Source organism: Pontibacter sp. MBLB2868 (assembly GCF_051904785.1).
In the GTDB taxonomy this organism is placed as follows: Bacteria; Bacteroidota; Bacteroidia; order Cytophagales; family Hymenobacteraceae; genus Pontibacter.
Window position 1 is genome coordinate 3,745,820 of record NZ_CP196710.1, and the last position, 57,671, is coordinate 3,803,490.

Below are 57,671 nucleotides of genomic sequence, written 5' to 3' on the forward strand. Positions count from 1 at the left end.
GCGACTTGGGCTGCGTATGAGTATGCGGCCTAAGCTTTGATCCAACTCCTGCAACGGGTATAACTGCTTTCATACACTATGCTTTTCCTGCAATATATTGAATAATAACTGCAAATTAAAGTACAAACTTGCTAACCTTCTGATTAAAACCCGTTACAAGACTGTGTTATCTTAACTATATATAGCATCCTGTTAATTTTTTCATATTTATTCCTTCTTCCTAACATGAGTTTACTAAATTCGTACTCATAGGGGCCCAATGGGCCAATCATAACGTATAGTACACACATATACCCCGAACCATGAAAAAATTGTTTTTTTATCTTATTGGCTTTGTAATTCTGGCATCTCAATCATCTTGTGGCTACAACACAATGGTAGCAAAAGATGAAAATGTAGAAGCCGCCTGGGCAAATGTTCAGAATGCATACCAACGCCGTGCTGACCTGGTACCTAACCTCGTGAACACAGTGAAGGGAGCCGCAAACTTTGAAAAGAGCACGCTTACTGACGTCATTGAAGCCCGTGCAAAGGCAACCAGCGTAAACATTAGTCCTGATAACCTTACCCCTGAAAACATACAGCGCTTCCAGCAGGCGCAGGGTGAATTAAGCGGTGCCTTAAGCCGGTTACTGGTTTCAGTAGAACGTTATCCTGAACTTAAAGCAAATCAGAATTTCCTGGAGCTACAGGCCCAGTTGGAAGGTACGGAAAACCGAATTTCGGTAGAGCGGCGAAAGTTTAACGAAACGGTGCAGGATTATAACTCTTACATCAGGTCCTTTCCACGCAATCTGATAGCCGGCATGTTCGACTTTGAGAAGAAAGGTTATTTTGAGGCCGATGCAGGCGCTCAGTCTGCCCCAACGGTAGAATTTTAACTGAGCTCCAGCTGTGAAAAGCTGCTTTAAAAAGCCAGACTAGTTTAACAGATAAGCTAACCATTGACACGATGCCCAAAGACACGATTACACCCGCTGATGAAGCAAAAATAATGGCTGCCATCAAAGAAGCAGAGACTAACACATCTGGTGAGATACGGGTACACATAGAAAGTAATTGCAAAGGCAATGTGCTGGATCGGGCCACAGAAGTATTTGCAGACCTGCAAATGCATAAAACTGAACTGCGCAACGGCGTACTTTTCTATGTGGCTCTCGAAGATCACGAATTTGCCGTGCTGGGTGATGCAGGTATTAATGCCACTGTGCCAGAACATTTCTGGCAAGAAATTACAGCAGAGGTGATCAGGCAGTTCAAAGAGAATAAGTATGCCGAAGGTCTTACAACGGGTATTTTGATGGCCGGAAAGCAGCTTAAAGCCCACTTTCCGTACAACCGCCACACAGATATTAACGAGCTTGACGACGATATTTCGTTTGGCGAATAATTTATACATGAAGCACTCCATCTTACTTTTTTACTTCTGCTTTCTGAGCGTATTGGCTTTAGGTCAAAACAGTGATTTCCCTCCTAAGCCAAATCCGCCACGCCTGGTAAACGACCTGGCAGATATGCTGACCGCCAAGGAAGAAGCAGCCCTGGAGCAGAAGCTGACAAATTACAGCGACACAACTTCTACGCAAATAGCGATCGTTACCATAACCTCTATCGGTGGCTATGACCCAAATCAGTACGCCGCTGAGTTAGGCCAACTCTGGGGAGTGGGCACAGGTAAGTATGACAACGGCCTGATCATACTTGTTGCCAAAGACGAACGTAAAGTAGCGATACAGACTGGTTATGGAATGGAAGAATATGTGCCCGATGCACTGGCCAAGCGCATCACCGAACGTACTCTAAAACCGGCTTTTGCACAAGGCGAGTTTTACCAGGGCCTTGACAAAGCAACAAGTCTCATTATTGACCTTGCCAGTGGCGCCTATCAGGCAGATCCTGAAGCAATGGGAGAGGACGAAAAAGGGCCTTCGCTGTTCTTCATCATTATCATTGTGATACTGGTTGTTATAGTGCTTTCCAGAATGGGAGGCGGCGGCGGCCGGGGTGGTCGCAGAGGCTATTCGCGTACGTTTGGCGGGCCTGTTATCGTACCCGGGGGCTTTGGCACTTTCCGCTCCGGAGGAGGTATGTTTGGCGGCGGTGGAGGCGGAGGAGGCTTCGGCGGCTTTGGAGGTGGCGGCTTCGGTGGTGGAGGGGCCAGCAGCAGCTGGTAGACAAGCGCGTTACTAAAACAGCACTCCTATAAAGTTAAAAGGGCATCGGAAACACTGTTTCCGATGCCCTTTTCTATTCAACCTAAATTTCAATAAAGGCTACCGTCTTTTGAAGTACTAACCACCTATTATACTTATTACTAAAGCCATGTAAACTACGCTCACTACAGCTGCTCCTGCACCAAACCCGGCTGCAGCCTTCCCTATTTTTCGCTTTTTGGCTTGCCTCATGTAGGTTTCCCGGTACACAGGTTCTTTTAACAAATAGCTGTTAGGGTTATAGTCTGAATTAACGTTAGGGGGAACTGCAGACATAACTGCACCTGTTACCAGACCCGCAGCAGGATGTAAAATAGTGGACCCGAGTGTAGTCCAGAATACTCCTCTCGCCTTATAATATGCGTTGGCATCTAGTTTCGCCTGCAAACGTAGTTCTGCCTGCTCCGCAACACTGGTGCGTTCATCAATAAAGGTTTTCTCAGCCAACGCCTCCGGGCCTTCTGTAGCTGTTAGTTTCAGCTGCGCCACCTCCTGCCGCGACATGGCCAGCATTGGCCCCTCCATATCACTAAAGTATCGGTAATGGATTGAATCGGTACTCAGATTGACAATACGGCCAATTACCTGTTCTCCATTTTTCTTCACAATTATGTCCTGTGCCCATCCAGCTGAAGAGGCCAGCGACAGTAAAATTAATAGTAGATTTCTCACATGCAGTACCATATATCACTTATAACATTTTTGATATTCCAAGGCTGATCTCCTTAAGTATCTTGACTTCGAAATATTTAAACGTAATTATAAAATATATGGATATATAAATTTTATATTACCTTATTACTATATACACTTAAAATTTAGCAGACACACTTTTTAGCAGTTTTGTAATCATTTTAAGTTAAATGGCGTTGTAGTATTTTATCTTTTACCCAGAAACGATTAGCCAAAGAAAGACCAGTTAATGAAGTTGTTCGGAGATAGTATTAAAGCAAAAGTAGTAGTAGGTTTTGGCCTTGCCTTAAGTTTGGTCGTTTTTGCGATCTACCTTACCTACGCTAGTTTTACACAGCTGCTACACTCGGTTGACGTGCTTTCGGAACCGAACAGAAAGCTCAATAGCCTGCAACATACTTTGGCAACTATATCGGCGGCTGAGAGTTCGATCCGGGCTTATACGCTTACCACTAAACAAGAACACTTCAAGGAGTACATCAATCACCTGGACTCCATAGAGGGGCAGTTGGATACGCTACAGGCCCTCATGAAGTATAGCCCTGGCGAGCTGGCACAAGTAGATTCAATAGCCACATTGCTACAGGCAAAGCAGGAGAGCCTCCAAAACTTCATTGCACTTAAAAAAGAGCAGAAAAGCTTAGACCTGCCCGGCAAAGCCATGCGACAAATCGCCTCCTCAGCAGAGGAAAAGCCTTTGTCTACTACTATAAAGCAACATACCACAACTACAATCTCAGATAGACTCACCCTGAAGAATAATGGGGATAGCGAAGAGCCTGCCCGGGCACAGGAGCAGCCTAAAGAAGAAAAGAAAGGTTTCTTTAGTAAACTGTTCTCCAGGAAAGATAAAGATGAAAAGCAGCCTGAGGCTCCTCCGGAAGTGATCATACCTGAAATTAATGTCACCCGCGAAGTAGAAGTAGATACTAACAGAATAACATCACCTGTAGCGCCCCTGGCCAAAGTGCGCCGTATTCTGCACAATGTGCAGCGGGAGGCGGAGCAGAAAGCAGAGCAGCTACAGGCAAAGGAGCTGGCCCTGTTACAGCAGGACAAGCATATCATGGATCAGATCCGGTCTATGATGTATGAACTGGAGCGCAACGAGCTGGAGAAATCCATTGAGAACTCTGCCAGGGCTCGCGTGGTGGCAAAAGATACATCCATGGTGCTTCTGCTGGTGGGTATAGGAGGCTTAGGTGGCGGTATCGCTTTCATCCTGCTCATCCTCCGCGATATTACCCGCAGTAACAACTATCGCTCTAAACTGATAAAGGCACAGAAAGAAGCTGTTCAGCTTGCCCGTGCCAAGGAGGCCTTTGTAGCAAACATGAGCCATGAGATGCGTACGCCACTAAATGTTATACTTGGCTTTACCCAACAGCTGCATCACACCCCCCTTAAAATACAGCAGCAGGAACATGTGCAGGCTATCAACGGCGCTGGTCAGCACTTGTTGCACATTGTGAATGATGTGCTGGATCTTTCTAAAATTGAAGCTGGAAAGTTAAGCATTAACTCTACCTCGTTCAGCATGCAAGAACTCCTGGTAGAGGTAAAACAAGCTTTCTCTTTGAAGGCTTCCAGCAAAAGTATAGACTTCCGTTGCCACTTAGGTGATGCCATGCCAGATGCCTTACAGGGTGATGCGCTTCGTATCAAGCAGATACTTTTTAACCTGATAGACAATGCGATCAAGTTCACACACCAGGGCCAGGTGAGTGTAGATGTTAATTTATTGAGCCAGCGCCGGAGCCGGGTTGTTACGAGTATAACTGTGTCTGACACGGGTATTGGCATCCCTCAAAATAAAGTGCAGCACATTTTTGGTGAATTTAATCAAGCCGACAACACCATTTTACGAAAGTATGGCGGCACCGGGCTTGGCCTGTCCATTAGTAAAAAACTAGTAGAAATGCAGGGCGGAACACTATCCGTAAAAAGTGAGCAGGGCACCGGTACTACCTTTACAATTGTGTTGCCGCTCCTGAAGGCAACAGCAAGTACAGTTGCGACGGTAAAGGCCGCACCGGTAACCAAATCATTCCATGGTTTTAGCGCACTGGTTATTGATGATGATGCCTACAGCCGCACCCTTGGCGAACTGATGCTGAGCAGATGGGGGATGCAGGTTTATCTGGCAAATGATGGTCAGGAAGCACTGGAACTGGTAAAGAAAAATAAGTTTGATGTCGTGCTTACGGATATTCAATTGCCGGGAGTAAGTGGTAAAACGGTAGCCCGAGCCATCCGGAAACACGATAAAGAAGTGCCTATACTTGCCGTTACTGCAAATATACTTAGCAATGACCCTGACTTTTTCAAAGGGTCAGCCATTGCGGGTTACTTGCTGAAGCCATTCACAGAAATGGAGCTTCACCTGAAACTACAGGAGGTATTGCCAACTTCAGGGCCACCTGTTACTGAAGTGCCTGAACCAGAACATGACGCCCAGCAAGGTGGGCTTTGCTCTGATTCGTCTGAGCTATACAGCCTATCCGAAATGCGCGCCTTTACCGGCGATGATAATGCTACACTGGCTGCTGTGCTGGAAGTTTTGCTAAATGATCAGAAACAGAACCTGCTACAGCTGAAGGCAGCTGCTGCGGAAGTAAATTGGGTAGCGGCTGCAAATGTTGCTCATAAAATGCTCACTGCCTTTAAGCACTTACAGGCACATACAGTCACGCCAGGCCTACAGCAACTGGAGCAGGTACTGCATGTACCAGAAATCGAAACTAAAGAACTACCTGCCGTAGCAGCAGATATCCTTATAAAGGCAAACAAAGTTTTGATTGAATTGCAGCAAGAGCAAACGCAATTGAAGGAGCTGGCCGCTCAGCCTACTGTTTAGCAGTAACTAGGCTTCAATGTTATATAGTTTAAGCTTGTTGTAGAGCGTCTTGCGGTCTATGTTAAGCAAACGGGCTGCTTTGGCCTTGTTGTACTTTACCTTTTCAAGCATTTTCAGGATCATTTCCCGCTCATTGCGCTCATGTATACTTTTCAGGTCTGTTTCTTCACCTATAAGCTGTGGCTTAGCAGGCTGCCCCTCTTTTGTGGGTGCAGCAGTATACGTTACCACCTCTGATGGCAACACTTGCAAAGTTATATATTGTGATTTTGTTAATAATACGGCCCGCTTTACCACATTCTTAAGCTCGCGCAGGTTACCGGGCCAGCTGTATTTAAGCAGTGCCTCCTCTGCAGCAGCATCAAAACCAAGCACTTGCTTCTCCATTTCCTCATTTGCCTGCCCGAGGAAATGCCTTGCAAAGATCACAACATCACCATTCCGATCACGCAACGGAGGAATATTAATCTTAAATTCATTCAGACGGTGATAGAGGTCTTCCCTAAATAAGCCGTTAGACACAGCCTGTACCAGATCCTCGTTGGTTGCGGCTATGACCCGTACATCCACATCCTGGTCTGTAGTACTGCCTACCTTGCGAACTTTGCGTTCCTGAAGCGCCCGCAATAACTTTACCTGTACCTCATAAGGCAGATTGCCTATCTCATCCAGAAACAACGTGCCACCCTCAGCAGCCTCAAACTGCCCCTGTTTGTCTTTTTCGGCACCTGTAAATGCACCTTTCACATATCCAAACAACTCACTGCCAGCCAGCTCCCTGGACAGCGTACCACAATCTATAGCTACAAATGGTTTTTTATGGCGCTTGCTGTTCTGGTGAATAGTGCGGGCAACATATTCTTTACCTGTGCCACTTTCACCTTCCAGTATAACCGACAGGTTAGTGGGAGCCACTAATGCGATAAATTCATCTATCTGAGCTGCTTCTTTGCTTTGCCCGTGCACAAACTGAGCGCTGGACTCGGGTGCTGTTTTCGCCTCTTCACCTGGTCGCTTCTGCAGGGCATTCTGAATAAGCAGCAGCGTTTCATCCGGATTGATCGGTTTTGTGATATACTCAAAGGCGCCCATCTTAATGGCTTTCACAGCAGTTCTGATATCGGCATAATGGGTCATCAGAATAACAGGTACCTTATCGTTCAGAACTTTTACCTGCATCATTAACTCAAGTCCGTCTTTATCAGGAAGCCTAAAGTCAGTCAGGATCACGTCAAAGTTACCATCCCTGACTTTCTGCAGTCCTTCTGTGGCAGTATATGCCACCTCTACCTCATACTGCTGCCTTTGTAAAAAGGCCCGGAGCATCAGGCAGAAAGCTGGATCATCATCAATTAGAAGAATCTTTGGCATATTCAGAAGCACAATTACCAGCCGGCAAAATGGCTGTAAGAGCTACCTTGTAACGACTGAAACCGCCGAATTGTTCGCTACCTATTCAAACTCAAATAAACATCCGGCTTATTGACTGGCACAGGCATAAAAAAGAAAAAGCCCCCGCGCCAACGGAAGCTTTCCCTTAATAACTTATATATTGAATGGCTTAGCCAGGTAGTAGCTTTAACAGATTGAAACCTGCTGATTATTAATCTTTCGGTTTTTAAAAGTACTCGCTGCTATACTAAGTATCTGCTGCTTTCCTTTTATCTGTTTTGCTAACTTTTTCTGCCCGGGAGGAGCATTTTGCCTTGCCCCGCTCTGTGCCTGTACATCCGTCACTATTGTGAGGCCGTACAGTGCAAAGGCAGCAGCTATAACATTCTTTTTTCTCATGTAAAAAGCTTAATACGTTTAGATATACTTTATCTTTTAAGATCTCATTTCCTGCCTGCCATAACCTTACCTTCTGCATCAAATCGGGCAATAGCTTTTTTCTGCTCAGCGTTAGTGAAGTGTACTTCATATGTGGCTTCTGCAACTTCTGCATCTGGAGCTACTTTGTACACTTCACTAACCTGCCACTCCTTCAGTGCATCACTTTTAAGTATCTGCTTCACAGCATCTGGCAATGCATCGGCTGCGATGGGCTGTTTACTTACTTCTTGCTGTGGCTGCGCTGTAACTTGTGGCTGCTGAATAGAATTTGACTCTACGGATTGTGCTTTGGCTATAGTTGAAAATAATCCTATGGATGCAAATGCAAAGGCATAAACAATTGTCTTTTTCATGTTTTATTTATGTGTACTAATGTTTAAGGTGAGATAACCGTTAAAGTCTGTTCCCTATATGTCAGAACCGTGCCAGATATCTGCTTGAAAATACAAACCTTTGATATACAATTACTTATAAAAAATATTTTATTTTAACTTAGGTATATCCTATAAAATAAACTGTGGAAAAAATCCACACAGTGTAGAATGTAACCTCATAGTGTGTGACACCTCACGTTAAAAGCACATAGCTTTTTAACGTGCGTAAAAAGCCCCAGGCAGCACAATTGGCTACTACCACACTGGAAAAGGTTGCTTAAAATTAATTACCTTTAGCAAATGAGTGAACCACGCAAAAAACTGTTTCTGCTAGATGCCCTGGCACTGATATATCGTGCGCATTTTGCGTTCAGCAAAAATCCGCGCATAAATTCAAAAGGCATGAACACCGGTGCGGCCCTTGGCTTTACCAATACGTTAGTGGAGGTACTCCAGAAGGAGCAGCCAACGCACATTGGTGTCGCTTTTGACTCGGCAGCTAAAACTTTCAGGCATGATAGCTTTGCTGATTATAAAGCCAACCGGCAGGCCCAACCAGAGGATATTTCGATTGCCATACCTTATTGTAAAAAAATAGTGGAGGCCTTCAACATCCCGGTACTGATCCTGGATGGTTACGAAGCCGACGACATTATTGGCACGCTGGCCTGCAAAGCTGATAAAGCAGGGTTTGATGTGTACATGATGACGCCCGACAAAGACTATTGCCAGTTAGTAAATGAACACATCTTTCTCTACAAGCCAGCATTTATGGGCAACGCCATCGAAGTATGGGATGCACAAAAGGTGCTTGATAAGTGGGAAATTGAGCGGGTAGAGCAGGTAATAGATATATTAGGCTTGCAAGGTGATGCTGTTGATAACATACCGGGTATACCTGGCATTGGTGAAAAAACTGCTAAAGCGCTTATCAAAAGGTTCGGCTCTGTTGAAAACCTGATCGCCAACGCTGATCAGCTAAAAGGCAAACAGAAAGAGAACGTCATAAACTTCGCGGACCAGGGCATGATGTCAAAAGAACTGGCTACCATCCACCGCAACGTACCGCTTGAGTTTAATGAAGCAACGCTGCACTACGATGGTCCTAATGAGGAGCAGGTTACAGCACTTTTTGCTGAATTAGAGTTCAGGCAGCTGGCACAGCGCGTGCTCGGCCAGACGTTAGCGTCGGCTGCTACTGCGCCTGCAGCCAAGGGGGTACGCAAAGGAAAAAGCTCCGCCGCAAACCAGACATCTTTGTTTGATACAGCTGCTTCCGCAACAGCACCAGCAGCAGAGGCAGCAGATGAGGAAGCGACCCCGGCCCTGATGCGAAACCTGAAAACAACCCTGCAAGACTATCACCTTATCAACACACCTGCCTTACGGGAAAGCCTGATCAGTTTTCTGTTAAAGCAGGATGAGATATCCTTTGATACCGAAACGACAAGTATAGACCCTATTACGGCCGCCCTGGTAGGTATGTCTTTTTGCTATCGCCCCGGCGAAGCCTATTATGTACCAGTGCCGCACGATAACCTGGAGGAGGCGCAACGCATTGTGGAGGAGTTTAAGGATGTGCTTGAGAACCCATCCATAGCCAAGGTTGGCCAGAATATTAAATATGATATCCTGGTGATGAAGAACTACGGCGTGAAAGTGCAAGGGCCTGTTTTTGACACCATGCTGGCTCATTACCTGCTAGAGCCGGAAATGCGCCACAACATGGATGTGCTGGCCGAGACGTACCTGAACTACAGCTCTGTGCCGATCACAGACCTTATTGGCCCTAAAGGTAAGAATCAAAAAACCATGGCCGACCTGGAGCCGGCAGATGTAAAAGATTATGCCTGCGAGGATGCTGATGTTACGTTGCAACTAAAAATGTACTTTGAGCCCCTGTTGCAGGAGCAAGGCCTGATGAAGCTTTTCAGGGATGTGGAGACACCATTAGTGCCGGTATTGGCAGATATAGAGAAAGAGGGTATCAGTATTGACTCTGAAGCTTTGGCCGACATCTCGACACAGCTTGAAAGTGAAATCATCAATATTGAAAAGCGCATTTTTGAGATTGCCGGGGAGCAGTTTAATATTGGTTCTCCAAAACAGCTTGGCGAGATTCTTTTTGATAAACTGGAACTGCACGGCAAGTCCAAAATAAAAAAGACAAAGACCGGCCAATACGCTACAGGGGAAGAGATATTATCTAAAATGGCCAACGAGCACGAAATTGTTCGCCTGATACTGGAACACCGTGAGCTTAGCAAGCTAAAATCTACTTACGTAGATGCCCTGCCGCAATTAGTTTGTGAACTGGATGGCCGAGTGCATACATCATTTAATCAGGCTGTTACTGCAACAGGACGCTTGAGCTCTACTAACCCGAACTTACAGAATATCCCGATTCGAACAGAACGGGGTCGTGAAATACGCAAGGCTTTTGTGCCACGTAACAGTAAACATAAGATCATCTCTGCTGACTACTCTCAGATTGAGTTACGCATTATGGCTGATTTTAGCGGTGACCCTACCATGAAAGAGGCTTTTAAGAACGGTCTGGATATTCATGCATCCACGGCAAGCAAGGTGTTTCATGTGCCGCTAGAAAAAGTGGATAATGAAATGCGCCGCAAAGCGAAGATGGTAAATTTTGGTATTATCTACGGCATTTCGGCTTTTGGCCTGGCCGAGCGTCTTGCTATTCCACGCCGGGAGGCTGCAGATATTATAGAAGCGTATTTCCAGGAGTTCCCGGCTATTAAGGAGTACATGGACACTACCGTTGAGAAAGCGCGTGAGCTGGAGTATGCGGAGACATTACTGGGCCGCCGCCGTTACCTGCGGGATATCAATTCGCGCAACCAGACCGTACGTGCCTTTGCTGAACGCAATGCAATAAATGCTCCTATCCAGGGAACTGCCGCAGATATTATAAAGATCGCCATGATCAACATACATGAGTACCTGGAGCAGGAGAAACTACAGACACGTATGATCCTGCAGGTACATGATGAATTGCTGTTTGATGCTCCGAATGAAGAAATTGAGATCGTGACACCAAAGATCGTTGAACTAATGACCAACGCCCTGCCACTTAGCGTACCGATGGAAGTAGGACTGGGAGTAGGTGATAACTGGCTTGAAGCGCATTAATACAGCTGCATTACCAATAAAAAAGCACCCCATTTGGGGTGCTTTTTTTTTACTTTAAACTTTATTGGTGCTATGGCAATCGTATTGCTCTGTACTGAGTTTCGTCCAGCAAAGGTACATTGGAGTTATACTTAGCGTTTATCTCCTTTATCATTTCATTTGCTGCAATTGCATATCCTCTAGGTGTTAAATGAACACCATCTAGTGAGAATAGATTGCCTGTAATGAAAGATGGAGAGTAACCCACTCCATTTTGTGCAAAACCACCCTTGATCTTATTAAAGAAACTATACGCATCCCATAAAGCCAAACCTTTTGCTTGAGCCTGTGCCTTGATAATGTTGTTAAATTCGATGGTATTAGTTTTAACATTCTGCTGCTCCGTAGCATCCAGCACCAGTGCGCTTGGAAGTGGGTTACCAGCAGAAAGGCCAAACATTGCTGTTGTATCGATCTGGTAATTTGCCAGCATAGCGGCAAGGGTACCCTGAATAACAGCCGGGTTCTGGCTTGAACTTACCTGGCGGGCAAGATCTCTCCAGTACTTACCAGTCGGCATACCTACTAAAGGAGCGTATGTAGAAGCTGTAAGTGGGAAATACACACCATCTGCTGCATTGATCTTATCAGCTGTTATTACGATACGGCTGCTACCAGACCCTGTAAGGGCAACAACTGCAGGTATTTGGTTAGCTGCCAGTAACTGTTTTACAGATCCACCAACTGTAGTAAAGAAAGGGATAGCAGTAACATCAGGTATCGTTACCAAAATACCTTTTTCTCCATTAGCTGTCAGTGCATTTAACAAAGCTGTGTAGTTGTCAGTAAATGTGCTAACAGGTGTGATCTTCTGTGCATCTGAGTTTAACATACCGCCAGAGAATGCACCGCCAGAGGTTGCATATGCCAGTACATCGTTCTCAGCCATCCAGGCACTGAAGAAAGTAGGTTTTACAGTCTGAATTTTGGCCTGAACATACTGCAGGTACGTCTGCATAGGATCATTGGTCAGGCGCTCAAAGAATGGGTTACCTTGCTCACTACCATAGCCGGGAGTTTTAAAATCGGCTGTTCTGATACCAGGTACTGCCAGGTTATTTATATCACCAGTATCTTTGGTATAAAGTGGAGTACCTTTAGAGTTTAAACCACGTACTGCCAACTCAGTTGTTACCTTAGCTGTAATAGGGCTCCCTTGTGGTGTGAAACCTACTAATTTCAGGTAACCAGAACCATTCTTCTGAGCTTCAGAAAATAGCGGCTGCTTAAATTCGCCACCGCCAACTGCTTCAAATTGTTGTGCTAATAAAGCTGGAACAGAGGTTAGCTGGCCTTCACGGTATAAACCACCATCAGCATAGCCTGCGCTTAGCGAGTTTCCAACAGCTATATACTTTGAAAAGTCTGCCTGTCCGGAGCTTGTTGCCGGCGCATCAATTTCAGGATCACAACCAGTAAGAAGTACACTGGCAAATAGCGCCAGCACACTCGATTTATAGAATATATTTTTCATGACTAATTGAGGTAATTAAAATTTGAAATTCAGTCCTACACCAGGGATATAGGCAATAGACTTAAATGTACCAGGTACACCGTTTGACTTATCAGCTGTGTCAGTTCTCTTTGCCTTGTTAACATACAGGAAAGAAGCATCAACACTGAAATGATCAGAAACAGAATAACCAAGTCCGGCAGATAAGCCACGTGAGTCTGAATCCGGAGTTTCAGGAGTCAGGTAGCCGTCCTGCACAGGGGTCTGGTCATAATAGAAACCTGCACGCACAGCCAGTGCTTCTGTAGCCATGTACTCACCACCAATACGGTAGATCATAGCGTCTTCGTAGTTTCTGGAACTTTCAGATACTGTATTTCCTGCAACAGGCTGGCTGAAGTCAAAGCGAAGTTTTTCATACGCGCTCCAACCAATACGGCTCACATCAACTGCCAGTGTAAGCTTATCATTTGGTCTGTAACCAACACCAACTGTTAGCGTGGCAGGCATAGGAAGTGCTGCTGAAAACTTTGTACCGTCAGGGAAGTTAGATTTCGCTGCAGCAGGAATGTTTGAGAATGTCACTGATCCATCTTCTACTTCAATATCAACTTTTGAGCGGTAGTCAACACCAATAGATAGTTTTTCTGTAGGCTGGAAATAAATACCGGCGTTAAAGCCAAAAGCAGTTTTTGCACCACCATCCAGTTCAATTCTTCCCTCGTTGCCTTCGGAGTTTTGCACTGGTAATACACGCTGTAGATTAACACCACCGGTAGCTACTACTAATCCGGCACCTATGCCAATCTTATCTGTAATTTGGTAACTAAGGGTAGGCTGGAAATAAATAGCCTTCAGGTCGATCTCGCTCAAGCCAAAACGTCCATTCCACTCATCACCCCATTTTACACCACTACCAAAAGGAGTGTAGATGCCAAGTCCAACTTTTAATTTTTCATTGATCCCGTACACAGCATATACCTGGAATGGCGTACCGATTCCGTTGTCAGCTTCAGCCGTTGTGGTTGTAGGCTCCAGGGCGCGGTAGGCAATTCTAGAGTTGATCGCGCTGGCACCAACAGTAATTCCGTTCTCCCGCATGTAACTCATGGCTCCCGGGTTAAAGAAAATGCTGGAAGTACCAGTTTGAATACCAGTACCCGTGTGGCCCATACCAATTTGTCGCTGGCTGGCCAGGTTCACTTGGTATCCTCCGGCCATCGCTGTGCCCGATAGTAGTGCACCGCCTAGTAAGGCTAATATTTTGCTTTTCATAAAAACGCAATTTTTAATTAAGGGTGATTGTACGTCTAAAACAAATATATAAATAAATTATGCTCTGCATACCGACGATCTCTCCTTTTTTCAAATATTTTTTAAAATGAGTCGAAAAAGTTGAATTGCAGGACAACCTGCCCCTGCTGCGATCATGGTACATCTGTTCTTTTATTAGTTGGGTTATAAATTTTGTTTAAAGGTTATCTATCCAAAACAGCTGCCATACGTTAGCATACATTCATAAAGCACGACATATATGTATGATGTTATAATAATAGGAGGTGGGCCGGCTGGATTGAACGCGGCAATGATATTAGGGCGCTCCAGGCGCAGAGTGGCTGTATTTGATAGTGGCGAACCTCGGAACAGGTGGGCCAGGAGCATGAATGGATTTTTGAGCAGTGATGGCGTAAACCCCGGAGACTTTATAAAAAAGGGCCGGGCAGAGCTGGAGAAGTATAGTGTTGACCTAATCGATATTAAGATAGAGTCTGCTACTTATAGCAAAGGGCAGTATGTAGTAAATGATGCCAACGGTAAAGTATATCATGCCAAGAAACTACTGCTTGCCACTGGCCTTCAAGATGACCTCCCGGAACTAGAGGGTATACTTCCGCTTTACGGGAAGAGCATACACCATTGCCCCTACTGTGATGGCTGGGAAAGCAGGGACAAAGCAATTGCCGTTTATGGCAAAGACAGGAATGGCGTAGGGCAGGCATTAGCTATGAAAAACTGGAGCGATGATGTTACCCTGTACACTGATGGCACAACTAAATTAACCCGGGCAGACCTAGAAAAGCTGCACAATAATCGGGTGAAAGTAAACAATGCAAAAATAACAGAGCTTGAGGGCACTGACGGGCAGCTACAGTTTATTGTAACAGACGACGGACAGAAGCACCCGCAAGAAGCCATGTTCTTTTCAACAGGCACAAAGCAGAAATCTAACCTCGGCCAGGAGCTAGGCTGTGAATTTACCAGTTCAGGTGTTATAAGGACCCGCAGGTTACAGCAGGCAAATATTCCCGGACTTTATGTAGCCGGCGATGCAGCCCGCGACATGCAACTGGTAATTGTTGCTGCAGCTGAAGGCGCAAAAGCAGGTGTTGCTATAAATATGGAGCTACAGGAGGAAGAGCGGGAATAAATGCCTGACCTGCAATAACAGCCCTTGTTAACGGCCCGGTACTATTCTCCGGGAACGGCTTCGGCAGGGGCTGCTATGCTTCCGTAGGCAGTCTTTCTCTCTGGCACCGGCTGGAAAAGGTGTTCCTTCAGGCAGTAGCGGTAGCCGTGCACTAGCAAATGCATTTTCAGGTTTTCCACGGCAATCGGCTCATTTTCTGCCACCTCCCGGGTATTGGAAAACTTTATCTGGCTGGCATCAATAATGGTTACCACCCCCGGTCCAAACACCTCTACCTGGTTTCCTTTTTTAATAATGATACCTGTTTCTTCACTTAGCCCAATACCCACATATTCCGGGTCATGTGCCACGGCATGTGCTAAACGCCCGAAGCGCCCTCTTTCTGCAAAATGTGTATCAATATACACGTGCTTGATAAAGGAACAACCGCCGGTCGTTTTCATTTCTCCTTTAATAAGGGAGTAATGCCCGTAGCCGTCGTATATCATTCTATCAGACATCATGGCTGCGCCGGCACTGGTACCGGAGATAATAATGTTATCTTCCACGTACCTGTGGCGCATAATATCCAGTAGTTCTGTTCCGTTTAAAAATCTGGCCAGCCGTACCTGGTCACCTCCTGTAAAAAATATTACATCAGCTTTTTTGATCCTCTCCAGGTTATGTGGTGTATCAGCCTCATGCTCTTCGTCTATCCGCATAAAGCGCACATTACTGCAACCTAATTCTTCAAAAGCCTTCTTATATGCTTGTCCCGACTCTGCGGCCTCCGTAGCAGCCGTAGCTATTACTTCTATACAGGAGGAAATATTGCATATCTGAGATCGGATAAGTCTTATTAATACGTCATCGTCCCCTCCACCAAGAGCGATCAATTTTCCCTTTACTTCTTTCATTTATACGTTTACTCTTAATGTGGTATCTTATACTTTATTAACTCCTACTTGGTTAGCAAAGTGATCGCTTTATACATTCTGTGTTAAGCAGTACCGATATAGTAACAAATTAAGACAACAACTGTTCCCTATTTGGAATTTCAGGCCGCTCAGGAACTGTACCGTCTGGCAAAACCCAGGGCCTTTGTTTCTGGAACGGCATCAAGAACAAACATTTAGGAGTTTGTTCGGCAGGATCTCTGTAAGCAGGGGTTCCGATAGTAATAGCCGCCTGAGGCACATTTAGCCGCAAGGTATTATGAAGGCGATCCCACCAGGATAAAATAACGGAAAAGTTGCTGTTTGTTTCTTTTGCCACTATAGAGTGATGGATACCATGTAGGCGTGGCGTGACCATTACTTTGCTAAGGCCGCGCTCCACCTGCAACGGCAGCCTTAAATTGGAGTGATGAAAAGCCGTGCACCCTTCAAAAATTACTTCATAGAGCAAAACAAGTGAGGCAGGGATGCCTGCCGCCACAACCACAGCACTACGGTACGGCACCGAAGCAATATTCTCCCCAACATGAAAGCGCCATGCCGTGGAAAGATCAAGGTCCAGGTCGGTGTGGTGCACATTGTGGAAACGCCAAAGCCACTCTGATTTGTGCAGCAGCACATGCCATAGATAATTCGAATAATCCAGCATCAGGAAACCCAACCCGTATGCTGCCCATCTGGGCAACATCAGCAAAGGCAGAATTCCACAGCCCTTTTTAGTAACCATACTAGCGGTGGCGTACGTCACCGGAACCAGCAGGAAGCGGAGCGCTGGTAATGCTGCGGCGGCAACACTTCCGTTTTCAACCAGCCTTTCTGCCAGCGGACGGGTACGTGGCCGCAACTGCCGCTTTGCCTCAAGCACAAAAAGAGCTGCTGCAGCCACACCAAGCAAGGGCATACCTACTTTATCAAACTTCGGGAACAAGAATCTCATAGGCTAAAGCTACCCTCAAAGCAGGGCTTTAGTTTCAGTACGGAGGCATGGATTTCAGGAGCAGCAGGAGCAGAGACCGAAAGAAAAATTGCCGGTTTAAAATCTACTGTTCGGTACCGAACATAAAACTGTTCACAGCCGGACACTTTAAACAATTAAAATATTTTAAATTTAGCTATAACTGTTTGATTTTCAATTAATTAAATGATTTGGCACGCAAGATGTAATAAGGTAATCAGAAATAAAAAAAATTATTGCAGCCACAAGCAACCTTTACTCTTAAGCTGCTATCTATTAAACAGAAAGACAATAAATTAAAACACTTAAAATATTAAATACTATGAAAATCATCATTCTTCTTCTCGCCTTTGTTTTCGGTTTCGGTGCCACTGTTAAAAGATCAAGTGACGACATCAAAAAGATCAAAACTAGAACAGAAATCAACCAATACAAAACTTACCCTAACCTGCTACCTGAAGTTGAAATCGTAGCGCATAAAAGCTAGTTCAGCCTCTAAAAAACTGATGTAAGAAAAATAATAATTACTGCTTAAACCTACCACTATGAAACTTATAATTCTTTTAATCGCCATTTTAATTGGCTTCGGAGCCACAGTTAAGAAATCAGCAGACGATCAGAAAAAGATCAGTTCAAAGATCGAAACACAAGCTTATGAGTCATACCCTAATTTGTTGCCAGAAGTAGAGATAACTACTACCCGCAGCTAATGTATTATTGCATAACCAGCCATTAGTCAGAATAAAACTATGAAATTCCTGATCTTGTTATTCGGTATGCTGCTTGCTGTTTGTCTTCTGTATAAAAAGACTTTTGACCCGCAAGTTAAACTGGCTCAGCGAGAACAGTTACTTGCAACCGTCACCACCACAAGTTATGTTGTACAGCCCCAGGCTATAAATGTCATTTAGCCTGGGCTCAAACTTCCCTTCAGCCATTCCGGTTTTTCCGTTCACTAAATTTTGCAGTGCATAATGTTACAAATCACACCTATTTTAACATTAAAAAACGCATCAAATTAACAGTAAAGATAAAAACACTGCTCCTTCCCGAATAAAATTGCCTTAAATTCCATGTTACAATGGAGGCCTAAATTACCTTTTATATTTATTTCCCCCCTTCTATATTTACACCTAAATAGGGTCCTGCCCCAACGCAAAGCAGTATAGGCAAACGCATGTCAAATGCTTTTGCCCGACCAGGACAACGTGAGAACTTTAACCTGATCAGGTTAAAACTCATTGCAGAAGGCAGGGCATCAAAGGCACCTAACAACAGCACTATCAATAACATAAGATATTTAAAATAAAGGAAAAAGAACGTTAACCCAATACTTTCATACCAACTTGAACTGGGTAGCATAGTTTAATGCTTGTTGAGCAACACATTGCCGTAAAATCCCCGACTGCAACGAGAAGTCTGAGCAAACTTAAACACAAACAGGTTAGACAAGAATGTTCTGCTAAACAGTACTTTTTCCCTTAAAGCCCGGCCCCAACCGGGCTTTATTTTTTCCGGCTATTTTTATACTTTACCTAGCACCGTTGCCCCTTAATTGTCCTGCTTTTTAAATATATCCAGTATACTTCCCTGCTTATCTTTCTTCTTTCGCTTTTTAGTATCCTGGTCCTTATTTCCGAATGGCCACAAGCTTTTTTTCTCCTTTTTCTCTTTTAAGATCACATACCTGACCGAAACGCCCGAAGATAAATTGATCCAATCTTCATGGTTTATATGCACTGCAGGCTTTATGTCGGCTGATAGCAGGAAAGGAAGTCCATTAACTTTATATTCTATTCCCAGGATGGCATCACCACCTGTAAACACACCGTTATCTTTTAGGTTGCCAACATGAGCTCCGGCACCCAGGTAATAGTTAAAGCGCTTGCCCAGCAACGGAAAGTGCCACTCATACAAAGCGGTGCCACTATACTCCCTTGCCCCCACAGCCAGGATACCTTCCAAAGTTCCCTGCTCATGCAGCTTCTGTTGTAGCGTTACTCCAAACTTATCGCTCTCGATTCTTACACCGGCTGCAGTTCTGTATTTCTGAGCGTGGCACATACTACTTATGCCACAAACCAGGCAAACTATAATGAGTGATTTCTTAACCATATTCTATAAGGGTGATCTAAAGCATCAGTAGCAAATATTCAGCCTTACTGATGCTCAACTATAAATTTAGATTATAAAAATAAAAAGCAGCTGATAGAAATATCGTATCGCGGCGGCACTACCTGTTTGTTTTATTATTGAAATTCAGTAGCTTAACCCAATAATATCGTACTACAAACGTAACATCTATGAAGAAAAAATTACAATGGATACCCGCTGCCTTAGCAGTGGCCTTCCTTATGTCAGGGTGCCAGAAAAACTCATCCGCTGACAACCAGACAACAGAACCGGTGGCTAGTACTTATACCATCGACCAGTTCATGAACACCACTTCCATTACAGGCAGCGACTTTTCGCCTAACAATTCCAAAATACTTTACTCAAGCAATCAAACGGGCGTTTACAATGCCTTTGAAGTACCTGTAGCAGGAGGAGAGCCCCGGCAACTTACCAAGTCAACGGATAATTCTGTGTTTGCAATATCTTACTTCCCGAAAGATGAACGCATTTTATACTCCAGCGATAAGGGCGGTAACGAAATCACGCACCTGTACATGCTTAATCCGGATGGCACCACCAGGGACCTGACACCGGAGGCAGCAGCAAAGGCTGAATTTGCTGGCTGGAGTCATGACCAGGACAGCTTCTACTTTTTGTCAAACAAACGTGATCCCAAGTATTTTGATCTCTATGAAATGGACCTGCAAACGCTCACACCAAAGCTGGTCATGAAAAATGAGCAGGGCTTAGACGTTGCCGCCATCTCACGGGACAAAAAGTACATTGCACTCATAAAGAGCATCAACACCAACAGCAGCGACATGTACCTGTACAACACAGCTACAAAGCAGCTTAAAAAACTTACCAACCACAAGGAAGATATACAGTATTTCCCGCAAACATTTACACCTGATAACCAGCACCTATACTTCCTGACAAATGAGAATGGGGAGTTTATGGAATTGATGAGCTATGATTTGGGTAGTGGCCAGTTAGCAAATGTTGAAAAAGCGGACTGGGATATCAGCAATACTTATTTCTCGCACGACGGGAAGTACAGGGTAACCTCAATTAACAACGATGCGCGCACCGAAGTAAAGGTTTACGACACTGCTTCAGGTAAGCAGGTGCAGCTACCCAATATACCCGACGGCGACATTACAGGCATAAATTTTTCGGATGACGAGAACCTGATGGCTTTTTATGTAAGCAGCCCTACCTCCTCGAGCAACCTTTTCGTGCACAACTTTAAGAGTAACAAGACCACACAACTTACCCACACCATGAACCCGGAGATAAACTCTGAAGACCTGGTAGAAGCTGAAGTAATTCGTTATAAATCGTATGACGGACTTGAGATTCCTGCACTGCTCATGAAGCCGCACAACGCCAGCCCGGAGAACAAAGTGCCCGCTATACTTTGGATTCACGGTGGCCCCGGCGGGCAAACGCGCCTGAACTACAGTCCGCTTATGCAGTACCTGGTAAACCATGGGTACGCAGTGTTAGCTGTAAACAACCGTGGCAGCTCCGGCTATGGCAAAACCTTTTATGCCGCCGATGATCAGAAGCACGGAGACGCAGACCTGAAAGATGTGATAGAAGCAAAAGATTACATGGCCAGCACGGGCTATGTGGCAGAAGACAAGATCGGAATTTTAGGTGGCAGCTACGGTGGCTATATGGTGCTTGCAGGCTTAGCCTTTGCTCCGGATGAGTTTGCTGTTGGCGTAGATTTGTTTGGTGTAGCTAACTGGCTCCGTACCTTGCGCAGTATTCCTCCTTATTGGGAGTCATTCAGAGAGGCGCTTTATAAAGAGATGGGCAACCCCGAAACTGACTCACTCGCCTTGTACAACAAATCCCCACTGTTTTTTGCTAACCAGATCAAAAAGCCCCTTATGGTATTGCAAGGAGCTAACGACCCACGTGTGCTAAAAGTAGAATCGGATGAGGTAGTAGCCGCCGTGAAAAAAAATAACGTGCCAGTAGAGTATGTGGTGTTTGATGACGAGGGGCATGGATTTGAGAAGAAAGAGAACCAGATAAAAGGTTACAGCGCCATCCTTACCTTCCTGGACACTTACCTGAAAAACAAACCCACTGCGGCAAGCGGCAGCAGTAAGAAATAATACCCCATTACCTTTAGCTGAGCCAGACAGTAAGCCTGGCTCAGCTTTTCTTTAATTCTTATCCTATAACAGAAACAAGTATGCAGGAACTTGACCAACTAACAAAAGATCTTTACAATAGTGTATGCTTTAAAAAAGGTGAGAAACCAGACCTCAAGAAGCTGGAAAGCCTGTTTTTTGGAGCTGGGAAACTGATAAACAACAGCGGTAACGAACCGAAGGAATACACAGTGCAGCAATTTCGCGAGGATGTGATGCAGCAAATCTCAGAAGGGGCATTTGAGGCGTTTCATGAAAAGGAAGTTGCCAGTAAAACAGAACTTTTTGGGAAAGTAGCACATCGGTTCAGCACGTATGAAGCACGCTTCGATGAAGCTGATGAGGCCCCGATAGCAGTAGGAGTTAATTGTATTCAGTTTATTAAAGCAGGCGACAAGTGGTTGATAAGCGCCATGGCCTGGGATGATGAGACAAAATAACGCTTAATGGTCGCCACGGTAGCTGCGGCCGGCCTTTTTCTCAGCCTGCCGCTTTTTACCTTCCAATCGCCGCTTTACAGAACCATGGGTAGGTTTGGTGGCTTTTCTTTTTTTCTGCTTTGTAAGAGCCTGGCGCAGTAGCTCGTAAAAGCGGGCCACACATAATTCTTTATTTCTTAGCTGTGTGCGCTCTGTCTGGCACACCACCTGCAGATAGCCTTCGTTGTTAATGCGGCTGCCGAGCTTTTCCTGCACCAGCGCCTTTTCATCTTCTGTGAGCAGTTCCGAGTTTTGCACATGAAACTTCAACTCAACCTTCGTTGCAACCTTGTTTACATTCTGGCCTCCGGCACCTCCACTTCTGGAAGCCTGAAACAGCAATTCTCTCTCTAAATCTCTTTCTCTTAAATCCATTGCTTCGTGTTGCATCTTACACAAATATACTAATTGCGCCTACACCTGCGCACCCCAACGCTTAATAAGGCCCCGATTTATAAAAGATTACAGAAGTAAAGAACAATCATAAAGCACAAGCGTTAATTTAAGCATAAGCATTTGCAACTATGAAGTGGTCTTTGAACCTTGGCAAAATAGCCGGCATCAAAATACTAGTGCACTGGACTTTTGCTCTGTTACTTGGCTGGATTGCCTTTTCTGAGGTACAGCGTGGCAGTGACCTGTTTACTACCTTACTTGCCGTAGGGTTTATACTGTCGGTTTTTCTGTGTGTTGTGCTACATGAGTTAGGCCATGCGCTTACGGCAAAGCGCTACGGCATCCAGACCAAAGTAATCACACTGCTGCCTATCGGGGGTGTGGCAAGCCTGGAGCGCATGCCTGAAAAGCCGAAACAAGAGTTATTAATAGCTGTGGCCGGCCCGGCCGTGAACATTGTTATTGCACTTATACTATGGCTTGTGCTGCCTTCGCTGCAAAGCGCCCCCGCAGAAGAGTTCTTCCTGCGCATTACCCCATCCAATTTTCTGTACCTGCTGTTGTTTGTAAATATTGTGCTGGTGGTGTTTAATGCCATTCCTGCCTTCCCGATGGATGGTGGCCGGGTTTTACGAGCCCTGCTTGCATTTAAGCTAGGCCGCGTTAGAGCTACGCAAATTGCCGCTAACCTGGGTCAGTTGCTTGCTATCTTCTTCATTTTTGTCGGCTTCTTTTTCAATCCTTTTCTAATTCTGATCGGTGCATTTGTCTTTTTTGGGGCTTATTCTGAGAATATGCTGGTGCAGCACCTGGACTTTTTACGAGGCCATAGTGTACGCGAGGGCATGATGACAAACTTCGTGACCCTTGCCCCAACCGAAACTGTTCGCGATGCCCTGAACAAGTTATTAATGGGTTCTGAGCACGAATTTATAGTAGAGCTTGACGGGCAGGTTGTAGGCACCCTCACCCGGAGCCAGCTGATACAAGCAGTTAAAGAGGAGCAGATGGCTATTCCGGTTCTCGATGTAATGTCGCAGGATTTTAAGACATTCAATGTGCAGGACAAACTTTCAGAAGCGTATACGGAATTACAGAAAACACGTGCTCCGCTTTACCCAGTGCTCGAAAATGGCCGTCTGGCCGGCGTTATCAACACAGATAATATTAACGAGTTTATCATGATCAAATCAGCCTCCATGCATTAAAACCTTTAATTTCCTGCGGCTTGTATATTAGCTTAATCGCACAGGTCACTCCTTAGTATTCTACTCCATCCTTTCCCGATAATCCAGACCTTTCACCCTGATCAGGAATCTGTTTACTTATTATACGAAAAATATCGTAATTAAAATTTCCTTTTACGAAATGATTCGTATATACTTGTAATGTAACTAACCTGAATCATTAACTATCTATTAACCAAAACTATGGAGACAGCCCCAAAACCTACAGAGTCAGAGCTTGAGATACTACAGGTACTCTGGCAACATGGCCCAAGCACTGTGCGATTTGTGCACGAAGAGTTGAGTAAAACAAAAGAAGTCGGTTATACTACAACGCTTAAGCTGATGCAGATAATGGCTGACAAGGAAATGCTGAAGGCCGACAAAACAAGCAGGTCTCATATATTCCGCCCCCTGCTGGAGGAGGAAAATACTCAGCGGCAGTTGCTTGACAGGTTCCTGGATGCAACGTTCCGCGGGTCGGCAGGCAAACTGGTAATGCAGGCACTCGGCAACAACAGAACATCCAAAGAAGAACTTGACGAAATCAGAAACTTATTAGATAAACTGGAAGGAGGTAAAAAATGAGCCAGGTCCTTGATAACTTCTCAGAAACATTAGTGAAAGCCATGGGCTGGACCCTGCTACACTCCTTATGGCAAGGTGCCTTGCTGGCTTTAGTGCTAAGCCTGTTAATGCTACTCCTGCACCGCCATACTTCTAAAACCCGCTATCTTGTTACTGGCAGTGCTTTGCTGTTACAAGTGCTCTTATCTGCCCTTACCTTTGACCACTACTATAGTGCAGCGTATGGTAGAGCGTTGCCTGTTACGGAAGGCCTCGCTATTAATAGTTCTGCTCAGGCTGTAGTCCTTTCGCCCAGTGCCACCTCTTTCTGGATGGAAATACTTGCTAAAGCTCAACTTTACTTTGAGCAGAACCTGCCACTGCTGGTAACAATCTGGTTGATGGGACTAGTATTGATGACACTTCGTTTTATTGGTGGTCTGGCATATACCCAACGGCTACGTCACTACAAAACAAATCCTCTGGCAGAGAAGTGGCAACAAAAACTTTCAATGCTCCGCCAGGAACTGGGCATGTCCAGGGCGGTACGTTTAGTGGAGTCGGGTCTGGTACAGGTGCCTATGGCTATTGGTTATGCTAAGCCGGTCATACTTATACCGATAGGGGCTGTTACAGGTTTGTCGCAGGTGCAGGTAGAGGCAATACTTGCCCACGAACTGGCCCACATACAGCGCCGTGATTACCTGTTTAACCTGATGCAGTCTGTTATTGATATCATTTACTTCTACCATCCGGCAATGTGGTGGATCTCCGGGTTGGTCCGTGCCGAACGAGAGAACTGCTGCGATGATATTGCGGTTGCAGTTTGCGGCGATCAGTTAACTTATGCACGTGCCCTGGCCGAGCTTGAAGCAATGCGCCTGCCAGCCGGCCCCGCTTTGTCTATGGCATTTTCTGGTAAACGCGGAACGTTACTGAGTAGAATAAAAAGATTAGTTGGCCAGCAGACCTTGCGTCCAACCTTTACCGAAGGTTTTGCTGCTGCGCTTGTACTGGTGGCAGGGCTGTCTGTGGTATCGTGCGGGGCCATGGCCAGTTTACAGTCTACTGATAAAACGCCAGAAAGCAAAACTACCGCTCTGTACCAAAATGAAAGTAAACAGGCAGATGCTTTAACCGAAGAAGACACGAACGCCTTTGCTTTTGCAGCTCAGGGCCTCGACGGGCAGAAACGTGATGTGGTGATCATCAAAAATAAGAAAGGTAAAGTGACTGACTTGTATGTGGATGGCAAACGTATTCCTAAAAAAGACATCCCTAGCTATAGTAACCTGATCGATCAGCGCTTGCAGGCAATAGAAAAAGCCCCAAAGGCAACAGCAGCAGAAGTAGCCATGGAAATGGAAATTGCGCAAAACGCAGTAGCTGATGCACAACGCAGGCAACAGGAGAATTTCAACTATGTCTTCCGCTTCCAAGAGGGCGATTCTGCCGGGTTTGCGCCAGTTCCGCCTATGCCTCCGATGCCCCCTATGGCACCAATGCCTCCGAATTTTGTAATGCCACCAATGCCGCCACTGCCACCACCACCCGCTGCCCTTTTTCCAGGAAACGAGGAGGACCAAAAGCAGCATGAAAAGGCCATGAAGCAGTATGAAAAGGAGCTGAAGAAGCACGAAGCAAAGCTAAGAGAATATGAGCTACAAATAGAGAAGCAGCAGGGGGCCGGGAGAGTAGATAAGCAACGCATCGAAAGGCAGGTACACCGCCAGATGGAGCTAGCTGAAATACAGGCCGAACGTAGCAAAGTAATGGCTTTGCAACACGAAGAAATGGCCAAAAGGCACAAAGAGATGGCTAAAAAGCACGAGGAGCAAATGCAGAAGCTAAAGAAAGAGATGGTAAAAGATGGGCTGCTGAAAAATGAAACTGACAAGATTGAAATCAGAATGACGAAAGACAGTTTTTACGTGAATGGTAAAAAGCAGTCGCAGGAGATGTTTGAGAAGTATAAAAAGCTGATGGAGGTAAAAATAGAAGGAGACGGAAGTTTCAACTTTCAGTATAACAGCAAGTAGCCAGTTGCTGCCCATATTTAAAAATAACCTGCCGGAGTGTTTATTCTGGCAGGTTATTTTTTTAACTTGTTGAGTAGCACAAGCAACTTATAAAAAACTATATATCCCTTTACCTTGTATTTTGCGTAAGTATAACACGCTGCTGCACAAGTTGCTTTTTCGCGGCATATTTAGCACAAATAATAATAGCCCTGACAGTCTCTATGATAAAACTATACGCTGTACACATTGCCCCTATGCTTTCCAGATGGTATCTGCTCCTGACCTTACTGTTACTCCTTTCAGTTAGCGGCTTCGCTGCCGACAGGCAGCAACTAATACCCATGTCCTTAGAAGAGCGCACCAGTAAAGCAGACATTGTGCTGGAGGGGGAAGTTATTTCACAAAAGGCTTTCTGGGATAGCAGGCACGAGAACATCTATACCTCCAATATCATAAAGGTCTACAAAGTATTTAAAGGAGAGGTACAAAGCAAAGAGATAGAGCTTATCACACAAGGAGGAACGGTGGGCATGAAAATGCACGTCCTTTCTTCTGCCCTGGAACTGGGAAAAGGGGAACAAGGCATTTTTTTTCTAAGCAAAAACCAACCGATACAAAGCACACCCGGCGGGAATAGATTAAAAGTACGCGCTTATGCCGGCCAGCAAGGCTTTATTGATTATAACCTGAATAACGGGCCTTTAACGGGAGTATTTGAGCAATACGACGCTGTGCAGGAAGTGTATGATAAAATAACTGCCATCACAGGGCAGGATGTACGAACAGTTACAGTTAATGAAAAGCTGCGGCAGGCAATAACTACTTCGAAAAGCCAGGTACAGCGTTCTATGGCAGCCCCTGTGGTTACCAATTTTTCCCCTACTGTAGCCAGTGCAGGCACCAGGACTATAATTACTATTAACGGCACCGGATTTGGCAATACACGCGGTAGTGGTATGGTGCAATTCAGAAACGCCGATGCTGGTGGCAAAACTTTCATGACTCCCCTTCCTTCTGCATACCTCTCCTGGAGTAATACACAGATACGTATGTACATTCCATCCAGGGGGCAGGACCCGGACGACGGCGCAGCAGGCACCGGAGTTATACGTATCACTGCCAATGATGGAACATCGTTTACCACCACACAACAAATAGAGATTGAGTATGTGTACTCAAATGTATCGTTTGAAGGGAAATCCTTCCAACCCATCCTAATAGATACCGATAACAGGGGCGGATATACCATACAGTTCGCTCCAAGTATACAAAGCCGCAATGCAGCACAGGAAGGTTTCCGAAGAGCCATGAACAGCTGGGTCTGCAACACACAGGTAAACTGGCAGATTGGCTCACCCACCACAACAGAAAAGACTGCCGATGATAACAGTAACATTATCCGTTTCGTAAATTCCGGCGATCTGGACGAGAATGTTCTTGCCTCAACCCTTAGCCGTTACGAAGGCTGCGCCACCCGCACCGACACCTTATTTTGGTTATCGGAGTTCGACATGCAGATAAACAACTCCATTAACTGGCAGTATGGCCCTGGTCCACCTATTAACAAGCAGTATGACTTTGAAACTGTTATGCTGCACGAGTTAGGCCATGCGCACCAATTGGGCCATGTTATTCTTCCACGCGCTGTGATGCACTATGCCGTAGAATTCGAGAAATTGTTTCGGGATTTAAGTGCTGCAGATATACGCGGGGCAACGTTTGTGATGGCAAACAGTACTGGGCCAAACATATGCCAGCAATCCCCAATGGTTCCGGAACTAGAAGGAGACTGTAACCTGGCACCAGAGATATTTACCTTTGAAGCCGCTTTTCAGAACGGGCGTGTTACTGTGCAGTGGCAGACTCAGGAAGAAGTAGCTGTAGATTTTTTTGCAGTACAGCGTAGCGACAATGGTAATAACTGGTCAGACATTGCCACTGTAGATGCACAAGGACCAAGTACAACCCCACTCGATTATGTTTACATTGATGAGGATCCGCTACCAGACATCAGCTACTACCGCTTAAGAGTAGTGTATGTTGATGGCTCCGTTCGGTTCTCTCCACGGGCACGTGTACTCGATCCGGCCTCTTTACGGGTGCTACGGGTTTACCCTAACCCCATCCCACCAGACAGGCATAGCATCAGGCTGTTGTACCTGGTACAAACAAATACAAACATGACCATCAACCTGTACAACGCTTCCGGAAAGCTAGTGCGGGAGTATACTTTGACGCTGACAGATGTAAACACACCGATTGACCTGCCGTTAGGTGGCCTGGCCGCTGGTATGTATATTCTGCGCTGGGAGGAACGGGGCAATAGTGGCGAGTTTAAAATAATAAAGCTTTAGCAACAGGCTATTTAAAAAAGTATGGCCCTTGCTGCAAAATACAGCAAGGGCCATACTTTTTTAATCAATTTGCAAATTAGTCTATCTTGATCTTTCTTTTTGGATGCTCTTTCTCCTTGCCCTTCGGCACAGTGAGATGCAGCACACCATCCTGGTATTTAGCTTTTATGTCATCCTCATTTATAGACTCTGGCAACCTGAACGAACGACTGAAAGAACTATAATTATACTCGCGTCTGGTAAAGTTCTCTTCTTCTTCATTCTTTTCCTCCTCTTTCTGAGAACTGATTGTCAGCACCCCTTCATTCACATCAATATCAAAATCGTCTTTTTTCATTCCGGGGGCTGCCACTTCAATACTGTAGTCTTTTTCATTTTCCCGAATGTTAGTTGCTGGCATGTTAGCCATCATCTGTCGGTTCATTTGCATTGGCATGCCCCAGAAATCGCTGTCAAAAAAACGATCCATATCGCTGAACATACCTGGTAGCCCATATCGTGATGGTGAAGATGAGCCACTGTTTCTTCTACTTAAGTTTGCCATGTTACCCTCCTTTTTATGTGTTCTAAGTATAAACTATAAAAGAAAATACTACACTATTATTTTTTACGCCTCAACCAGAGGCTTGTTGTAAACTGCTGGTGTTTTAACAGGGCAATACTTATCATTCACTTAATATTCACTACAAACCGCTTAGGTGCCACAAGTACCTAACAGCTAATAAAAGCAATCTAACAAGCGTTAATTATAGTAAACAAGATGTACGGGATCAGTACTTTAAATATTTGAAGTTTACGGGTTTCACCTTGTAAAAATGAGTAAGGATATAAACCTGAAAGGCAAATTTTGTTTTTTTGGCTTTATTATTTGCATAAAGCTATATTTGAAGTAAGGTTGTATAAAAATAACACCAGAGTATGGCGAAAAACAGGCGCAAGTTTACCCAATGCCCTAACTGTGGCTACAATTTTGAGGACGTTAACAACTATTGCCCTAATTGCGGACAGGAGAACCATGACCTGAATGTGCCCGCAAAACACCTTATTGCAGAGTTTTTTGAAAGCACGCTCCATTTCGATACAAAGGTGTGGCGCACACTAAAATACCTGATCATAAAGCCTGGCTTTCTTACCGAAAAATTCAATGTCGGCCAGCGCGTTTCTTATGTACCTCCCTTCAGGCTTTATGTATTTATCAGTTTGATCTTCTTTTTTGTGCTGGCATTAACCACAAAAGACGCCATTGAACTACGCGGAACTGATGAAGGAGACGGTAAAGCCACGGCTGTACTGCCTGGCATGACGATAAATACCAACGCAGCAGATTCCGTGCGTCTCGCTGCCAAAGCCGCAGAACTTGAGAAAATTGAAAACATAGCCAATGATAACAAAGAGCTTCAAAATATTAAGGCCGGTTTAGAAGAAGACAAAAAAGCCGCCATGTTTGTAGAGAAGTTTAACCGGTTTAGCAGCCACAGCGAAGAGTCAAAGCAAAAACTGTTTAAGAACTTATCTTTTATGATGTTCCTGCTGATGCCGTTTTTTGCGCTGCTGCTGTACCTGTATTATCGCAAGCTTGGCCGAAACTATGTGGAGCACCTCATGTTCTCCGTTCATTTGCACACCTTTTACTTTATCCTGCTGATAGTAGCGATGCTAGTAAACCGCTTGTTCCCGGCCCTGGAATTGAATAGCATTGTGCTCGGCATCATGGGGCTTTACCTTTACCTGGCATTGCATCGGGTATACAAACAGCCATACTTGCGCACACTGCTGAGTATGATCCCTCTTAGCCTGATATACTTAATTACGCTCACATTGTTCTTGCTGGGCACTGTTGCCGTAAGCGTGCTGATGAGTTAACTTTCTTTACATTTATGACACCAACCACTACCTGGGGCAAACTGATCTCAAAGAAGCGTTTCGAAACAACAGATAAAAAGTATAGTACGGATGAATCAGTGCGGGGCGAGTTTCAGCGGGACTATGACCGGATCGTATTTTCTTCTGCTTTCAGGAGGCTGCAGAACAAGACACAGGTAATGCCCATGCCTGAAAGTGATTTTGTACACACCCGCCTTACTCACAGCCTGGAGGCTTCAGTTGTTGGTCGTTCGCTGGGTCGTATCGTGGGGAAAAGTATACTGGAGCGCCATCCACACCTTTCCATGGAAAAGAACATACAGGAAGCAGATTTCGGAGACATGGTGGCAGCGGCTTGTCTTGCTCATGACATTGGCAACCCTCCGTTCGGGCATTCTGGTGAAGACGCCATCTCTTCTTACTTTTTGAGTGACGAGGCACATCCCTATTTGCAAACTCTTTCTGAAGCCGAGAAAGCTGACTTACAGCGTTACGAAGGCAATGCTGCAGGTTTCAGGGTATTAACTTATACTTACCCAACTCATTGCAACCTGCTAGGTGGCCTAAGCCTTACTTACACTACACTTGCCACTTTCACTAAATACCCGAAAGAGTCGCTGCCTGTTGTTGACAGAACGAAAAATACAAGCGAGAAGAAGTATGGCTTCTTTCAGACGGAGAAAGACTGGTTTCAGAATATTGCAAAGGAGTTAGGGCTATTGAAGAAAGGAGAAGATGGAGAGGTATTTTACCATCGTCACCCACTGGCTTTCCTGGTAGAAGCTGCCGATGATATCTGCTATCGTATTATAGACTTTGAGGACGGACTTAAACTTGGCCTGGTACCCCAGGAAGAAGGGCTGAACCTGCTCCGCCAAATTCTTAACGATGACCCGGAGCGCAAATCAAGCCTCACGTTCTATGACTGGAAAGAAGAGATCGGTTATCTGCGGGCACGTATTATCGGGAAATTAATAGAAGAAACCACTGCTGTTTTCTTAGAACATGAACAGGAAATGTTGCAGGGTACTTATGACAAGCCTCTGATCAATGAACTGGCTTGCAAACCTGTGCTCGACCAGATAAAAGATTTATCTATCAGGCTGATCTATCAGAACCGCCCAGTATTAGAAATTGAGGCTGCAGGCTTTGAGGTTTTGGGAGGGTTGCTGGATGCAGGCATAAAAGCAGCCTTTAAACCAGACTCTAAGCACCACCGCAAATTGGCGGCACTCATTCCGCCACAATACATCAACCTGCCTGAGTCTGCAACGGCTTATGAGCGTATCATTCATATCACTGACTTTGTTACCAGCCTCACAGATCAGGCAGCTCTGGGCCTTTACCGCAAAATTAAGGGTATCGAATTACCGAAGATGTACTGAGCCGGCCACATGTTACAAAACGAGCTTAAAAGAGCCGACCTGCTGCTGCTGCTGTTTTACATCACTTATTGTGCAGCTATAATATTGAGGATAAATGTAGAGGCAACTGGATATACAACTATAGATTCTCACTATTATTTAGAAGCCGCACGCAGTTTTACCGATGGTGAGCAGTTCTTTATAAGAACACTTCACGGTCCGGACAAAAACACATTAGTTTATTTTACTGCCTGGCCTGTTGGTTACCCGGTCCTGATTGCAACAGCAGCCTGGCTTAGCAAGTTGAATTTATTCTGGGCCTCTAAGCTGGTTAATCTTCTTTTTGTTGGTTTAGGTTTTCTTCTGCTACGCAAAATCAATAGAAGCTATGCTTTTGTGCTGGCGTCTATGTACGGTGCCTTTACGTTCGTGGAAGTATATTCTTATACCTGGTCTGAGGCTGTATTTTTGTTCGGATGCCTGTGCCTGGTTGTAGTTCTTGAGAGAACATATACAATTGGTCGCATTGTATGGGCATACCTGTTATTGATTACAGCCGTATTTCTTTTCCTAACCAGGTATATTGGCATCTTTGCAGGGGCTTTGACTTTATCGTTAGCGCTCATCACATGGGCTGAGGAAAGGAAAAGACTTAGCAAACATCTATTTATAGCCTTCATTTTAAACGTACTATTCGTTTGGGCCTATGTGCTGCACAACTATATTATAGCAGGATATAATACTGATCTGCAACGTTTAGCAATTGATGCGGAAAATATACCGGCAACGGTATGGTTGACCGCAAAGGGATTATTGATCGAGCTATTCTTGATTAGAAAATATTACCTGCACGGGCAGATAGACCTGCTCACCTTGTCTACTACAGCTTTTCAAGTTCTTATTACAGGCTATGTGGTATATGCACTAAGGCACCAACGGGCTGTTGTTATGGCTACAATTAAAAAAAACCGGCTCTCGCATGTAGCTGTCAGAGTTGCTGCCGTGTACCTGCTTGTGCTCCTAACTCTCCGTAGCATCTCACCATTTGATGCTCCGGATTACAGATTGCTTTCCCCGGTTAGTATACTGCTACTTTTTGCTGTGTTATATTGCCTGGTTGAATTACCAGATGCTATAAAAGGAGCAAAGCGCGTCAAATACACGTTTTTTATATTTTTTACTGTGTCGCTGCTCTTGAACTTGCCTAAAGAGTTTATACTAACACACCTTAAACAGTTGTTTTAGCATATAACAGCCAGCGGCATATAAAACAGGCTTTCCCTGTTAGCTTAAATCTGCTCCTAATCCAGCAACGCATTCGTCTACAAAATCACTTGTTTCATCTGCACTCCTACCGTTTCTGCCGAAACGGCTGGACTGTTTTGACCATAAAATGGTATCTTCACAGAAGTTGAATTAAAGAAACTCTTGATTGAACACAGATTATAGCAAGGCTTTAAAGCCTTTTCATATTTCACAACCAAAAAGTTAAGCATGAAACGTAAGTTGTTTTTCTCCCTTTTGTGGTGTGCCGCCAGCTTTGCAGCAGTTGCACAAACGAAAGGAAATAAGATTGATTTCACGGAATACACACTCCCAAACGGACTGCACGTAATCCTGCATCAGGATAAATCCACACCCAATGTGGCGGTATCCGTGCTTTACCATGTGGGCTCTAAAAACGAAGTACAAGGTCGTTCTGGCTTCGCTCACTTTTTTGAACACCTTATGTTTGAAGGGACTGAGAATATTGACCGTGGCGAGTACAGCTCCCTTGTTCAGAAAGCGGGTGGCGCATTAAACGCCAACACCTCTTTCGATCGCACCTATTATTATGAGCTGCTGCCATCAAACCAGGTGGAGTTAGGCCTGTGGCTGGAGGCAGAGCGCATGAAACATGCTAAAATTGACCAGGTAGGCGTAGAAACTCAGCGTAAGGTAGTACAGGAGGAGAAGCGTGAACGCATTGACAACCAACCGTATGGTTCTATGGGTGAAAATGTGTTTGCTCTTGCTTATAAAGAACACCCTTATAAGACCATGCCAATCGGGTCTTTCAAAGACCTGAATGCAGCCAGCATTGATGAGTTCCGCGACTTCTATAAGACGTTCTACGTGCCAAATAATGCAACTCTCTCTATAGCCGGCGACATCAATATTGATGACACCAAGAAGATGATAGAGAAATACTTTAGCAGCATTCCAAAAGGCTCTAAAGAAATTCCTCGCCCAAGTATAAAAGAGCCAAAGCAAACAGAGGAGCGCCGTAAAACTGTTTATGATAACATTCAGTTGCCAGCTGTAATCCAGGCTTACCACATTCCGGCACAAGGCACTGAAGATTATTATGCACTTTCAATGCTTACTACGATGCTATCAGGAGGCGAGAGTGCCCGCCTGACTAAATCATTGGTGGATAAGCAGCAAAAAGCTGTTGCCGCCGGTTCTATCCCTTTCCCAACCGAAGATCCGGGCTTGTTCCTGACCTTTGCCATTGCCAATATGGGGGTAAATGTAGATGAACTTGAGAAAGCCATGAACGCTGAGATCGAACGTGTAAAAACAGAGCCCCTCTCTAACCGTGAGTTTCAGAAACTGCGCAACCAGGTAGAAAGCAACTTTGTGCAGCAGAACAGCACTGTGGCAGGCCGTGCCGAAAGCCTGGCTAACTATGCCGTTTACTTCGGAGATGCTAACCTGATCAATACAGAACTGCAGCGGTACATGAATGTGACAAAAGAAGATATAAAGCGCGTAGCGAATGAGTACTTAACTAAAAACAATCGCGTAGTACTGCATTATCTTCCAAAATCATCACAACCAGAATAGATAGTAGATTTTAGACACAAGCTTTAAGATACAGGTATTAGGTTAACTGAGTACGGTAATTAATATTTTTATCCTACAACATCTCTTACGCTTTAGTCTTACTTCTTGTATCCTTTAAGAAATAGCAATCATGATAAAGAAAATATATAGTACGGTAATTCTGGCGCTGGCCTTTGTTTATGTGGCGCCGGCCCAAACAAAACAAACTCCACCACCACCAGGACCTGCCCCAAAAATTGAACTGGGTGAATACGAGCACTTCACGCTCAAGAATGGTCTGAAGGTATACGTAGTAGAAAACCATAAACTGCCTGTGGTATCTATGTCGCTTGTTCTGGATAGAGACCCTATTCTGGAAAGTGATAAAGCAGGTTATGTACAAGCTGCCGGCCAGATGATGCGCACCGGTACCGAGAACAGAACTAAAGATCAGTTTGATGAGCAGGTAGACTTTATCGGGGCCGACCTTAGCTTTTCTTCCACTGGCTTCACGGCTTCTTCGCTAAAAAAACACCTGCCGACCCTTGTCGAGCTGACAACAGATGCGCTCCTGCACCCGAAGTTCACACAGGAGGAACTGGATAAGATCAAGAAGCAGATGAAGGCAAACCTGGCACAGTCAAAAGACAACCCGGAGGCAATTGCCAGTCGTACGCGAAACCTGGTGCTTTATGGCAAAGATCATCCTTACGGAGAAGTAATGACCGAGGAAACTGTGGACAACATTTCACTGCAGGACATCCAGAGCTATTATAACAGCTACTTTAAGCCAAACATCGGATATTTGGCAGTAGTTGGCGATGTAAAACCTAAAGAAATGAAAAAGCTTTTGAAAAAGGCTTTTGCTAAATGGGAAAAAGGCGAGGTGAAGGATAGAACGATTGACCTTCCTAAAGCACCTGAGAAAACCCAGGTAGTAGTAGTAGACCGCCCGAGCGCTGTACAAAGTGTGCTTACACTTACTAACCCTGCCGACCTGAAGCCAGGCGCTGAGGATGCTGTTGCAGCATCTCTGATGAACAATATTCTGGGTGGAGGTATGGACTCACGTCTTTTCCAAAATCTGCGCGAAACGCACGGCTATACTTATGGCGCCTACTCTTCTATCAACAACGACGAAGTACTTGGTCGCTTTAACGCATCGGCAAACGTTCGGAATGCGGTTACAGATAGCGCTGTGGTAGAGTTCATGAAAGAGTTGAACAAGATCCGCAACGAACGTGTGACTGACGAAGAATTACGCGATGCAAAAGCATACATTATGGGTAGCTATGGCCGTGGCCTCGAAAACCCTGCAACTGTAGCTGTTTACGCCATCAACACAGCCCGCTATGGCTTACCAGAAGATTACTACTCAAATTACCTGAAAAAAGTAGAAGCCGTAACAGCAGAGGATGTGCGACGCGTGGCACAAAAATACATTCACCCGGACAAGATGTATGTTATAGCTGTGGGTAATGCGTCTGATATAGCCGATAAGCTGCAGCAATTCGACAAAGATGATAATAGCATCAGTTACTACAGCACCACTGGTGAGAAAGTAGACCGTGCGGCTATGGGTGTTCCGGCAGGCGTAACAGCCGAGCAGGTGATTGCAGACTATATTAAAGCTATTGGAGGAAAGGCAAATATCGAGAAGTTGAAAGACGTAACTGTTACCAGCAATGCAACCATCCAAGGCATGCCGCTTACCATCATCCAGCAGCAGAAAGGCAACGAGAAATTTGCCGTGCAGGTGCTGATGAACAACAACCCGATGCAGCGCGTGATCATCAACGGTGACAAAGGCAAAGTAGAGGCTCCAATGCAAGGTGTTAAAAAAGATATGACAGCCGAAGAACTTAATGCTCAGAAACTGGATGCCAACATGTTCCCTACGCTACAGTATGACAAACTGGGTATCAAAACAGACCTGAAAGGTATGGATAAAGTGGATGGCAAGGATGCTTATGCTGTTGAAGTTGCTCTGCCAAACGGGCAAAAATCTACGCTTTACTTTGCAAAGGGATCCGGGTTACTGCTCAAAGAAGTTAAGAACCTGCAGTCGCCTCAAGGTGTGATCACGCAAACTAAGAATTACAGTAACTACAAAGAAGTGAATGGTGTGAAGTTCCCTTATATCACAGAAACCAGCGTTGGCCCTCAGGTAATCAAAGCTGAAGTACAGAATATCGAGGTTAACAAAGGACTCAACGACGAAACGTTTAAACTGTAATTATAATTTTATACTTTGATTGTGGAAGAGGCTATCCTAAAAAGTTAGCCTCTTTTTTATTTTTGTAAAGTCTAGATCGCTTACTCTGAAGTTAAATATCTTATCGTCTACTATTTTGTAGCTTTATACTTTAAATACATCAACGGAAACAAACTTTGAGCTTAAACTCACTTGCCATTGCCGATCTGCTTTCCTTCTCACAGGGGCTGCTGCTCGGGGTACTTTTTCTAAGCAACTCCAAAGGCAACCGACACGCCAATAATTTGCTCGGCCTTTTTCTGCTTTTATTTAACTTCGGTTCGCTTCACAGCTTTTTCCTAAACTCTGGATTAGTGAATCAGTATAACTGGCTTCTAGGGTTCCCGTCGCTGTTCCTGCTTTGGTTTGGGCCATTGCTGTACTTCTATTCTAAATCGCTTTCTATAAATAACTTTACCTGGAAACGCTCCTACAACTGGTGGTTTGTTCCTGCAGCAGTGGAACTTCTTGGCAACTTCATACTCCTGAGTTTAGGAACTGAGCAACTCTTTAAACTAGCTTATAATGAGTATTTCATCTGGGGAGCTGCATTACATAGCTTCGCCGCTAGTCTTTTCTCTATCTACTTTACGGTCCGTTCTCTGATCCTCATCAAGAGCTCCGCAAGTTTATCTGCTTTAAAACAGAAGTGGCTGAAGTATATCCTGTCTTACTTTATGGGGCGGTTTGTGTTCTGGTCGTTATACTTTGCCCTTGTACTTGCACAGGCTTCCCATGTAATAAAATACACACCCGAGGTTATCAGCCTTCTTACTCTCATGGATTTTATAGCTGTATTCGCAATCAGCATATTTAGTTTTAAGCACATGCATGAGATCCACACCAGTCAAAAAGAGGCTGCTTATATTTTAAGCCCTGAGCAGGAAACATTATACTTTAACAGTCTGCTGCGCCTGCTGCAGCAGGAGAGGTTATACCGCAAAAGCGACCTTAAGCTTAGTGAAGTAGCATCCTTACTACAAACTAATGTAAAGTATGTTTCGCAACTTATTAAGCTTCGCACAGGCCACAGTTTCACCAGCTTTATCAACACCTATCGGATAGATGAATTTAAGAACCGCATTCTGGATGAGCAGTTCCGGCACCTGACCATCATTGCCATAGCCGAAGAGTGCGGCTTCAACTCAAAAGCGACTTTTAACAGAGTGTTTAAAGAGATGGAAGGCATATCGCCAAAGGTATATCGTGAGAAACACACAAAACAGGTGTGTTAAAGGTATCACTTTCAGAAAACGGGCTATACTGGCTTCAAAAACAGCTTTTTTTTAGATCAGCACCTGTTATGTTTGTGTGATCATACTTCTTCATCACCTGATAAAACGTAAACATGAAAGGCTTCTGGTTATTGATTGCAGGCTTGCTTATACTTCCTGCCATCGCACTGGCACAACCCAATGACATCAAACTAAAAGGCACTGCCGTTGATGCTGCCAACCGTAACTCCATACCCTTTGCAAGTTTAGGCTTGAAAGGCGCAGACTTCGGCACCGTTAGCAACAGCAATGGCGAATTCGAGTTATCTGTAGCTGAAAAGCATGCCTCTGATACAGTAATAATTTCCATGGTAGGATATGTACCGTTACGGTATACTGTAAAAGAACTGTCTCAGCTGCTAGAAATCAATTCCCAAATAACGATGGTGGCTGCTACTTATACTTTAAATGAGGTAGAGGTAACAAGCAAGAAATTAAAAGCTGTAACGCTGGGTAATGAAGCTACTCCAGCCGGTGTCGGCATGACTCCGTTTAAATTCAGCAATTTAGGAAATGAGATTGGGCTGCTCTGCAAGGTAAAAGGCAAAACAACATACTTAGAAGCGTTTAACGTGGATATCTTCCTGAATGATTACGACACACTTTTCTTCAGGCTGAACATTTATACTTTAGACAACGGCTTGCCCAAGGATAACATCCTACACGCGCCTGTGTACCTCAAATTTACCGGAAAGAAAGGGAAGGCAAGTATAAACCTGCAGCCCTACAACATCATGGTAAACGAAGACTTTGTGGTTAGCCTGGAGTATGTCAAGAGGCTCCGCAAGGTGGATTTGACCAGAAAAGAGCAGTCTGGCTTATACTTTGGAGCCAAGAAAGCTTTCGGCGGCACTGTATTCACCCGAAGCGCCAGCCAGGCCGACTGGAATATAAGCAGTAGCGGCCTGTTTGCGCCTAAGATGGCGGTAGAGGTAAAAAGCCTTTAAATCAGCAATACTATAGGTAATCAAATTCAGAAGGCTCCCACCTTTTTAGGGTTAGTGTTCAAGAATAGCACTTTATAGATATAGCATGAACAAACTTAAAAAGACGGTAAAGTGGGTGCTGTATACCCTCCTTGTCGCAATGGTGGCATTCTTTTTCGAAAGAATGTGGGTGCTATACCTGCAGCGGGAGATTGCCCCACAAATAGCTGCGCACCTTGCCCCAGTAGGTTTTTCCGGCACCAGCAGTAATACAGCAGCTTTCCATGAAGTCTTAAATAAGATCGTGGATGATAAGTCTATCTTAGGTTTCGGAGAGGCGACGCACGGGACGGCAGAATTCGAGAGAGCCTTTGCCCAGATTTCTAAAAAGCTTATACGGGAAAAAGGTTTTAACGTGGTAGTGTTCGCGGAGATGAACTTTGCCGATACGTGGGCGCTCAACAACTACGTGCTGCACAGCCCGGAAGGTACCGAAGCAGGGATGCATACACCATACGCCTTCCTGCAGGAGGACAGGGTTAAGCTAATTGAATGGATACGCGCCTACAACAGTAATAAAAAGCCAAAAGAGAAAGTGTGGTTCCTTGGCGCAGATGTGAATTCGCCTAACGAGGCGGCTCGTAACGCACTGTTGTACTGTGAAGAAAACAACATCATCCTACCTAATGAAACGCGCGAGTCGCTGACTGCCATAAGTCAATTCCCGTTATACAGCGCATCCCAAAACATTCGCACAAGACTCTCTTTAGATGCTACCCTACAAAAAATAAAGCCGCTTTACAGGCTGGCACAGTCAAACAACTTACAACAGGACAGCCTTAACCTGAGGCAATTGTGGCTGCACCAAAGCATTACTAATCTGGAACATGCTCTTAGGTCTTACTTCGCTGCCAGCCACTCACAAGATTCATTCAGGGATTCTACTATGCACAACAACATAAAGTGGGTTCTAAAGCAAAGACCGGGGGCTAAAATGCTTGTGTACGCCCATAATGTTCATATCGCGAAGAAGGTTGGGTACAAAGATATTTCTCCTGGTATTGCTCGTCTGGGATGGCACCTCAACCAACATCATCAGGATAAGTATGCGGTGATCGGCACAGAAGCCTGGAAAGGGAGCTACATCTACTCTGAAAAGGAGGAGACTACCACCATTGCTGAAAAGATGGGTAAGATAGGTACAGCCATAGCCAAGGCAACAAATTCTCCTGCCGGCCTACTGCACCTGAATGCAACGCCAGCACTAACAGAGTTCTTTAACCGAAGTCACACCATCTCGATGGGTATTGCCTCCCCCACACCTATGTATTCTCGAACAGAAGCTTTAGCCGAAGCCTTTGACTGCATTTTTTACGTCAGGGAGTCCACCCCGCTTCAGGTAAGGAAGCTTTACGGTTTTAATATGGACCTGGAGCTGGACAAGGAAAAGCATCGGGATTTGCTGCGGGGCAACACCCTCATACTCTCCTTTGCAAGCTCCTACAGCACCTTAAACACTTACCAGAGCAAGAAAGGGGGTAGAAATGTCTGTTAACTATCTGAACGAGGATCAGGAACTAACACATTATGAGACAACACAACTGTTGCCGGATGGGAAACTTACAAAGAAGTTCTCCCTTCCAAGTGGCACGTCCTTTGTTCGGGTGCGTTTCACCGGACATAAAGTGAGAGACTTTTCTTTAAGTGACTTTACGATCAATAGCGTACCAGTACAGCCTCAAGATATTACATTACATGGGGAGCGCTACGTAAAGAATGATCAGACGGCAAATACGACTGGGCCTATACATGTAAGCCTTTTACAGTAAGGTAATGGAAAGCTTATAAGACGCTATAAAAAACGCAAAGAATTTCACCCTAAAAGCAAGAGCTCAACTTTACTAAAATCAGAGAAACATGATATTTAAAGCCTCGCTGGACGGAGTTGCCAAGGCATTCTCAACTGTCTATACTTTATTAATATTTGGTGTGATATTTTGGCAGGTCTTTATCTTCTTTGAAGTTCCGCAGTCAAACTCAGTTATTGCCTCGCTCTTTTTGCTGGGCATTCTGCTAGTTCCATATTGCTACCACCCCATAAATTACTGTATTCAAGCCGAGCGGGTCGTTATTAGAAGGCCGCTTAAAAACGTCGTTATTAGAAAAAGGGAAATAGAGCGTGTAAGAATGGTTGACAGGCATGAAATGAAAGGAACACTCCGCAGCTTCGGTGTTGCCGGCCTCTATGGCTATTTCGGAAAATTCTCTAATTTAGAGATAGGGAGCATGCTATGGTATGCCACTCAAAAAAGGAACTATGTCCTTATTCAAACAAGAGATAATAAACATTACATACTTACACCTGATCAACCTGAAGACTTCATACAGCAGCTGAAATTGTCATATACAACACCTAATAACGCCTAAAGTACATTCTTAGCTATGTAACTATTAAAACAACTCCCCTGCACCGGCTGCTCATACTTCTTTTAGAACTCTAAGTTTGAAATGTAAACTTCATTAAGCTGCTGCACCAACTACACTTATCTAAACAAAAAGCGGCTGACTCAGGAATGGGTCAGCCGCTTTTTTTAAGTTTAATCCGCACTTAAGTATAAATTACAATTATTTAGCCTTACCCGATTGTTTGCTTAGATACTGCTGCGGCACCTGAATGATAGTCATGTTATGCACCTCGTCATAACGCTCATTCACGAAGCCTTCGTTTGGCTGGTCGTAGTTTGCCACAATCAGTTTATCGCCCACCAGCAGCGGCTCGCAAGGCTGATCCATTTTGCCATCTATACCGGTAGTATTTCCGTTTTGGGCCAGCACACTTACTTTGCCATCAGGCGTTACAATATTGATCGCGTTCTTCTGAGAGTTGGCAATGTATAGGTTGTCCGTTGCCTTATCAATATAAATACCGTCGCAGCAGGCAATGGTGCCGTAGGGCAAGAACACGTCTTTTGATTTGATGGAGCCATCCTGGTTAAACGTGATCTTAAACACGCGCCCGTCACTGAACATACCTACAAACATGTTGCCTTTGCTGTCGAAGTCCATGCCATCTGCCCCAAAAGCTTTACCATTTGGCTGCTCTATCGCTCTGAACGTCGTCAGCAGATGTTTCTCCTTCATGGAGGGCTGTATCATTACAGAATCTTTGGTCATCTCCTGCAGGGCAACCCGAAATACGCCACTGGTCTTTGCTGTATCAGAGGTGCTCCATTTAGTATCTGTAATGTATAAGTTGTTGTTATGCCAGCGCACCGCATTAGGATGTTTCAGCCCCTTCACCACTACATCAACACCTGTAGGTTGGCCATCCTTCATGTTCAATCGCAGGATGCGTGAGCTAAAGTTCTTATCGTAGTAGTACTGGTTATCTGCAATGTACAGGTTGCCATCGGGGCCAAAGGCCAGCCCCATGGGACCTACTTTTTTCGTTTTGTCGCTCACGGGCAGGTTATACAACACACTCCATTGATAGTCAGAAGATATTTTGAGCAGTGTTCCAGGGTACTTCGGGTTACTAAAGTTAGGGCTTGACACATACATATTACCGGACTCGTCTTTCTCCATTCCATCCGGCTGCGAAACGAAATCAGGGAACAGAAACAGCAGGTGCTGCTCGCCTGGTTTTAAATTTGTTCCAGGCTTATAAGCCCCTTGCTGCGTTTGCTGCTGTGCTCCGGCAGTAAGACAACAAAGTGTTAAAAGTGTAAGACTCATTAAGTATTTCATAGCTTAGATAGTTGTTTGGTTATAAAACGGTAAAAATAAAAACACACTGATTACCAATATGTTTACGCAATTCAGGGTTTATTAACTTTGTACTGAAGCAACGCTTTTCGCCTCATCAAAATAACTCCCCCTGCACCGGCTGCACATACTTCTTGGGAGGCTTAAGGTCAAAACCGCATACTTTGTTCAGCTGCTGCACCAGGTATGTTTCCAGCTCAGGAGCAAGGGTATTATCAGGCTCGTGCACGAAGAAGTACAGTTGTTTTAGCCCTTTTTCAAACCACGTTTTCAGGCGCTCGACCCAGTCATCTATGCGGGTATAATCCGTCGGGTGCAGGCCATTGCCCACAAACCGGATCATGGCAGAAGGCGTGGTGAGGCGCATGTGCAGCACATCGCGACGGCCGGCCACATCGGTCAGTACTGTTCCTGCTTTGTACTTCTCCAGCACCTCAAAAAGCTCCTGACTCGCTACATTATCCACAAACCAATCAGGGTGACGCAGTTCTACAGTAACAGGTATACTCTCAGGTATAAACTGAAGGAAAGCCTCCAGATCAGGGAGCTGACCTGGCCCGAAGTATGGGGGCAACTGCAGGAAAGAACTTCCCAGTTTCTCCTCCAATCCGGCAATAGACTCACAAAAGGCAGCCGTTACATCTTGTGTGCTTCGCAGAGCCGCTTCATGGCTGATGAGCTGCGGAAACTTAGGGCAGAATTTAAAACCGCGTGGTACCATATTCCGCCAGCGGTCAATGGTGTCGGGGCTGGGAATATGATAGTGGGTACTGTTGAGTTCAATGGTATTAAACTGCTTGCCATACCATAACAGCGACTCTTTCTCTGGCATCCGGGCAGGGTAGTATTTCCCAACCCAAGCCTTGTTCACCCACACCGGGAGGCCCACATATACCTGGGGCTTCATATAACTCCCGGAACGCTCTAAAAGAGGCAAGGTATCCGGATGGTCGGGGGGCAGCGCAAAATCAATTTTGCTTATGTCTTGGAGCTTTCCGAAATCCATAGTTTATATATCTTAAGTTAATACGAACCTGCTGTAGTCAAGTCGCAAAAAGTGATGACTTCTTCAGGCAACACATTATCAAACAACTGTAAAAAAAGCTGTGAACTCACTCAAAAATCTCTTGACGATAAAATTTTTTTTAACTATTTTTTATAGTGTATTTTCTATACTCAACCCTCAAAAAAATCAAGCTATACAAGCCGCAAACAAACATTTTTGCATTATCTGACTTATAGCGATTTTACTCGTCACACCCGTATCCCCCTACACTCAAGACACAATAATCGCGTAAAAGGCCTCGTTTGCAAAATATTCCGTAACTTTGCGGCTTCATCAACTTTTTAATGATATGATAAATAATAGAAAGTGCTACCTGCTAACAGTAATCATTCTTCTATTTATTGGCATTCATCAACCAATTTTTGCACAAACTCAGGACACCCAAACAGGTGAAGCATCGTGGTACGGCAGTCGTTACCACGGCAGAAAAACCAGCAGTGGCGAGCGTTACAATAAGAACGACATGACCGCCGCACACAAAACACTTCCTTTCGGCACGAAGGTTAAAGTTACCAACCTCGACAACAATGAATCTGTAATTGTTCGCATCAACGACAGAGGTCCTTTTGTAGGAGATCGCATCATTGATGTTTCCGAGGCCGCTGCACGAAAAATTCACATCCGCGCCCAGGGTGTTGGCAATGTGAAGATAGAAGTGCTGGAATCAAGTGCTGAACTTGCTTCAGCCCAATAATCTTTTTTAAGGTTAATTATTTGCTGATAACAGAATCCGTAGAAATTAAGCAACAGGTTCTGCTCAGCAAAAAGCAAAGGCACTTTTATTAGCCTTTGCTCTTTCCCAGAGTTTATTACTATTAGATAGAGCGCGAAGCCTGTAGAGGCTTTGCGCTTTTGTTTTTTCGAAGTATTACGTTTGTAGAAGGCTTCCCCTTGTTCATCTGTAAAATCCTTAGCTTGAGCGTAAAGTCAGTGGTTATACTTTGATGTGCAGAAAAGAATTGCTATAATTAGCTACCTAAACTCATCAAACTTTAACCTAACCTTACCTAACCTTGAAAAGACGAAGCTTTCTTGAATTGTCTGCATTGGGATTTGGAGGGCTAATGCTGCCTTCTATTCCCGTGTTTGGTAATATCATATCGCCAGAACGAGCACTTGAAACTGTTGATGTCGCCTTGAAAAAGCGACTTGCCGATGTTGCCTTGAACACGGCCAAATCCAAGGGTGCTAACTATGCGGATGTGCGCATTGGCCGCTACCTGCAGCAGTACATTTTCACCCGCGAAAAGCAGGTACAGAACATTGTGAACGCCGAATCATTTGGTGTAGGTGTGCGTGTGCTGGCTAACGGCACATGGGGCTTTGCCGCCACCTCTGACGTATCTGATAAAGGTGTTGCCAAAGCGGCTGAGCAGGCCGTGGCCATTGCCAAGGCAAACGCTAAACTACAGAAAGAACCGGTTCAACTGGCACCTGTGCCAGGCTATGGCGAAGTAAGCTGGAAAACCCCTATCGAGAAAAATGCCTTTGAAGTACCTGTGGGAGAGAAAGCCGACCTGCTTTTAGCGGCCAACGCTGCCGCCCTGGATAACGGTGCCAACTTCGTGAACTCTGCCCTGTTCCAGGTAAACGAACAGAAATACTTTGCCTCTACAGAGGGCTCCTATATCGATCAGGATATTCATCGTATCTGGCCGAACTTTACCGTTACAGCCGTAGACAAAGCATCTGGCAAGTTCAGAACCCGTGAAGCCCTTAGTGCACCAATGGGCATGGGTTATGAGTACATGATCCCGAAGGCATCTGAAAAAATAAAAGGACCACAAGGTACTGGCATGATGGGGTATCGTTATGCTTATGACATGCTGGAAGATGCCACACTGGCTGCCAAGCAAGCCAATGAAAAGCTGACAGCCAAATCTGTTCAGGCTGGCAAGTATGACCTGGTGCTGGACCCGAATCACCTTGGCCTGACAATTCATGAGTCTGTTGGCCACCCGCTGGAACTTGACCGTGTGCTGGGCTACGAAGCGAACTACGCTGGCACCTCCTTCGCTACATTAGATAAATGGAAGTCGAAGAACTTCAAGTATGGTTCTGATAAGGTGAACATATTCGCGGATAAAACTCAAAAGGGCTCCTTAGGCCTGGTGGGCTGGGACGACGAAGGCGTGAAGACCAAGCAATGGGACCTGATCAAAGATGGCGTTCTTGTAAATTACGAGGCTATCCGTGATCAGGCACATATTATCGGAGAAAAAGAGTCACATGGCTGCTGCTATGCCGATAACTGGAGTTCTGTTCAGTTCCAGCGCATGCCAAACGTATCGCTGGCACCGGGTAAGGAGAAGATGAATGTGGATCAGTTGATAAGTGGTGTGGATAAAGGCATTTATATTGCCGGCCGCGGTTCTTACTCCATTGACCAGCAGCGCTACAACTTCCAGTTTGGTGGTACTACTTTCCATGAGATCAAGAATGGTAAAATTGTTGGTCCATTAGAAGACGTAGCCTACCAGAGCAACACCCAGGAATTCTGGAACTCCTGCGCCGGCTCTTGTGATGAGAGCGATTACCGTTTGTTCGGTTCGTTCTTCGATGGCAAAGGGCAGCCGAGCCAGATCAGCGCTGTATCGCATGGCTCTGCCCACACCCGCTTCAACGGTGTGAACGTGATCAACACAGCCCGCAAAATCTAGTCTATCACCTTCTAAAGAGCATTAATTAAAATGGCAATATTAAGCAAAGAAGAGGCACAGGCGATTCTAAAAAAAGCGCTTAGCTATTCGAAAGCTGATGAGTGCGAAATTACACTCAACGGCAACCAGGGTGGCAACATCCGTTATGCCCGTAATGAAGTTTCTACCAGCGGAGCCGAAGAAAACGTTTCTATGGCTGTGGAGTCACGCTTTGGAAAACGCTCTGGCGTGGCAACTATTAATGAATTTGACGACAAATCGTTAGAGAAAGTAATCCGACGTTCTGAAGAGACGGCACGCCTGGCCCCGGAAAGCCCTGAGTATATCGAGCTGCTAGGTCCACAGAAATACATTACCACCAAAGCTTATTTTGATTCCACGGCCAACATAGATCCTGCGTACAGAGCTGATGCTGCAGCAAAAAGCATCAAAGCCGCTGCTGATAAAGGGCTGACTGCCGCAGGCTTCCTGGAGCACTACACGAACTTTACGGCCAAAATGAACAACAAAGGCCTTTTTGTTTATCATCCATCCTCCTCAGTTGATTTCTCTGTAACGATGCGTACCGAGGATGGAACTGGCTCTGGTTATGTGACGCAGGATTTTTCGGATGTAAGTAAGCTGGATACTGGGAAAGCCTCACAGATAGCTGCCGATAAAGCGGCTAACTCCAGAAACGCCAGAGCGCTGGAACCGGGCAAGTATACGGTTATTCTGGAGCCTGCTGCTTCTATTGACCTTTTGCGCAACATGTTCAGCAACATGGATCAGCGTGCTGCCGAAGAAGGCCGCAGTTTCCTGAGCAAACCAGGCGGAAAAACAAAGGTAGGCGAGAAACTGGTAGATGAGCGTATAACGGTGTACTCTGACCCTTCAAACCCCGACGTTCCAACAGCCCCGTTTGCTGGCGATGGTCGTCCGCAGGAAAAAGTGACCTGGATTGATAAAGGTGTAGTAAAGAACCTGTACAACACCCGCTACTGGGCCTCTAATAAGGGCTCTGCCTCTATTCCGCCTCCAGGTAACACTATTATGGAGGGTGGCAACATGACCCTGGAAGAAATGATCAAGAGCACCAAGCGCGGTATACTGGTAACACGCCTGTGGTACATCCGAACTGTTGATCCGCAAACGCTGCTCTACACCGGCCTTACCCGCGATGGTACGTTCTACATCGAAAACGGCAAGATCATGTACCCGGTAAAGAACTTCCGCTTCAACGAGAGCCCGGTGATCATGCTCAACAACCTGGAAGCTCTGGGTAAGCCGCAACGCATTAATGGCAGCCTGGTGCCGCCGATGAAGATACGTGACTTTACATTTACAAGCTTATCGGATGCAGTGTAAAAGCTGCTGATCTATACTTTGGATGCCGTATGCAGCTTGCTGTGTGCGGCATTCATTTTCATACGTTAGTTATCAGTACCCACCCCTAACCCCTCCGAGGAGGGGAATATTTATTTGAGAAAATTCCCCTCCTCGGAGGGGTTAGGGGTGGGTCAAATTTTAGAAGTTAAACTCCTATCGTGCAACCCTTCACTTTTGTGCGCCTGCAATACCGCTCTGGCAACTGGGATACCGACCCGCGTATGCCAAGCAACCTGCTGCACTCGCTTATCCAGTATACCACGGTACCGGTAAGCGAGCAGGAGAAGGTCGTGTCGTTGGAGAGTGCGGAGCTTTTCAAGTACCCCTTCAGCTACCTGAGCGGGCACAAGCTGGTGCAGTTTAACCAGAAGGAGCGGCAGAACTTTGAGACCTACGTGAAGAACGGTGGCTTTGTGTTCGTGGACGATTGCAACCACGACATCGATGGCCTTTTTGCAAGATCTTTTGAAGAGCAGATGCGGCAGATATTCGGAGCAAATGCACTGAAGAAGATCCCGAACAACCACAAAATCTACCGCAGCTTCTTCACGTTTGAAGAAGGGCCACCCACCACTAGTTTCGAGCTCAATGGCTGGGGCGACGACCTGGTGCACGACTACCTAAAGGCGATAGAAGTAAACGGCCGCATAGCCGTGCTCTACAGCAACAAAGACTACGGCTGCGAATGGGATTACGACTTTAGAAACAAGCGTTGGCTGGCCGAGGATAATACGAAGTTTGGAATAAATATAATAATGTATGCACTTACCAGTTAGTACATAGTAATTACTTAATATTATCCATAACGCTATAACCAAAACTATGAAACTAAAATCGCTTCTACTTCTCCTGCTTTTAGTAGTTGTTAACACATCCTTTGGTCAGTCTCAGAAAATAGACAACGCCACAGCCTTCACAAAACTATATGGTTACGTCAGGTACTTCCACCCTAGCGATGAAGCCGCAGCAGTGGACTGGAACCGGTTTGCTATTTACGGCCAGCAGCAAGTGGCAAATTGCCAAACACCCCAGGAACTGCAAAAGACACTAACGGCACTTTTTCAGCCCATTGCACCAACAGTTAAAGTATACCTGGAGGGGGATGATGTGAAGTTCAACGCAAAAGAACTTACGCCATCAAAAGTTAAGAAGTATAAAACAGTAGCATGGCAGCATCAAGGCCTTGGCATGGGCGATAAACGAAGTCCTTATAAAAGCACCCGCACCAACAGAGCTATTACTTATAAAACTGCCACAGCTAAGTTCGGGTCTGCAGCCACAACAATAGACGCTACCAATTATATAGGCAAAGAATTTGTGTACAAGGCTAAAGTAAAGTTGGCAGAAGGCCCAGGAACAGGGCATTTGTGGGCTCGTGTAGATAACTCCAATAGCAAATCGATCTTTTTTGACAACATGAGCGACCGCCCAATTAAGTCAGAAACTTGGGCATACTATGAGATAAAGGGCAAGATAGGTTCAGATGCCAAACAATTGCACATCGGCGCCTTCATTATAGGCTCAGGTGAGGTTAACCTGGATGATGTAAGCCTGCAAATTAATGACAATGGCACCTGGAAAGAAGTATATGCAGAGCAGTTTAATAACCAGAAAGTTGGTGAAACGTCCAGGTCTTTCAGCAACGACCGCGCTAATAACAAGCCTTCACCTGGTTACCTTTTTACCATCACACAAAATACAGGCAGCGAAGAAAACAAGTGGTACTCTATCAAAAGTGAAAAGGCAGCAGAAAAGCAGAAAAAGCCCGAACTCCTGTATCAGGCATACCCGAAAGTAGGCGAGTACACTACAAAAACAATCGGAGGTGGCCTGAAAGCTGTTGTCCCGTTAGCGCTTTACGGCACCAAAAACCAAACATACCCTGCTGCAGACAAGGCATCGCTAGAGGAGCTTAAGAGCAACCTGGAAGCAATCCCAGCGCAAGAAATTGTCGGAGCTGATCTATACACCCGGTTAGGAAACATTACCATCGCCTGGAATGTCTTTCAGCACTTCTATCCATACTTTAATGTAGCTCAAACAGATTGGGGCCAAGACCTGCGCGACGCTCTTGCCAGAGCCTACACAGACAAAACAGCGGTTGATTTTCAGGGGAACCTGCAGCAGCTTATCGCCAAACTAAAAGACGGCCATATACGTGTAGCCGCCGGCGAAAGCAATGCAACATATCAACCACCAATCGAGTGGGAATGGATAGAAGGCAAGCTTGTAATTACCGATGTGCTTGACGCATCAACACCGCTTAACAAAGGTGATATAGTTACAGGTATAAACGGCATATCGGCAGAAGCCTACTTTGCGGAGGTAAATAAGTATATCTCAGCAGCCACCAAAGGCTGGCTTAACTACAGAGCCAAGACAGAATCGCTGCTAGGTGAAGAGGGTACAGAAATGAATTTTACTATTTTAAAGCCTGATAACTCCACATCAGAGCTACGGCTCAAGCGATCACTCTCCAGAATGAAGATTGTTAGTGCTTTACCGCAGTCAGATAACATCAAAGAATTGGCAGATGGCATCATGTACATCAACCTAGATGTAACGCCCATGGAAGAAATTGAAAAAGCAATGCCACAGTTGCAGCAAAGCAAGACTATTATCTGCGATTTGCGGGGGTATCCTAAGGGTAACCATGAGTTTATCCAGTACCTGTTGCCTTCGGCCGATACATCCAGGCAATGGATGCAGACGCCGCAAATAATTTATCCTGATCAGGAAAGGCTGGTTGGCTACAAAAAATCAAGCTGGTTAATGAGACCCAAGAGACCACAGCTAACTGCTCAGATCATCTTTCTGATAGACGGACGCGCCATTAGTTATGCCGAAAGCTACATGAGCTTTATTGAACACTATAAACTGGCCACCATTGTAGGTCAGCCAACGGCAGGCACCAACGGCAACGTAAACCCTTTTACATTACCCGGCGGCTACTACATCTCCTGGACTGGCATGAAAGTACAGAAACATGACGGTTCGCAGCATCACGGAATAGGTATACTACCAAATGTTTATGTAGAGAAAACGATTCAAGGCATACGCGAAGGACGTGATGAGTTTTTAGAAAAAGCGATGGAGATAGCGACTAAAGCACTTTAAAACACCAGACGCTCACAGCGAGCGAAACTCCTGTGAGCGTCTTAACCAATTACCATAGTCATCACAAAGTATAAAATGACTGAAAAAGACATACACCACCTGCTGGGCAAACTACCACAGCTAAAGCAGGAGATACAGAAAATAATCGTAGGCCAGGAAGAGGTGCTCGACGAGGTACTGATCACGATGATGGCTGGTGGGCATGGTTTGCTGGAAGGCGTGCCAGGCCTGGCTAAAACCTTGTTGGTGCGCACCCTCAGCAATGCCATGGATTTAGGTTTCCGGAGGATACAGTTTACCCCGGATCTTATGCCGACTGACATACTAGGCACTGAAGTGTTGGAGGAAGACCATGCCACTGGCAAGCGCTTTTTTAAGTTTAACGAAGGACCGATTTTCTCAAACATAGTATTGGCCGATGAGATAAACCGTACGCCACCCAAAACGCAGGCCGCCTTACTGGAGGCCATGCAGGAGCACGAGGTAACCTATGCCGGAAAAACGTACTTTCTGCCGAAACCCTTTTTCCTGCTGGCTACCCAAAACCCGATAGAGCAGGCCGGAACTTACCCGTTGCCTGAGGCGCAGCTGGACCGTTTCCTGCTATTCATCAAAATAAAGTACCCAAGTGAGCAGGAGGAGCTAAACATACTATCCAGCACTACCGGCACGCGGCAGGCGCAGGTGCAGCCCATACTTAGCGGCGAAGAGGTAATGCTGCTGCGGCAATTGGTGCGCGAGGTAAGCATCAGCGACGAGCTTTTGGGCTTTGTAAACCAGATCGTACGCGCCACCCGCCCCGACAGCACACCTATTGATTTTATAAAGCAGTATTGCCGTTGGGGAGCCGGACCTCGCGCCGGGCAGGCACTTATACTTACCTCCAAGGCCAGAGCTTTGCTGCACGGCCGCTTCGCTGTAACTGTGGATGATATCAAAACCATGGCTTACCCGGTGCTGCGCCACAGAATACTGGTAAACTTTACGGCAGAGGCAGAGCGTGTAACGCCAGACAGGGTAGTAGATGAACTGCTGCAAAGTATAAAGTTGCCGAAAGAGGTGTTGGTTTAATGGCGCGAGCGTCCTCGCTCGTGACTAACTATAGCAGGGGCCTCTGGCCCAGTTTGTTCTGCACAAAGTGGCCAGAGGCCACACGATAATAAACACGAGCGAGGACGCTCGCGCTATAAAAGTAGAAACAGATGGAAGAGACGGATATTATAAAGCTGACGGAAACAGGAACCAACCTCCTGCGGAAGATGCTGGGAGAGCGCATCTGCTATTTCTTTACAGATACGATAAAGGTAGAAGCGTCCGGCAGCAAAGTGCTGTACTGGGCACCGGAGTTCGCCATCGGCCTGAAAACCAACCGGGGGGACCAGAGCTTCATCAACATCAGCGCCGACTACAAGCTTTCTCCCAGATCCTCGACAACCTACTATGGCTTCGAGATAGAGGAAAGCAAAGTGCCGCTTCGCAAAGAAAAACTACTGCAGTCGGGGCTTTGCTCCGAGATAAAGGTGCTGTCGTCGCAGGTGCTGATGCTGGAGATCTACCAGGACTGGAACCAGGAGTTTGACGAAGCCATCCACTACGACGCCGCCATCGTGCTCTACACCGACACCCAAAAATACATGCTCAAAGTACGTGAGGAGTTAATTGGCGGAGTAGATATTATACTTGATGAGGCTACTATTGAAGCGGAACTGGTGGATTTAAAGTTGCGGCAGAGTTTGGTGTAGGTTTTATGAAGTATAGCAATCCATATAAGATGTTTAGAAATCAAACAAACCTGTACATTTTTCTGACAGTAGTGATTTTGCTTCTAATTGTTACTTCTTTTCATTATCTAACAAACTACACTGTCTTTTGGAGCCAGCCTGCTGTAAAGAAAATCACCCAAATAGACAGCACAACGTTTGAGCTACTCGATTATCAACAGAGTCCAGATAGGTGTTGGCATGGACATGAAAACGAAAACCTTTATCTTTTTTACGCTAGCACAACTGACAGAAAAGCCATTGTTCAGTTTTTAGAGGACTTTAAACCTTCAAACAACTGCCATACATTGCTATTTTTTCAACGAGATAAAATGATTGAAGAGAATTGGAAGGAAGCGGTATACTTAAAGTCACCTAACATTGTATTACCTGCGCATGCTTTTGCCTTTAGCTTTCTTGAGCAAGGCAAATATAGTTTAACTGATCTTGCGAATGGAAAACCGAATGGAAAGTTTACAATCTATCATCCAAATAAAAAGCTTTTTATTGAAGCGGATTATGTAAAGGGTATTGCTGAAGGAAAGAGAATAGTTTACCATGCTAATTACATAGTAGAGCAAGTGTGGCAGAATAACGAGTTAGTTTCAATAGATACAATCAGATAATCCTATCCATCCCATTAATCCATAAATCCTGATCCAACCTTGACCACCCACAAATTCATCGATCCGAAAGTATTGGCTACCATAAAAGATCTGCCGCTGCTGGCTAAAACGGTGGTGGAGGGCTTTTTGGCGGGGCAGAACCAGAGTGTGCGGCGTGGGGCGGGGCTGGAGTTTAGCCAATACCGCAGCTACCAACCCGGCGACGATCTGCGTCAGCTCGACTGGAAAATGTTTGCCCGTTCCGACCGCTATTACATCCGTGAGGCCGAAGTAGACACCAACATCACGGTGCGGTTTATACTGGACGGCAGCGCCTCGATGGCACATGAGGATGTGAACGGCATCAGCAAAATAGCATATGCACGGTTTCTGGTGGCTTCGCTGGCTTACCTGGCCACCACACAGGGCGATGCCGTGGGTTTGTATGTAATGCACGAGAACCAGCTTATCAACCTGACGCCGCGCTCCGATAACATGCACCTGCAGCGTTTCTGGCATCAACTGGCAGAAGTAAAACCGCAGGGTAAATTCCCGGATGCACAAACAGCTGCGAACCTGTTTGCCGACAGGCGGCAGAAAGAGCTGACTGTTTTCCTGACGGATCTGTATGAGCATGAAAACGAAATAAAGGACCTGCTTTACAAGTTGGGGGCACAGCGGCACGAACTGCTCTTGTGCCATCTGATGAGCCGGAACGAACTGGATTTCTCCTATAGCGGCACCCTCACCTTCGAAGATCTGGAGACAGGGCAAACGCTGCAGGTAAGCACCGCAGAGCAGCGCAAAGCCTATCTGGAAAAACAAGCGGAATGGCTGCAGGAAACAGAAAAAGATATGCGCGACCACCAGATCGCCTACGACCGTTTTGTAACCGACGAGCCGCTGGACAAAGCGCTCCGCACCTTCCTGCAGAAGCGACTACTGTATGGATAATGTGCTATTATATGAATATCTTGTGTCTTACATCCTGATACTGACGTCTGTTTAAAAACCATGAAAGATAACTTCTCCGGCCACGCAGCTGACTATGCAACCTACAGGCCCACGTATCCGCATGAGCTGATTGCGCACCTGGTGTCTCTGGCTCCTGCGCATCACCTGGCCTGGGACTGCGCTACAGGCAACGGGCAGGTAGCTGTCATGCTGGCCGAATTCTTTGCAGAAGTCGTTGCAACTGACATCAGTGAGCAGCAGCTGCAAAACGCGGTGCAGGCGCCTAACATCCGTTACCTGGCAGAGCCTGCGGAGCACACGTCTTTGCCTGCCGCATCTGTAGACCTGGTTGTGGTGGCGCAGGCGGTGCATTGGTTTGAGTTCGGCTTGTTTTACCAGGAAGTGAAGCGTGTTGTAAGACCGGAAGGTGTGGTTGCCCTCATCGGCTATGGCCTGATCAGAATAAATCCAGCTATAGACGAAGTGATCATGAAACTGTACGATGGGATTCTGAATAGCTACTGGGACCCGGAGCGGCGCTACATCGACGAAGAGTACAGAACCATTCCTTTTCCTTTTGTGGAGTTGGAGGTGCCTCAGTTCAGTATAAACGCCACCTGGACGTTTGGGCAGCTTGTTGGTTACCTGAATACCTGGTCGGCGGTGAAGCATTACGAACGGGAGCATTCTGAAAATCCGGTTGCCATGATAGAACAGGAGTTGCTTGAGGCCTGGGGAAATGCACAGCAAAAAGAAGTAGTATTTGACATTATCGCCCGGGTAGGCAAAGTATAGATCAGTTATTTAAAACTCAGTAATTCAGACTTGACTTTCCTCGCACCATATTGGCTTTTTGCAGCGTCGGCTATACTTGTCCCGATCGCCATTCACCTCTGGAACAAGCGGCAGGGGAAGACGGTGAAGGTGGGCAGTCTGCGCTGGCTGGAGGCCTCGGCAAGCACGCGCTGGAGCAGCATCAAGCTGAACGATGTATGGCTGCTACTGCTGCGTTGCCTTATACTTATATTGCTGGCCGTGGCACTGGCACAGCCGGTTTTGGTACACCAGCCACAACAATCCGAGGCAAAGAAAGCCATCTACGTGGGGCAGGAACTACTCTATACTTCTGCCCTGCAACCTATAAAGCCTGCCATAGACTCGCTTCTGCAACGGGGCTATTCACTGTATGCATATACTGCCGATTTCAGGCAGATAACACCGGAAGCGTGGCAGCAGATCAGTAACCGAACCACAGACACAACCTTGAACTTTAGCGCAAACTACTGGGGCCTGCTGCCTGCACTTTCGGAGAAGTATGATCAGCCGCAGGATAGCGTCTGGCTCTTCACATCGGATCAGCAGCGCTACTTTACCAGTGACCGCCCGGAGAACCTGCCGGAAAACATATACTGGATACCTATTGCCACCAAAGCCACGGCTACCTGGCTGCAGGCAGCCGTGCAAACCTCTCCAGATAGCCTGCTGCTGATCACCGGGCACAGCACCCGCGACGGCATTACATATAACCGCCACAGTATAGGCAAAGCCACACTAAGCCTGAACCTGCCGGGTAAGCAGGTGCTGCAGCTGCAAAGGCAAAACGATTCGCTGCAGGCCGTTGTAGGCAATACTATTAGCAAAGTGCAGGTGCAAAAAGAGCCGTTGCAGATTGCCATACTTCCGGACGAAGCCCATAAGCAGGAAGCGCGCTACCTGAAAGCAGCCATACAGGCGATCAGTAACTATACCCAACTCACGATCCACCTAAAAACCGATACAGCCGCCGCTGATTGGGTATTCTGGCTGCGCAACGCCAAAGTACCTGTAAGCCTGGAGAAGCAAGTAAAGCAGGGGCTGAAGCTATGGGTGCAGCAGGGCGCTGAGCCAACAAAGTTGAACACAAGTATAGCCGGCGCTGCCGGTACAGCCATTAAGGTTCATCAAGTCAGTGCGGCAAACCAGCAAAGTAGTAAAGCTGCTGCGCTATGGACAGCTGCCAACAGTCAACCCATACTTTCCTGGCAGCCAATGGGCCTGGGCAGAATTTATACTTTCAGGAGCGGCTTTAGTCCGGCCTGGAGCGAGTTGGGGCGAAGCGCACAACTGCCGGACTTGTTACTGCCGCTACTACTACCAACCCCGGCAGCAACCTATGACCTGCGGGCACTGGACGAGCAGCAACTGATGCCCAACCAAAGAACTGAAGTAGCAACCGCAGAGGCCTCTAAAACGCAGCGGGAGCCTCTTGTACCCTGGGTAGTGTTGGTGGCGATTATATTATTTTTGATGGAGCGGTTTATCGTAAGCCGACGCAGTAAAGTACAGTCATGAGCCAGTTAGAAAGCATCCATATCCTTCAGCGCATTCGCAGGCAGTACGTGCAGGCGAAGATGTGGCTGTATGCGCTTCAGGCTTTGGCAGCTATACTTTTGGGCACAGCTATACTTTGGCGCTGGCAATGGGAAGTGCCCCTGCTGGTTGTCACGGCGCTGGCGATTATGCTTTGCGGCATTTTATACTTTGCCCTTGCCTGGAAAAGCACTTATAAAACTGATCTGCAACAGGTGGCACGGCACCTGAACAGGCAGTATCCCCAACTGGAAGAAAGTACCGCCCTGTTGCTTCACGAACCCCGGAACCTGCTGGAGCGACTGCAGCAAAAGAAAATAGCAACTATACTTCAGGAACTTCATCCGGAGCAGCAGAAAACCTTCCGTATCCGTGGCCTTGCCAGCTACCTGGCGCTGGGGCTGGCCCTTCTCGTTTCGGCAGGTATTTTATACTTGCCTGCAGCACCCCTGGCAAGTATGGCTGAGCCAGCTAAGGTAAAGCTGGAATTCCCCGGTCAGCCTGCCGCCGTGGCCGATACAGCGGTTAAGATCGAGCGAATCGAAATCACGGTGAATCCCCCAGCCTATACCGGCAAGCAACCTTACCGGGCTGACAATCCGAACCTGCGTGTGGAAGAAGGGGCCACCGTATCCTGGCGCATCGAAACAAACAGGCCTGCCAAACAGATACAGCTGGAGCTGAACGAGCAGAAGCCTCTTTCATTTAAAGCACAAGGAACCAGTTATACTTTATCGCGCAGCTTTACGGCGTCGGCACTTTACACTATTAACCTGGATGGGCAGAAATCCGCTTTTTATACCTTGGAGATCATCCCGGACAATGCCCCAGTCATTCAGATACAAAAGCCGGAGCAGTACACGGAAATCCTTTTCGGCGAACCGCAGCGCGTAAAGCTACAGGCCAGGCTAACCGATGACTACGGCATCCGGGAGGCTAACATGATCGCCACTGTGGCCAAGGGAACGGGGGAAGCCGTGAAATTCCGGGAAGAGAAGATCAAGTTAAACTTAAACGGCAGCCGCCGGAGCTACAGCCTCAGCCAAACCCTGGACCTGCAGAAAATGGGCATGACCTATGGCGATGAGCTATACTTCTACCTGCAGGCCTGGGACAATCACCGGGGCTATACTCGCTCCGAAACATACTTTGTGCAGATAGAGGACACCACGATCGTAGAGGCATCTTTTGATATGTCGATGGGTGTGAACCCGGTGCCGGAGTATTTCCGGAGCCAGCGCCAGATCATTATCGACACCGAAAAACTTCTGAAAGA

The 57,671-nt window shown here is 45.9% G+C and carries 52 protein-coding genes (2 of these 52 running past the window's edge); 37 read left to right on the forward strand and 15 right to left on the reverse strand.

Features of this window, described 5'->3' with window-relative positions:
• Window positions 1–73, reverse strand: partial view of a sugar phosphate nucleotidyltransferase gene (locus tag ACSX1A_RS16010; protein WP_439880647.1) — the 5' portion only. It extends 929 nt beyond the left edge of the window; 73 of the gene's 1,002 nt are visible here — the first part of the coding sequence; its start codon is at window positions 71–73; its stop codon lies beyond the left edge, outside the window.
• A gap of 229 nt (window positions 74–302) precedes the next feature.
• Here ACSX1A_RS16010 and ACSX1A_RS16015 point away from each other — a divergent pair, with 229 nt between their 5' ends.
• The 3 genes from ACSX1A_RS16015 (at window position 303) to ACSX1A_RS16025 (ending at window position 2,174) form a co-directional block, all read left to right on the forward strand.
• Entirely contained in the window at window positions 303–881 is a 579-nt protein-coding gene (locus tag ACSX1A_RS16015) for a LemA family protein (RefSeq protein WP_439880648.1), read from the forward strand.
• A gap of 71 nt (window positions 882–952) precedes the next feature.
• On the forward strand, window positions 953–1,390 hold the full coding sequence (locus ACSX1A_RS16020) for a TPM domain-containing protein (RefSeq protein WP_439880649.1): 438 nt from the start codon (window positions 953–955) through the stop codon (window positions 1,388–1,390).
• A 7-nt stretch (window positions 1,391–1,397) separates the two neighbouring features.
• On the forward strand, window positions 1,398–2,174 hold the full coding sequence (locus ACSX1A_RS16025; RefSeq protein ID WP_439880650.1) for a TPM domain-containing protein: 777 nt from the start codon (window positions 1,398–1,400) through the stop codon (window positions 2,172–2,174).
• A 117-nt stretch (window positions 2,175–2,291) separates the two neighbouring features.
• Here the strand turns inward: ACSX1A_RS16025 and ACSX1A_RS16030 are convergent, their stop codons facing one another.
• Window positions 2,292–2,885, reverse strand: a complete 594-nt coding sequence (locus ACSX1A_RS16030) for a hypothetical protein (RefSeq protein ID WP_439880651.1) — start codon at window positions 2,883–2,885, stop codon at window positions 2,292–2,294.
• Between the two features lie 250 nt (window positions 2,886–3,135).
• Here ACSX1A_RS16030 and ACSX1A_RS16035 point away from each other — a divergent pair, with 250 nt between their 5' ends.
• Window positions 3,136–5,763 (forward strand): ATP-binding protein, encoded by a 2,628-nt coding sequence (locus ACSX1A_RS16035; protein ID WP_439880652.1) that lies wholly within the window; start codon window positions 3,136–3,138, stop codon window positions 5,761–5,763.
• A gap of 6 nt (window positions 5,764–5,769) precedes the next feature.
• Here ACSX1A_RS16035 and ACSX1A_RS16040 read toward each other — a convergent pair whose 3' ends face one another.
• The 3 genes from ACSX1A_RS16040 to ACSX1A_RS16050 all read right to left on the reverse strand — a co-directional run bounded on the left by ACSX1A_RS16040 (window position 5,770) and on the right by ACSX1A_RS16050 (window position 7,949).
• Window positions 5,770–7,134 carry a sigma-54-dependent transcriptional regulator gene (locus ACSX1A_RS16040; RefSeq protein WP_439880653.1) on the reverse strand — a complete coding sequence of 455 codons (1,365 nt, stop codon included), beginning with the start codon at window positions 7,132–7,134 and terminating at the stop codon, window positions 5,770–5,772.
• Between the two features lie 207 nt (window positions 7,135–7,341).
• The gene (locus ACSX1A_RS16045) at window positions 7,342–7,554 is read right to left on the reverse strand and encodes a hypothetical protein (protein ID WP_439880654.1); all 213 of its coding nucleotides are present in this window, start codon (window positions 7,552–7,554) and stop codon (window positions 7,342–7,344) included.
• Between the two features lie 44 nt (window positions 7,555–7,598).
• Window positions 7,599–7,949: a hypothetical protein gene (locus ACSX1A_RS16050; RefSeq protein WP_439880655.1), complete on the reverse strand. Its 351-nt coding sequence runs from the start codon at window positions 7,947–7,949 to the stop codon at window positions 7,599–7,601.
• A gap of 321 nt (window positions 7,950–8,270) precedes the next feature.
• Between ACSX1A_RS16050 and polA the strand changes: the two genes are divergently transcribed.
• Window positions 8,271–11,123 carry a DNA polymerase I gene (gene polA, locus ACSX1A_RS16055; RefSeq protein WP_439880656.1) on the forward strand — a complete coding sequence of 951 codons (2,853 nt, stop codon included), beginning with the start codon at window positions 8,271–8,273 and terminating at the stop codon, window positions 11,121–11,123.
• Between the two features lie 70 nt (window positions 11,124–11,193).
• Here the strand turns inward: polA and ACSX1A_RS16060 are convergent, their stop codons facing one another.
• Window positions 11,194–12,636, reverse strand: coding sequence for an SGNH/GDSL hydrolase family protein (locus tag ACSX1A_RS16060; protein WP_439880657.1), 1,443 nt, complete (start codon window positions 12,634–12,636; stop codon window positions 11,194–11,196).
• 15 nt (window positions 12,637–12,651) lie between these two features.
• Window positions 12,652–13,890 (reverse strand): OmpP1/FadL family transporter, encoded by a 1,239-nt coding sequence (locus ACSX1A_RS16065; RefSeq protein WP_439880658.1) that lies wholly within the window; start codon window positions 13,888–13,890, stop codon window positions 12,652–12,654.
• Between the two features lie 259 nt (window positions 13,891–14,149).
• On the opposite strand from ACSX1A_RS16065, the gene ACSX1A_RS16070 reads away from it, so the two are divergent.
• Window positions 14,150–15,043 carry an NAD(P)/FAD-dependent oxidoreductase gene (locus ACSX1A_RS16070; protein ID WP_439880659.1) on the forward strand — a complete coding sequence of 298 codons (894 nt, stop codon included), beginning with the start codon at window positions 14,150–14,152 and terminating at the stop codon, window positions 15,041–15,043.
• Between the two features lie 41 nt (window positions 15,044–15,084).
• On the opposite strand, the gene ACSX1A_RS16075 is transcribed toward ACSX1A_RS16070, so the two are convergent.
• On the reverse strand, window positions 15,085–15,939 hold the full coding sequence (locus tag ACSX1A_RS16075) for a cyanophycinase (protein ID WP_439880660.1): 855 nt from the start codon (window positions 15,937–15,939) through the stop codon (window positions 15,085–15,087).
• Between the two features lie 109 nt (window positions 15,940–16,048).
• The gene (locus ACSX1A_RS16080) at window positions 16,049–16,915 is read right to left on the reverse strand and encodes a sterol desaturase family protein (protein WP_439880661.1); all 867 of its coding nucleotides are present in this window, start codon (window positions 16,913–16,915) and stop codon (window positions 16,049–16,051) included.
• A gap of 340 nt (window positions 16,916–17,255) precedes the next feature.
• Here ACSX1A_RS16080 and ACSX1A_RS16085 point away from each other — a divergent pair, with 340 nt between their 5' ends.
• The 3 genes from ACSX1A_RS16085 to ACSX1A_RS16095 are packed head-to-tail and all read left to right on the forward strand — an operon-like array spanning window position 17,256 to window position 17,844.
• Window positions 17,256–17,420, forward strand: a complete 165-nt coding sequence (locus tag ACSX1A_RS16085) for a hypothetical protein (protein WP_439880662.1) — start codon at window positions 17,256–17,258, stop codon at window positions 17,418–17,420.
• A gap of 58 nt (window positions 17,421–17,478) precedes the next feature.
• On the forward strand, window positions 17,479–17,643 hold the full coding sequence (locus ACSX1A_RS16090; RefSeq protein ID WP_439880663.1) for a hypothetical protein: 165 nt from the start codon (window positions 17,479–17,481) through the stop codon (window positions 17,641–17,643).
• Between the two features lie 39 nt (window positions 17,644–17,682).
• Complete coding sequence (locus tag ACSX1A_RS16095) at window positions 17,683–17,844, forward strand: hypothetical protein (protein WP_439880664.1); 162 nt, start codon at window positions 17,683–17,685, stop codon at window positions 17,842–17,844.
• 196 nt (window positions 17,845–18,040) lie between these two features.
• On the opposite strand, the gene ACSX1A_RS16100 is transcribed toward ACSX1A_RS16095, so the two are convergent.
• Both ACSX1A_RS16100 and ACSX1A_RS16105 read right to left on the reverse strand, forming a co-directional pair.
• Complete coding sequence (locus ACSX1A_RS16100; RefSeq protein ID WP_439880665.1) at window positions 18,041–18,226, reverse strand: hypothetical protein; 186 nt, start codon at window positions 18,224–18,226, stop codon at window positions 18,041–18,043.
• A 258-nt stretch (window positions 18,227–18,484) separates the two neighbouring features.
• Window positions 18,485–19,048 carry a hypothetical protein gene (locus tag ACSX1A_RS16105; protein WP_439880666.1) on the reverse strand — a complete coding sequence of 188 codons (564 nt, stop codon included), beginning with the start codon at window positions 19,046–19,048 and terminating at the stop codon, window positions 18,485–18,487.
• A 188-nt stretch (window positions 19,049–19,236) separates the two neighbouring features.
• On the opposite strand from ACSX1A_RS16105, the gene ACSX1A_RS16110 reads away from it, so the two are divergent.
• Both ACSX1A_RS16110 and ACSX1A_RS16115 read left to right on the forward strand, forming a co-directional pair.
• Window positions 19,237–21,180 carry an alpha/beta fold hydrolase gene (locus tag ACSX1A_RS16110; RefSeq protein WP_439880667.1) on the forward strand — a complete coding sequence of 648 codons (1,944 nt, stop codon included), beginning with the start codon at window positions 19,237–19,239 and terminating at the stop codon, window positions 21,178–21,180.
• A gap of 80 nt (window positions 21,181–21,260) precedes the next feature.
• Window positions 21,261–21,659 carry a hypothetical protein gene (locus ACSX1A_RS16115; RefSeq protein WP_439880668.1) on the forward strand — a complete coding sequence of 133 codons (399 nt, stop codon included), beginning with the start codon at window positions 21,261–21,263 and terminating at the stop codon, window positions 21,657–21,659.
• A gap of 3 nt (window positions 21,660–21,662) precedes the next feature.
• On the opposite strand, the gene arfB is transcribed toward ACSX1A_RS16115, so the two are convergent.
• On the reverse strand, window positions 21,663–22,073 hold the full coding sequence (gene arfB, locus ACSX1A_RS16120; RefSeq protein ID WP_439880669.1) for an alternative ribosome rescue aminoacyl-tRNA hydrolase ArfB: 411 nt from the start codon (window positions 22,071–22,073) through the stop codon (window positions 21,663–21,665).
• A gap of 149 nt (window positions 22,074–22,222) precedes the next feature.
• Here arfB and ACSX1A_RS16125 point away from each other — a divergent pair, with 149 nt between their 5' ends.
• The 4 genes from ACSX1A_RS16125 to ACSX1A_RS16140 all read left to right on the forward strand — a co-directional run bounded on the left by ACSX1A_RS16125 (window position 22,223) and on the right by ACSX1A_RS16140 (window position 28,262).
• On the forward strand, window positions 22,223–23,302 hold the full coding sequence (locus ACSX1A_RS16125) for a site-2 protease family protein (RefSeq protein WP_439880670.1): 1,080 nt from the start codon (window positions 22,223–22,225) through the stop codon (window positions 23,300–23,302).
• A gap of 222 nt (window positions 23,303–23,524) precedes the next feature.
• Window positions 23,525–23,908, forward strand: a complete 384-nt coding sequence (locus tag ACSX1A_RS16130; RefSeq protein ID WP_439880671.1) for a BlaI/MecI/CopY family transcriptional regulator — start codon at window positions 23,525–23,527, stop codon at window positions 23,906–23,908.
• On the forward strand, window positions 23,905–25,926 hold the full coding sequence (locus tag ACSX1A_RS16135) for a M56 family metallopeptidase (protein WP_439880672.1): 2,022 nt from the start codon (window positions 23,905–23,907) through the stop codon (window positions 25,924–25,926). Before ACSX1A_RS16130 ends, ACSX1A_RS16135 begins: the two co-directional genes overlap by 4 nt.
• A gap of 203 nt (window positions 25,927–26,129) precedes the next feature.
• Complete coding sequence (locus ACSX1A_RS16140) at window positions 26,130–28,262, forward strand: T9SS type A sorting domain-containing protein (protein ID WP_439880673.1); 2,133 nt, start codon at window positions 26,130–26,132, stop codon at window positions 28,260–28,262.
• 76 nt (window positions 28,263–28,338) lie between these two features.
• Here ACSX1A_RS16140 and ACSX1A_RS16145 read toward each other — a convergent pair whose 3' ends face one another.
• The gene (locus ACSX1A_RS16145; RefSeq protein ID WP_439880674.1) at window positions 28,339–28,806 is read right to left on the reverse strand and encodes an Hsp20/alpha crystallin family protein; all 468 of its coding nucleotides are present in this window, start codon (window positions 28,804–28,806) and stop codon (window positions 28,339–28,341) included.
• A gap of 374 nt (window positions 28,807–29,180) precedes the next feature.
• Here ACSX1A_RS16145 and ACSX1A_RS16150 point away from each other — a divergent pair, with 374 nt between their 5' ends.
• The 10 genes from ACSX1A_RS16150 (at window position 29,181) to ACSX1A_RS16195 (ending at window position 41,178) form a co-directional block, all read left to right on the forward strand.
• Window positions 29,181–30,125: a DUF3667 domain-containing protein gene (locus tag ACSX1A_RS16150; protein WP_439880675.1), complete on the forward strand. Its 945-nt coding sequence runs from the start codon at window positions 29,181–29,183 to the stop codon at window positions 30,123–30,125.
• 14 nt (window positions 30,126–30,139) lie between these two features.
• On the forward strand, window positions 30,140–31,510 hold the full coding sequence (gene dgt, locus ACSX1A_RS16155) for a dGTP triphosphohydrolase (RefSeq protein WP_439880676.1): 1,371 nt from the start codon (window positions 30,140–30,142) through the stop codon (window positions 31,508–31,510).
• A 9-nt stretch (window positions 31,511–31,519) separates the two neighbouring features.
• The gene (locus ACSX1A_RS16160) at window positions 31,520–32,734 is read left to right on the forward strand and encodes a hypothetical protein (RefSeq protein ID WP_439880677.1); all 1,215 of its coding nucleotides are present in this window, start codon (window positions 31,520–31,522) and stop codon (window positions 32,732–32,734) included.
• Between the two features lie 249 nt (window positions 32,735–32,983).
• Window positions 32,984–34,318, forward strand: coding sequence for a M16 family metallopeptidase (locus tag ACSX1A_RS16165; RefSeq protein WP_439880678.1), 1,335 nt, complete (start codon window positions 32,984–32,986; stop codon window positions 34,316–34,318).
• Between the two features lie 130 nt (window positions 34,319–34,448).
• Window positions 34,449–36,533, forward strand: a complete 2,085-nt coding sequence (locus ACSX1A_RS16170) for a M16 family metallopeptidase (RefSeq protein ID WP_439880679.1) — start codon at window positions 34,449–34,451, stop codon at window positions 36,531–36,533.
• Window positions 36,534–36,688: 155 nt separating this feature from the next.
• Window positions 36,689–37,786: a helix-turn-helix domain-containing protein gene (locus ACSX1A_RS16175; protein ID WP_439880680.1), complete on the forward strand. Its 1,098-nt coding sequence runs from the start codon at window positions 36,689–36,691 to the stop codon at window positions 37,784–37,786.
• Between the two features lie 113 nt (window positions 37,787–37,899).
• Window positions 37,900–38,772: a carboxypeptidase-like regulatory domain-containing protein gene (locus ACSX1A_RS16180; protein ID WP_439880681.1), complete on the forward strand. Its 873-nt coding sequence runs from the start codon at window positions 37,900–37,902 to the stop codon at window positions 38,770–38,772.
• 85 nt (window positions 38,773–38,857) lie between these two features.
• A complete protein-coding gene (locus ACSX1A_RS16185) occupies window positions 38,858–40,306 on the forward strand; it encodes an erythromycin esterase family protein (RefSeq protein ID WP_439880682.1) in 1,449 nt (482 codons plus the stop codon).
• Window positions 40,296–40,580: a hypothetical protein gene (locus tag ACSX1A_RS16190; RefSeq protein ID WP_439880683.1), complete on the forward strand. Its 285-nt coding sequence runs from the start codon at window positions 40,296–40,298 to the stop codon at window positions 40,578–40,580. Before ACSX1A_RS16185 ends, ACSX1A_RS16190 begins: the two co-directional genes overlap by 11 nt.
• Window positions 40,581–40,668: 88 nt before the next feature.
• Entirely contained in the window at window positions 40,669–41,178 is a 510-nt protein-coding gene (locus tag ACSX1A_RS16195) for a PH domain-containing protein (protein WP_439880684.1), read from the forward strand.
• Window positions 41,179–41,376: 198 nt separating this feature from the next.
• Here the strand turns inward: ACSX1A_RS16195 and ACSX1A_RS16200 are convergent, their stop codons facing one another.
• Both ACSX1A_RS16200 and ACSX1A_RS16205 read right to left on the reverse strand, forming a co-directional pair.
• Window positions 41,377–42,498: a hypothetical protein gene (locus tag ACSX1A_RS16200; RefSeq protein ID WP_439880685.1), complete on the reverse strand. Its 1,122-nt coding sequence runs from the start codon at window positions 42,496–42,498 to the stop codon at window positions 41,377–41,379.
• A gap of 115 nt (window positions 42,499–42,613) precedes the next feature.
• Window positions 42,614–43,522, reverse strand: coding sequence for a DUF72 domain-containing protein (locus ACSX1A_RS16205; protein WP_439880686.1), 909 nt, complete (start codon window positions 43,520–43,522; stop codon window positions 42,614–42,616).
• Between the two features lie 349 nt (window positions 43,523–43,871).
• Here ACSX1A_RS16205 and ACSX1A_RS16210 point away from each other — a divergent pair, with 349 nt between their 5' ends.
• From ACSX1A_RS16210 to ACSX1A_RS16265, 12 genes are all read left to right on the forward strand, one after another.
• Window positions 43,872–44,276, forward strand: coding sequence for a septal ring lytic transglycosylase RlpA family protein (locus ACSX1A_RS16210; RefSeq protein WP_439880687.1), 405 nt, complete (start codon window positions 43,872–43,874; stop codon window positions 44,274–44,276).
• 319 nt (window positions 44,277–44,595) lie between these two features.
• On the forward strand, window positions 44,596–46,242 hold the full coding sequence (locus tag ACSX1A_RS16215; protein WP_439880688.1) for a TldD/PmbA family protein: 1,647 nt from the start codon (window positions 44,596–44,598) through the stop codon (window positions 46,240–46,242).
• A gap of 30 nt (window positions 46,243–46,272) precedes the next feature.
• Window positions 46,273–47,589 carry a TldD/PmbA family protein gene (locus tag ACSX1A_RS16220; protein WP_439880689.1) on the forward strand — a complete coding sequence of 439 codons (1,317 nt, stop codon included), beginning with the start codon at window positions 46,273–46,275 and terminating at the stop codon, window positions 47,587–47,589.
• A 179-nt stretch (window positions 47,590–47,768) separates the two neighbouring features.
• On the forward strand, window positions 47,769–48,386 hold the full coding sequence (locus tag ACSX1A_RS16225; protein WP_439880690.1) for a DUF4159 domain-containing protein: 618 nt from the start codon (window positions 47,769–47,771) through the stop codon (window positions 48,384–48,386).
• Window positions 48,387–48,432: 46 nt separating this feature from the next.
• Window positions 48,433–50,727, forward strand: coding sequence for a S41 family peptidase (locus ACSX1A_RS16230; RefSeq protein WP_439880691.1), 2,295 nt, complete (start codon window positions 48,433–48,435; stop codon window positions 50,725–50,727).
• 75 nt (window positions 50,728–50,802) lie between these two features.
• The gene (locus ACSX1A_RS16235; protein ID WP_439880692.1) at window positions 50,803–51,798 is read left to right on the forward strand and encodes an AAA family ATPase; all 996 of its coding nucleotides are present in this window, start codon (window positions 50,803–50,805) and stop codon (window positions 51,796–51,798) included.
• Between the two features lie 131 nt (window positions 51,799–51,929).
• A complete protein-coding gene (locus ACSX1A_RS16240) occupies window positions 51,930–52,469 on the forward strand; it encodes a hypothetical protein (protein ID WP_439880693.1) in 540 nt (179 codons plus the stop codon).
• 29 nt (window positions 52,470–52,498) lie between these two features.
• Window positions 52,499–53,113 carry a hypothetical protein gene (locus ACSX1A_RS16245; RefSeq protein WP_439880694.1) on the forward strand — a complete coding sequence of 205 codons (615 nt, stop codon included), beginning with the start codon at window positions 52,499–52,501 and terminating at the stop codon, window positions 53,111–53,113.
• A gap of 39 nt (window positions 53,114–53,152) precedes the next feature.
• On the forward strand, window positions 53,153–54,046 hold the full coding sequence (locus ACSX1A_RS16250; RefSeq protein ID WP_439880695.1) for a DUF58 domain-containing protein: 894 nt from the start codon (window positions 53,153–53,155) through the stop codon (window positions 54,044–54,046).
• A 60-nt stretch (window positions 54,047–54,106) separates the two neighbouring features.
• Window positions 54,107–54,841: a class I SAM-dependent methyltransferase gene (locus ACSX1A_RS16255; protein WP_439880696.1), complete on the forward strand. Its 735-nt coding sequence runs from the start codon at window positions 54,107–54,109 to the stop codon at window positions 54,839–54,841.
• Between the two features lie 30 nt (window positions 54,842–54,871).
• Entirely contained in the window at window positions 54,872–56,377 is a 1,506-nt protein-coding gene (locus ACSX1A_RS16260) for a BatA domain-containing protein (RefSeq protein ID WP_439880697.1), read from the forward strand.
• A protein-coding gene (locus tag ACSX1A_RS16265; protein ID WP_439880698.1) for a DUF4175 family protein crosses the window boundary here: on the forward strand, window positions 56,374–57,671 show its 5' portion. The gene runs 868 nt beyond the window's last position; 1,298 of the gene's 2,166 nt are visible here — the first part of the coding sequence; it begins with the start codon at window positions 56,374–56,376; its stop codon lies beyond the right edge, outside the window. Before ACSX1A_RS16260 ends, ACSX1A_RS16265 begins: the two co-directional genes overlap by 4 nt.

What these genes read in the sequence shown, in the direction of transcription:
- ACSX1A_RS16015 (WP_439880648.1), top strand. Translation starts at nt 303, where the DNA reads ATGAAAAAATTGTTTTTTTATCTTATTGGCTTTGTAATTCTGGCATCT.
- ACSX1A_RS16020 (WP_439880649.1), top strand. Translation starts at nt 953, where the DNA reads ATGCCCAAAGACACGATTACACCCGCTGATGAAGCAAAAATAATGGCT.
- ACSX1A_RS16025 (WP_439880650.1), top strand. Translation starts at nt 1,398, where the DNA reads ATGAAGCACTCCATCTTACTTTTTTACTTCTGCTTTCTGAGCGTATTG.
- ACSX1A_RS16035 (WP_439880652.1), top strand. Translation starts at nt 3,136, where the DNA reads ATGAAGTTGTTCGGAGATAGTATTAAAGCAAAAGTAGTAGTAGGTTTT.
- ACSX1A_RS16040 (WP_439880653.1), bottom strand. Translation starts at nt 7,134, where the DNA reads ATGCCAAAGATTCTTCTAATTGATGATGATCCAGCTTTCTGCCTGATG.
- ACSX1A_RS16045 (WP_439880654.1), bottom strand. Translation starts at nt 7,554, where the DNA reads ATGAGAAAAAAGAATGTTATAGCTGCTGCCTTTGCACTGTACGGCCTC.
- ACSX1A_RS16050 (WP_439880655.1), bottom strand. Translation starts at nt 7,949, where the DNA reads ATGAAAAAGACAATTGTTTATGCCTTTGCATTTGCATCCATAGGATTA.
- polA (WP_439880656.1), top strand. Translation starts at nt 8,271, where the DNA reads ATGAGTGAACCACGCAAAAAACTGTTTCTGCTAGATGCCCTGGCACTG.
- ACSX1A_RS16060 (WP_439880657.1), bottom strand. Translation starts at nt 12,636, where the DNA reads ATGAAAAATATATTCTATAAATCGAGTGTGCTGGCGCTATTTGCCAGT.
- ACSX1A_RS16065 (WP_439880658.1), bottom strand. Translation starts at nt 13,890, where the DNA reads ATGAAAAGCAAAATATTAGCCTTACTAGGCGGTGCACTACTATCGGGC.
- ACSX1A_RS16070 (WP_439880659.1), top strand. Translation starts at nt 14,150, where the DNA reads ATGTATGATGTTATAATAATAGGAGGTGGGCCGGCTGGATTGAACGCG.
- ACSX1A_RS16075 (WP_439880660.1), bottom strand. Translation starts at nt 15,939, where the DNA reads ATGAAAGAAGTAAAGGGAAAATTGATCGCTCTTGGTGGAGGGGACGAT.
- ACSX1A_RS16080 (WP_439880661.1), bottom strand. Translation starts at nt 16,915, where the DNA reads ATGAGATTCTTGTTCCCGAAGTTTGATAAAGTAGGTATGCCCTTGCTT.
- ACSX1A_RS16085 (WP_439880662.1), top strand. Translation starts at nt 17,256, where the DNA reads ATGAAAATCATCATTCTTCTTCTCGCCTTTGTTTTCGGTTTCGGTGCC.
- ACSX1A_RS16090 (WP_439880663.1), top strand. Translation starts at nt 17,479, where the DNA reads ATGAAACTTATAATTCTTTTAATCGCCATTTTAATTGGCTTCGGAGCC.
- ACSX1A_RS16095 (WP_439880664.1), top strand. Translation starts at nt 17,683, where the DNA reads ATGAAATTCCTGATCTTGTTATTCGGTATGCTGCTTGCTGTTTGTCTT.
- ACSX1A_RS16100 (WP_439880665.1), bottom strand. Translation starts at nt 18,226, where the DNA reads ATGTTATTGATAGTGCTGTTGTTAGGTGCCTTTGATGCCCTGCCTTCT.
- ACSX1A_RS16105 (WP_439880666.1), bottom strand. Translation starts at nt 19,048, where the DNA reads ATGGTTAAGAAATCACTCATTATAGTTTGCCTGGTTTGTGGCATAAGT.
- ACSX1A_RS16110 (WP_439880667.1), top strand. Translation starts at nt 19,237, where the DNA reads ATGAAGAAAAAATTACAATGGATACCCGCTGCCTTAGCAGTGGCCTTC.
- ACSX1A_RS16115 (WP_439880668.1), top strand. Translation starts at nt 21,261, where the DNA reads ATGCAGGAACTTGACCAACTAACAAAAGATCTTTACAATAGTGTATGC.
- arfB (WP_439880669.1), bottom strand. Translation starts at nt 22,073, where the DNA reads ATGGATTTAAGAGAAAGAGATTTAGAGAGAGAATTGCTGTTTCAGGCT.
- ACSX1A_RS16125 (WP_439880670.1), top strand. Translation starts at nt 22,223, where the DNA reads ATGAAGTGGTCTTTGAACCTTGGCAAAATAGCCGGCATCAAAATACTA.
- ACSX1A_RS16130 (WP_439880671.1), top strand. Translation starts at nt 23,525, where the DNA reads ATGGAGACAGCCCCAAAACCTACAGAGTCAGAGCTTGAGATACTACAG.
- ACSX1A_RS16135 (WP_439880672.1), top strand. Translation starts at nt 23,905, where the DNA reads ATGAGCCAGGTCCTTGATAACTTCTCAGAAACATTAGTGAAAGCCATG.
- ACSX1A_RS16140 (WP_439880673.1), top strand. Translation starts at nt 26,130, where the DNA reads ATGATAAAACTATACGCTGTACACATTGCCCCTATGCTTTCCAGATGG.
- ACSX1A_RS16145 (WP_439880674.1), bottom strand. Translation starts at nt 28,806, where the DNA reads ATGGCAAACTTAAGTAGAAGAAACAGTGGCTCATCTTCACCATCACGA.
- ACSX1A_RS16150 (WP_439880675.1), top strand. Translation starts at nt 29,181, where the DNA reads ATGGCGAAAAACAGGCGCAAGTTTACCCAATGCCCTAACTGTGGCTAC.
- dgt (WP_439880676.1), top strand. Translation starts at nt 30,140, where the DNA reads ATGACACCAACCACTACCTGGGGCAAACTGATCTCAAAGAAGCGTTTC.
- ACSX1A_RS16160 (WP_439880677.1), top strand. Translation starts at nt 31,520, where the DNA reads ATGTTACAAAACGAGCTTAAAAGAGCCGACCTGCTGCTGCTGCTGTTT.
- ACSX1A_RS16165 (WP_439880678.1), top strand. Translation starts at nt 32,984, where the DNA reads ATGAAACGTAAGTTGTTTTTCTCCCTTTTGTGGTGTGCCGCCAGCTTT.
- ACSX1A_RS16170 (WP_439880679.1), top strand. Translation starts at nt 34,449, where the DNA reads ATGATAAAGAAAATATATAGTACGGTAATTCTGGCGCTGGCCTTTGTT.
- ACSX1A_RS16180 (WP_439880681.1), top strand. Translation starts at nt 37,900, where the DNA reads ATGAAAGGCTTCTGGTTATTGATTGCAGGCTTGCTTATACTTCCTGCC.
- ACSX1A_RS16185 (WP_439880682.1), top strand. Translation starts at nt 38,858, where the DNA reads ATGAACAAACTTAAAAAGACGGTAAAGTGGGTGCTGTATACCCTCCTT.
- ACSX1A_RS16190 (WP_439880683.1), top strand. Translation starts at nt 40,296, where the DNA reads ATGTCTGTTAACTATCTGAACGAGGATCAGGAACTAACACATTATGAG.
- ACSX1A_RS16195 (WP_439880684.1), top strand. Translation starts at nt 40,669, where the DNA reads ATGATATTTAAAGCCTCGCTGGACGGAGTTGCCAAGGCATTCTCAACT.
- ACSX1A_RS16200 (WP_439880685.1), bottom strand. Translation starts at nt 42,498, where the DNA reads ATGAAATACTTAATGAGTCTTACACTTTTAACACTTTGTTGTCTTACT.
- ACSX1A_RS16205 (WP_439880686.1), bottom strand. Translation starts at nt 43,522, where the DNA reads ATGGATTTCGGAAAGCTCCAAGACATAAGCAAAATTGATTTTGCGCTG.
- ACSX1A_RS16210 (WP_439880687.1), top strand. Translation starts at nt 43,872, where the DNA reads ATGATAAATAATAGAAAGTGCTACCTGCTAACAGTAATCATTCTTCTA.
- ACSX1A_RS16220 (WP_439880689.1), top strand. Translation starts at nt 46,273, where the DNA reads ATGGCAATATTAAGCAAAGAAGAGGCACAGGCGATTCTAAAAAAAGCG.
- ACSX1A_RS16230 (WP_439880691.1), top strand. Translation starts at nt 48,433, where the DNA reads ATGAAACTAAAATCGCTTCTACTTCTCCTGCTTTTAGTAGTTGTTAAC.
- ACSX1A_RS16235 (WP_439880692.1), top strand. Translation starts at nt 50,803, where the DNA reads ATGACTGAAAAAGACATACACCACCTGCTGGGCAAACTACCACAGCTA.
- ACSX1A_RS16240 (WP_439880693.1), top strand. Translation starts at nt 51,930, where the DNA reads ATGGAAGAGACGGATATTATAAAGCTGACGGAAACAGGAACCAACCTC.
- ACSX1A_RS16245 (WP_439880694.1), top strand. Translation starts at nt 52,499, where the DNA reads ATGTTTAGAAATCAAACAAACCTGTACATTTTTCTGACAGTAGTGATT.
- ACSX1A_RS16255 (WP_439880696.1), top strand. Translation starts at nt 54,107, where the DNA reads ATGAAAGATAACTTCTCCGGCCACGCAGCTGACTATGCAACCTACAGG.